This window comes from Arthrobacter sp. AK01, from assembly GCF_021109375.1.
GTDB lineage: Bacteria > Actinomycetota > Actinomycetes > Actinomycetales > Micrococcaceae > Arthrobacter.
Genome location: NZ_JAJOHP010000035.1, coordinates 1 through 52,407, shown reverse-complemented (window position 1 = coordinate 52,407; position 52,407 = coordinate 1). Strand labels below are relative to the sequence as shown.

Annotated in this window: 50 protein-coding genes; 40 read left to right on the top strand and 10 right to left on the bottom strand. The window is 63.0% G+C overall.

What is annotated here, in order from left to right:
- The first annotated feature begins 149 nt into the window (after window positions 1–149).
- The 6 genes from LN996_RS13740 to LN996_RS13715 all read left to right on the top strand — a co-directional run bounded on the left by LN996_RS13740 (window position 150) and on the right by LN996_RS13715 (window position 7,106).
- Window positions 150–1,040: a F0F1 ATP synthase subunit gamma gene (locus LN996_RS13740; protein ID WP_011775258.1), complete on the top strand. Its 891-nt coding sequence runs from the start codon at window positions 150–152 to the stop codon at window positions 1,038–1,040.
- 84 nt (window positions 1,041–1,124) lie between these two features.
- Window positions 1,125–2,576, top strand: coding sequence for a F0F1 ATP synthase subunit beta (gene atpD, locus LN996_RS13735; RefSeq protein WP_231340926.1), 1,452 nt, complete (start codon window positions 1,125–1,127; stop codon window positions 2,574–2,576).
- Between the two features lies 1 nt (window position 2,577).
- Complete coding sequence (locus tag LN996_RS13730) at window positions 2,578–2,862, top strand: F0F1 ATP synthase subunit epsilon (protein WP_014922172.1); 285 nt, start codon at window positions 2,578–2,580, stop codon at window positions 2,860–2,862.
- Window positions 2,863–2,872: 10 nt separating this feature from the next.
- Window positions 2,873–3,304, top strand: coding sequence for a DUF2550 domain-containing protein (locus tag LN996_RS13725; RefSeq protein ID WP_231340925.1), 432 nt, complete (start codon window positions 2,873–2,875; stop codon window positions 3,302–3,304).
- A 5-nt stretch (window positions 3,305–3,309) separates the two neighbouring features.
- Window positions 3,310–4,608, top strand: a complete 1,299-nt coding sequence (locus tag LN996_RS13720) for an alpha/beta hydrolase family protein (RefSeq protein WP_231340924.1) — start codon at window positions 3,310–3,312, stop codon at window positions 4,606–4,608.
- Window positions 4,590–7,106, top strand: a complete 2,517-nt coding sequence (locus LN996_RS13715) for a bifunctional lysylphosphatidylglycerol flippase/synthetase MprF (protein WP_231340923.1) — start codon at window positions 4,590–4,592, stop codon at window positions 7,104–7,106. Before LN996_RS13720 ends, LN996_RS13715 begins: the two co-directional genes overlap by 19 nt.
- 164 nt (window positions 7,107–7,270) lie before the next feature.
- Here the strand turns inward: LN996_RS13715 and LN996_RS13710 are convergent, their stop codons facing one another.
- The 3 genes from LN996_RS13710 to nucS form a co-directional block, all read right to left on the bottom strand.
- Window positions 7,271–7,474, bottom strand: coding sequence for a cold-shock protein (locus LN996_RS13710; protein WP_018776337.1), 204 nt, complete (start codon window positions 7,472–7,474; stop codon window positions 7,271–7,273).
- A 265-nt stretch (window positions 7,475–7,739) separates the two neighbouring features.
- On the bottom strand, window positions 7,740–8,987 hold the full coding sequence (gene nagA / locus LN996_RS13705) for an N-acetylglucosamine-6-phosphate deacetylase (RefSeq protein WP_231340922.1): 1,248 nt from the start codon (window positions 8,985–8,987) through the stop codon (window positions 7,740–7,742).
- A gap of 44 nt (window positions 8,988–9,031) precedes the next feature.
- Window positions 9,032–9,727, bottom strand: a complete 696-nt coding sequence (nucS, locus tag LN996_RS13700) for an endonuclease NucS (protein ID WP_090818602.1) — start codon at window positions 9,725–9,727, stop codon at window positions 9,032–9,034.
- Window positions 9,728–9,784: 57 nt separating this feature from the next.
- On the opposite strand from nucS, the gene LN996_RS13695 reads away from it, so the two are divergent.
- Window positions 9,785–10,129 (top strand): ATP/GTP-binding protein, encoded by a 345-nt coding sequence (locus tag LN996_RS13695; protein ID WP_231340921.1) that lies wholly within the window; start codon window positions 9,785–9,787, stop codon window positions 10,127–10,129.
- 18 nt (window positions 10,130–10,147) lie between these two features.
- Window positions 10,148–10,942: an alpha/beta hydrolase gene (locus LN996_RS13690; protein ID WP_231340920.1), complete on the top strand. Its 795-nt coding sequence runs from the start codon at window positions 10,148–10,150 to the stop codon at window positions 10,940–10,942.
- A gap of 90 nt (window positions 10,943–11,032) precedes the next feature.
- On the opposite strand, the gene LN996_RS13685 is transcribed toward LN996_RS13690, so the two are convergent.
- Entirely contained in the window at window positions 11,033–12,325 is a 1,293-nt protein-coding gene (locus LN996_RS13685; protein WP_231340919.1) for an AI-2E family transporter, read from the bottom strand.
- Window positions 12,326–12,527: 202 nt separating this feature from the next.
- Between LN996_RS13685 and LN996_RS13680 the strand changes: the two genes are divergently transcribed.
- From LN996_RS13680 to LN996_RS13645, 8 genes are all read left to right on the top strand, one after another.
- Complete coding sequence (locus LN996_RS13680; RefSeq protein WP_231340918.1) at window positions 12,528–14,285, top strand: hypothetical protein; 1,758 nt, start codon at window positions 12,528–12,530, stop codon at window positions 14,283–14,285.
- Window positions 14,286–14,322: 37 nt separating this feature from the next.
- Window positions 14,323–15,321 (top strand): tetratricopeptide repeat protein, encoded by a 999-nt coding sequence (locus tag LN996_RS13675; RefSeq protein ID WP_231340917.1) that lies wholly within the window; start codon window positions 14,323–14,325, stop codon window positions 15,319–15,321.
- Entirely contained in the window at window positions 15,321–16,421 is a 1,101-nt protein-coding gene (locus LN996_RS13670; protein WP_231340916.1) for an NADH:flavin oxidoreductase/NADH oxidase, read from the top strand. The genes LN996_RS13675 and LN996_RS13670 overlap by 1 nt, the downstream gene beginning before the upstream one ends.
- Before the next feature lie 40 nt (window positions 16,422–16,461).
- On the top strand, window positions 16,462–17,352 hold the full coding sequence (locus LN996_RS13665) for an ABC transporter ATP-binding protein (RefSeq protein WP_231340915.1): 891 nt from the start codon (window positions 16,462–16,464) through the stop codon (window positions 17,350–17,352).
- Window positions 17,334–18,905 carry a transporter gene (locus tag LN996_RS13660; protein ID WP_231340914.1) on the top strand — a complete coding sequence of 524 codons (1,572 nt, stop codon included), beginning with the start codon at window positions 17,334–17,336 and terminating at the stop codon, window positions 18,903–18,905. The genes LN996_RS13665 and LN996_RS13660 overlap by 19 nt, the downstream gene beginning before the upstream one ends.
- 86 nt (window positions 18,906–18,991) lie before the next feature.
- Window positions 18,992–19,774: a glucosamine-6-phosphate deaminase gene (gene nagB / locus LN996_RS13655; RefSeq protein ID WP_159702380.1), complete on the top strand. Its 783-nt coding sequence runs from the start codon at window positions 18,992–18,994 to the stop codon at window positions 19,772–19,774.
- Window positions 19,775–19,782: 8 nt separating this feature from the next.
- Window positions 19,783–20,121, top strand: a complete 339-nt coding sequence (locus tag LN996_RS13650) for a DUF3039 domain-containing protein (RefSeq protein WP_089595519.1) — start codon at window positions 19,783–19,785, stop codon at window positions 20,119–20,121.
- A gap of 112 nt (window positions 20,122–20,233) precedes the next feature.
- Window positions 20,234–22,009 (top strand): DEAD/DEAH box helicase, encoded by a 1,776-nt coding sequence (locus LN996_RS13645; RefSeq protein WP_231340913.1) that lies wholly within the window; start codon window positions 20,234–20,236, stop codon window positions 22,007–22,009.
- A 72-nt stretch (window positions 22,010–22,081) separates the two neighbouring features.
- Here the strand turns inward: LN996_RS13645 and LN996_RS13640 are convergent, their stop codons facing one another.
- Window positions 22,082–22,708 (bottom strand): isochorismatase family protein, encoded by a 627-nt coding sequence (locus tag LN996_RS13640; protein WP_231340912.1) that lies wholly within the window; start codon window positions 22,706–22,708, stop codon window positions 22,082–22,084.
- Window positions 22,708–24,036: a nicotinate phosphoribosyltransferase gene (locus tag LN996_RS13635; protein ID WP_231340911.1), complete on the bottom strand. Its 1,329-nt coding sequence runs from the start codon at window positions 24,034–24,036 to the stop codon at window positions 22,708–22,710. Before LN996_RS13635 ends, LN996_RS13640 begins: the two co-directional genes overlap by 1 nt.
- Before the next feature lie 37 nt (window positions 24,037–24,073).
- Between LN996_RS13635 and clpS the strand changes: the two genes are divergently transcribed.
- The 6 genes from clpS to rdgB all read left to right on the top strand — a co-directional run bounded on the left by clpS (window position 24,074) and on the right by rdgB (window position 28,388).
- Window positions 24,074–24,436 (top strand): ATP-dependent Clp protease adapter ClpS, encoded by a 363-nt coding sequence (gene clpS, locus LN996_RS13630; protein WP_231340910.1) that lies wholly within the window; start codon window positions 24,074–24,076, stop codon window positions 24,434–24,436.
- The gene (locus LN996_RS13625) at window positions 24,429–24,995 is read left to right on the top strand and encodes a DUF2017 domain-containing protein (protein WP_231340909.1); all 567 of its coding nucleotides are present in this window, start codon (window positions 24,429–24,431) and stop codon (window positions 24,993–24,995) included. The genes clpS and LN996_RS13625 overlap by 8 nt, the downstream gene beginning before the upstream one ends.
- A 64-nt stretch (window positions 24,996–25,059) precedes the next feature.
- Window positions 25,060–26,130, top strand: coding sequence for a glutamate racemase (murI, locus tag LN996_RS13620; protein WP_231340908.1), 1,071 nt, complete (start codon window positions 25,060–25,062; stop codon window positions 26,128–26,130).
- The gene (locus tag LN996_RS13615; RefSeq protein WP_159702039.1) at window positions 26,127–26,924 is read left to right on the top strand and encodes an MBL fold metallo-hydrolase; all 798 of its coding nucleotides are present in this window, start codon (window positions 26,127–26,129) and stop codon (window positions 26,922–26,924) included. The genes murI and LN996_RS13615 overlap by 4 nt, the downstream gene beginning before the upstream one ends.
- Window positions 26,925–26,970: 46 nt before the next feature.
- Complete coding sequence (gene rph, locus LN996_RS13610) at window positions 26,971–27,729, top strand: ribonuclease PH (protein ID WP_256491571.1); 759 nt, start codon at window positions 26,971–26,973, stop codon at window positions 27,727–27,729.
- Window positions 27,726–28,388 carry an RdgB/HAM1 family non-canonical purine NTP pyrophosphatase gene (gene rdgB, locus LN996_RS13605; protein WP_231340907.1) on the top strand — a complete coding sequence of 221 codons (663 nt, stop codon included), beginning with the start codon at window positions 27,726–27,728 and terminating at the stop codon, window positions 28,386–28,388. The genes rph and rdgB overlap by 4 nt, the downstream gene beginning before the upstream one ends.
- 74 nt (window positions 28,389–28,462) lie before the next feature.
- On the opposite strand, the gene LN996_RS13600 is transcribed toward rdgB, so the two are convergent.
- Window positions 28,463–29,227: a DedA family protein gene (locus LN996_RS13600; protein WP_231340927.1), complete on the bottom strand. Its 765-nt coding sequence runs from the start codon at window positions 29,225–29,227 to the stop codon at window positions 28,463–28,465.
- Between the two features lie 129 nt (window positions 29,228–29,356).
- On the opposite strand from LN996_RS13600, the gene LN996_RS13595 reads away from it, so the two are divergent.
- From LN996_RS13595 to LN996_RS13575, 5 genes are all read left to right on the top strand, one after another.
- Window positions 29,357–29,758 (top strand): GntR family transcriptional regulator, encoded by a 402-nt coding sequence (locus tag LN996_RS13595; RefSeq protein WP_231340906.1) that lies wholly within the window; start codon window positions 29,357–29,359, stop codon window positions 29,756–29,758.
- On the top strand, window positions 29,755–30,702 hold the full coding sequence (locus tag LN996_RS13590) for an ABC transporter ATP-binding protein (protein WP_231340905.1): 948 nt from the start codon (window positions 29,755–29,757) through the stop codon (window positions 30,700–30,702). Before LN996_RS13595 ends, LN996_RS13590 begins: the two co-directional genes overlap by 4 nt.
- Entirely contained in the window at window positions 30,699–31,385 is a 687-nt protein-coding gene (locus LN996_RS13585) for a hypothetical protein (RefSeq protein ID WP_231340904.1), read from the top strand. Before LN996_RS13590 ends, LN996_RS13585 begins: the two co-directional genes overlap by 4 nt.
- A gap of 95 nt (window positions 31,386–31,480) precedes the next feature.
- The gene (locus LN996_RS13580; RefSeq protein ID WP_231340903.1) at window positions 31,481–32,491 is read left to right on the top strand and encodes an exonuclease domain-containing protein; all 1,011 of its coding nucleotides are present in this window, start codon (window positions 31,481–31,483) and stop codon (window positions 32,489–32,491) included.
- Between the two features lie 77 nt (window positions 32,492–32,568).
- Complete coding sequence (locus tag LN996_RS13575) at window positions 32,569–33,120, top strand: DUF4395 domain-containing protein (protein ID WP_231340902.1); 552 nt, start codon at window positions 32,569–32,571, stop codon at window positions 33,118–33,120.
- A gap of 6 nt (window positions 33,121–33,126) precedes the next feature.
- Here the strand turns inward: LN996_RS13575 and LN996_RS13570 are convergent, their stop codons facing one another.
- Entirely contained in the window at window positions 33,127–34,197 is a 1,071-nt protein-coding gene (locus LN996_RS13570) for an ADP-ribosylglycohydrolase family protein (RefSeq protein ID WP_231340901.1), read from the bottom strand.
- 82 nt (window positions 34,198–34,279) lie between these two features.
- Between LN996_RS13570 and LN996_RS13565 the strand changes: the two genes are divergently transcribed.
- The 6 genes from LN996_RS13565 (at window position 34,280) to LN996_RS13540 (ending at window position 41,887) form a co-directional block, all read left to right on the top strand.
- A complete protein-coding gene (locus LN996_RS13565) occupies window positions 34,280–34,636 on the top strand; it encodes a YidH family protein (RefSeq protein ID WP_175538584.1) in 357 nt (118 codons plus the stop codon).
- A 19-nt stretch (window positions 34,637–34,655) separates the two neighbouring features.
- Window positions 34,656–35,000, top strand: a complete 345-nt coding sequence (locus LN996_RS13560; RefSeq protein ID WP_231340900.1) for a DUF202 domain-containing protein — start codon at window positions 34,656–34,658, stop codon at window positions 34,998–35,000.
- A 158-nt stretch (window positions 35,001–35,158) separates the two neighbouring features.
- Window positions 35,159–36,109, top strand: a complete 951-nt coding sequence (locus LN996_RS13555; protein WP_231340899.1) for an aquaporin — start codon at window positions 35,159–35,161, stop codon at window positions 36,107–36,109.
- 71 nt (window positions 36,110–36,180) lie between these two features.
- Window positions 36,181–37,371 carry an exonuclease SbcCD subunit D gene (locus LN996_RS13550; RefSeq protein WP_231340898.1) on the top strand — a complete coding sequence of 397 codons (1,191 nt, stop codon included), beginning with the start codon at window positions 36,181–36,183 and terminating at the stop codon, window positions 37,369–37,371.
- On the top strand, window positions 37,368–40,436 hold the full coding sequence (locus tag LN996_RS13545) for an AAA family ATPase (RefSeq protein WP_231340897.1): 3,069 nt from the start codon (window positions 37,368–37,370) through the stop codon (window positions 40,434–40,436). Before LN996_RS13550 ends, LN996_RS13545 begins: the two co-directional genes overlap by 4 nt.
- A gap of 86 nt (window positions 40,437–40,522) precedes the next feature.
- Window positions 40,523–41,887, top strand: a complete 1,365-nt coding sequence (locus LN996_RS13540) for an MFS transporter (protein ID WP_231340896.1) — start codon at window positions 40,523–40,525, stop codon at window positions 41,885–41,887.
- On the opposite strand, the gene LN996_RS13535 is transcribed toward LN996_RS13540, so the two are convergent.
- Window positions 41,884–42,489, bottom strand: coding sequence for a TetR/AcrR family transcriptional regulator (locus LN996_RS13535; protein ID WP_231340895.1), 606 nt, complete (start codon window positions 42,487–42,489; stop codon window positions 41,884–41,886). The genes LN996_RS13540 and LN996_RS13535 overlap by 4 nt on opposite strands.
- Window positions 42,490–42,719: 230 nt before the next feature.
- Between LN996_RS13535 and LN996_RS13530 the strand changes: the two genes are divergently transcribed.
- Genes LN996_RS13530 through LN996_RS13505 form a run of 6 tightly spaced genes read left to right on the top strand, consistent with a single transcriptional unit; the run spans window position 42,720 to window position 49,490 of the window.
- The gene (locus tag LN996_RS13530) at window positions 42,720–44,414 is read left to right on the top strand and encodes an amidohydrolase (RefSeq protein WP_231340894.1); all 1,695 of its coding nucleotides are present in this window, start codon (window positions 42,720–42,722) and stop codon (window positions 44,412–44,414) included.
- A gap of 45 nt (window positions 44,415–44,459) precedes the next feature.
- Window positions 44,460–45,452, top strand: a complete 993-nt coding sequence (locus tag LN996_RS13525; RefSeq protein WP_231340893.1) for an ABC transporter substrate-binding protein — start codon at window positions 44,460–44,462, stop codon at window positions 45,450–45,452.
- A 27-nt stretch (window positions 45,453–45,479) separates the two neighbouring features.
- Complete coding sequence (locus LN996_RS13520; protein WP_231340892.1) at window positions 45,480–46,253, top strand: ABC transporter permease; 774 nt, start codon at window positions 45,480–45,482, stop codon at window positions 46,251–46,253.
- Window positions 46,253–47,032 (top strand): ABC transporter permease, encoded by a 780-nt coding sequence (locus tag LN996_RS13515; protein WP_231340891.1) that lies wholly within the window; start codon window positions 46,253–46,255, stop codon window positions 47,030–47,032. The genes LN996_RS13520 and LN996_RS13515 overlap by 1 nt, the downstream gene beginning before the upstream one ends.
- Entirely contained in the window at window positions 47,029–47,883 is an 855-nt protein-coding gene (locus tag LN996_RS13510) for an ABC transporter ATP-binding protein (protein ID WP_374110807.1), read from the top strand. The genes LN996_RS13515 and LN996_RS13510 overlap by 4 nt, the downstream gene beginning before the upstream one ends.
- Complete coding sequence (locus tag LN996_RS13505; RefSeq protein WP_231340889.1) at window positions 47,880–49,490, top strand: sulfatase-like hydrolase/transferase; 1,611 nt, start codon at window positions 47,880–47,882, stop codon at window positions 49,488–49,490. Before LN996_RS13510 ends, LN996_RS13505 begins: the two co-directional genes overlap by 4 nt.
- A 40-nt stretch (window positions 49,491–49,530) precedes the next feature.
- On the opposite strand, the gene LN996_RS13500 is transcribed toward LN996_RS13505, so the two are convergent.
- The gene (locus LN996_RS13500) at window positions 49,531–50,490 is read right to left on the bottom strand and encodes a helix-turn-helix domain-containing protein (RefSeq protein WP_231340888.1); all 960 of its coding nucleotides are present in this window, start codon (window positions 50,488–50,490) and stop codon (window positions 49,531–49,533) included.
- A gap of 248 nt (window positions 50,491–50,738) precedes the next feature.
- On the opposite strand from LN996_RS13500, the gene LN996_RS13495 reads away from it, so the two are divergent.
- Window positions 50,739–52,214, top strand: a complete 1,476-nt coding sequence (locus LN996_RS13495) for an APC family permease (RefSeq protein WP_231340887.1) — start codon at window positions 50,739–50,741, stop codon at window positions 52,212–52,214.
- The last annotated feature ends 193 nt before the right edge of the window (window positions 52,215–52,407 follow it).

The following is a 52,407-nucleotide window of genomic DNA, read 5'->3' as shown; positions in this document are numbered from 1 at the left end:
CGCCTCCCAGCCCCCCCGGCGCCCCGCGCCTCGGCCCCCACACAAAATATCCACCCCCCCCTCGCTCTTTTTTGCCCCCGCCCGCCCGCGGGGGGCCCCCCCCCCCCCCCGGCCTGGGCAGCACATCGGGAACTTAGGAAAGGATAAGTATGGGAGCCCAGATTCGGGTCTACCGTCAGAAGATCAGCTCGACGACGTCGATGCGCAAGATCTTCAAGGCGATGGAACTGATCGCTACCTCGCGCATCGGTAAGGCCCGCGCCCGCGTAGCAGCTTCACTGCCCTACGCGAACGCGATTACCCGCGCCGTTTCTGCTGTCGCAACTCAGAGCGAAATCGACCACCCGCTGACCACCGAGCCGGAGCAGATCCGCCGCGCCGCAGTCCTGATCATTACATCGGACCGTGGCCTTGCAGGATCGTACTCCGCGAGCGTGCTTAAGCAGGCTGAAGGTCTCACCGAGCTTCTTCACGCAGAAGGCAAGGAAGTCAAGGCGTACCTGGTTGGCCGCAAGGCGCAGGCGTACTTCGATTTCCGCAACCGGTCATACGCCCGCGTATGGACCGGCGGCACGGACGCACCGGAATTCGAAACCGCGCAGGAAGTCGGAGCTGCACTTCTTGAAGACTTCTCCACTGACTTCGAAGAGGGTGGCGTGGATGAAATCCACGTTGTTTACACCCGCTTCAAGTCCATGGTGACGCAGGAGCCCACGGTCATCCGTTTGCTCCCGCTGGAGGTCGTCGAAGAGGAAGCAGCCTCGGAATCCGAGCTGTTGCCGTTGTACGAGTTTGAACCGGAAACAGAGCAGGTGCTCGACGCACTGCTTCCGCGTTACATCGAGTCCCGCATCTTCGCAGCCATGCTGCAGGCCGCTGCTTCCGAGCTCGCAGCCCGCCAGCGTGCCATGAAGTCGGCCGGTGACAACGCTACGGATTTGATCAAGAAGTACACGCGCCTTCGCAACACGGCCCGCCAGGCCGAGATTACGCAGGAGCTTTCCGAAATCGTTGCCGGCGCCGACGCCCTCGCGTCCTAGCCTGCATCGGATTCGGCTCGAAGCCGCACCTGCAACAAACAGATAAACTTAACCCCACGCCATCTACTGAGTGAAGTGAGAGAGATGACTGCCACTGCTACCGAACACGTAGCAACGGCCGGTGCCACCGGCCGCATTGCCCGTGTTATTGGTCCGGTTGTCGACGTCGAATTCCCGGCTGACGCAATCCCCTCGATTTACAACGCTCTGACCACTGAGATCACTCTCAACGGCCAGACGAAGACCATCACGTTCGAGACCTCCCAGCACCTGGGTGACAACCTCGTTCGCGCCATCTCCCTGCAGGCAACCGACGGCCTCGTCCGCGGTACCACCGTGCAGGACTCCGGCGCTCCGATCTCCGTGCCCGTCGGCGACGGCGTCAAGGGCCACATCTTCAACGTCCTCGGCAAGCCGCTGGATGTTGACGAGTCGGAGATCAAGGCTGACGCCTACTGGCCGATCCACCGCAAGGCTCCGGCCTTCGCTTCGCTCGAGGGCTCCACGGAGATGCTCGAGACCGGCATCAAGGTCATCGACCTTCTCACCCCGTACATCAAGGGTGGAAAGATCGGCCTGTTCGGCGGCGCCGGCGTTGGCAAGACCGTTCTGATCCAGGAAATGATCACCCGTGTTGCCCGCAACTTCGGTGGTACTTCCGTATTCGCCGGTGTTGGCGAGCGTACCCGTGAGGGCAACGACCTCTGGGTTGAAATGGAAGAGGCCGGCGTTCTCAAGGACACCGCCCTTGTCTTCGGCCAGATGGATGAGCCGCCGGGAACGCGTCTGCGCGTGGCCCTGTCCGCTCTGACCATGGCGGAGTACTTCCGCGATGTCCAGAACCAGGACGTGTTGCTCTTCATCGACAACATCTTCCGCTTCACGCAGGCAGGCTCGGAAGTTTCCACGCTGCTCGGCCGTATGCCGTCCGCTGTGGGTTACCAGCCGAACCTTGCTGACGAGATGGGTCTGCTCCAGGAGCGCATCACCTCCACCAAGGGTCACTCCATCACGTCGATGCAGGCCATCTACGTGCCGGCTGATGACTACACCGACCCGGCTCCGGCAACGACCTTCGCACACCTCGACGCGACCACGGAACTTTCCCGTGAAATCGCATCCCGTGGTCTGTACCCGGCCGTTGACCCGCTGACGTCGACCTCCCGTATTCTGGATCCCCAGTACATCGGCAAGGACCACTACAACACGGCTGTCCGTGTTAAGCAGATCCTGCAGAAGAACAAGGAACTCCAGGACATCATCGCCATCCTCGGTGTTGACGAACTTTCTGAAGAGGACAAGATCGTCGTGTCGCGTGCACGCCGCATCCAGCAGTTCCTCTCGCAGAACACCTACACCGCCAAGCAGTTCACCGGCGTAGAGGGCTCCACCGTCTCCATCAAGGACACGGTTGAAGGCTTCACGGCCATCTGCGACGGCGAGCTTGACCACATCGCAGAGCAGGCGTTCTTCAACGTCGGCGGCCTGGATGACGTCGAGCGTAACTGGGCCAAGATCCAGGAACAGACCAAGTAGTATGGCTGAGCTCGAGGTTGAGATTGTCGCAGCGGACCACTTCGTGTGGTCCGGTGCGGCCAAGATGGTGAAGGCCCGCACCAGCGATGGTGAAATCGGAATCCTGCCGGGCCACTCGCCCCTTCTGGCCATCATGGCTGCGGGCGAGCTGGCAATCCAGCCGGTTTCCGGTGATCGCATTGCGGTAGTTGTGGACGGCGGATTCTTCTCCGTCGACAACGATCGCGTGGTCATTGTTGCTGACAACGCCAAATTGGGCGAAGCGGCTACAGCGGGGATCCGATAGCACGACCTTGATGGACGATTCCCTTATTCCGTTCATCGCTTTGGCAACAGCGTTCACGTTGCTGATCATTTCACTGTGCCTGTTCGGGGTGCGCCGCTTCAACCTGCGGCGTGCCCTGGGCACGGTAGACGCCTCCATTTGCACGGCTGGAAACAGCTGGCAGATGGGGGTTTGTCGTTATCAGGACAATGAGCTGGAGTGGTTCCGCTTGATGTCCCTGAGCGTGATCCCCAAGCATAGATTTACGCGCAGCTCGCTGGAACTTCTGGGTCGCCGCAAGCCCACGGAAGATGAACTCGTGAAGGTGCAGCCCGGCGTCGTGGTGGTTGAGTTGCAGTACGAAGGTAAGAAGTTCATGCTTGCCATGAACTTTGACGCCTATGCAGGGCTGTCTTCCTGGCTGGAGGCCGGTCCGGTCATCGGCGTAGGTACCTGGCGTTAGGCGTTATGGATTTTCTTTCCGACGTCAGCCTGGTTGGTGGTCCGTTCCTCTGGTTCAGCATCGCTTGCGGTGCTGCCGGTGGGGCGTACCTCCTCTGGCGGCGTCGACGTTCCTGGCCGCTGGTCGTTGTGGCCTCGCTGGCGCTGTCCGCTGGCATTGTGGCATTGGTTCATTGGTTCCTGGTGGATCTCATGGCCACATTCTCGGAGAACCTGCCCTTTGAGACGTTGGCCTGGTCTGTGCCGGCCGTGGCAGCCATCCTCCTTTGCGCGGCGCGCTTTCCCCACAATTCCGCCAAGGGGCGCTCACTCAGCGTCCTGGCGATGTTCGGCGTCGTCCTTCTCAGCGCGGTCCAGGTTAATATCTACTTCGGCCTGAACAACTCTGTAGCCGACTTGCTGGGAACCGCGATAGCCAGGATTCAACCGTTGGAGGCCGGCCTCAAACGGAACCCGGACGGCAAGCCCTCTCTGCCCCTCGAAGGGTGGAAAGCCCCGGAGTCCATGCCCGGAAACGGAATCCTGCGCAAAGCTGACATCCCCGGAACCGTCTCCGGTTTCACGGCACGCGAAGCGTACATCTACCTTCCTCCCGCCTATCAGACGGAGCTCCGTCCGAGCCTGCCTGTTCTCGTGCTGTTCTCCGGTCAGCCAGGCGGGCCTGCAGACTGGCTGACCGGTGGCCAGCTCCGCTTACAACTTGACCGCTTTGCCCAAGCGCACCAGGGCCTCGCTCCGGTGACGGTGGTGGTGGATCCGAATGGTTCAGCCAGCGCCAACACCATGTGTATGGACAGCAGGATTGCCCCAGCGGATACATATCTCTCCCAAGATGTTCCTGCCTGGATCAAGTCGACGTTGGATGTTTCCAACGACCCCCGGTTGTGGGCGGTGGGCGGCTTCTCGTTCGGCGGAACGTGTGCCATGCAAATGGGTACAGCCCACCCGGAGCTCTTCCCCTCGGTGCTTGCGTTCTCGGCAGAACGTGAACCCGCGCTTGCCAAGGATCGGAACAAGACCATTCAAGACTCGTTCGACGGCGACGTGGAGGCTTTCGAGTCCAGGACGCCTTTGGTCTTGATGCAGCAACGCAAGTACCCAGGAAGCGGCGTCTATTTAACTGCTGGCGAAACCGACCACGAGTTCATCGACTACATGCATGAGCTCGCCAATGCCGCGAGGGATGCGGGCTTCCACACCGAAGAACACTCCATCCAGCATGCCGGGCACTCCTGGGACGCCGTGGTCAGGGGAATGCCCGGTGGCATGGGCTTCCTGGCTGCGCGGTGGGGGTTGACGCAGTGAGTATTGCCCTCAAGGGTGTGATCAAGCCGGCACTGCTGCACGCGGGCAGGCACGTGCGGGCCACGCCGTTCACCTCGTTGATGCTGGTCCTGTTCGTGGGCGTGTCCTTGGTATCTGGCAGCATCCTGTCCGGTCCGCCGGAGCCTTGGCTTTCCCTTGCCGGCGTATCCCTGGATGGCTTGAAGTCCGGCGAGTGGTGGTCCATCTGGACGTCGCTGTTCTTCACCACCAACCCGTTGGCTTATGCCACGGCCATCCTGATGATCCTGTTCCTCTTGGGCCTTGCTGAACGACAGTTGGGTTCGCTCACAACGACCGCGGTCCTCCTGGGCAGCCAGTTCGCTTGCGTGTCAGCGTTCCTCTTGGTCACCCAGGTGGCACAGCATTCCGATGACGGCTGGCTTTCCCGGATGGCAGACACCCGGCTGATCGGCCCCTACGGTGCAGTTTTAGCCACTACCTTGGCTGCCAGTGCACTGCTTCCCACACTGTGGCAACGACGATTGCGCACAGTTGCCCTTTCGGTCTCGTTGCTCCTGGTGTTGTACGTTGGCCACGCCGAGACAGTGGTGGGATTCCTTGGCGCGCTGATTGGATTGGCCGCGGGGTGGTGGATGCAAAGCAGCCAGGGACATCTTCACCTGCATCGGTCCACGGGCAGGGAAGTGCGGAACCTCCTGTCGTTGACGATGGCAATCTTCGCAGTGGGACCCATCGTGACTGCGGCCGCGAAGAGCCCGTCCGGGCCATTGGCCCTGCTGAGGGACGTCATCCTGAATCCTTTGCCCACGCTCAGCCAATTGGAGAGCACGTGCGGGGGAACCATTGACGTTGCCTGTCTGGAAGTAGGTCGCCAGGGCTACACGGGCCCGTTCGGTTTAGCGCTGGCCGTGGTGCCTGTGGTTCTGCTCCTCATTTGCGCCGACGGTATGAGGCGTGGACGCAGGCTGGCTTTGGGGATCGCGATCGGTGTCCAGCTGGTGGTGGTGGCATTGTCGGCGATCTACCTTGGCCTCTTTGCCGGAATGCCCAGGCTCCAGGGACGTCCCCACGTGTCCATGTTGAACTCGGCGGTAGTCCATCTCATCCCCTTGGTCTTGGTGCCGCTTATCCTTGCTGTACTCCTTTTTGCGTACCGTGGTCACTTTCGGGTGGTGTCTTCGGATCGTCTACGGCGCAGGATCTTCTGGTTGGTGGGTATGACCGGGGCAGGGCTAAGCCTCGGATACATCGTGGTGTGGCTGGCCTCCGGCGGTATGGATCGCGACGGCGGTTTGCTGGGCCTGGCCGCTGAGCTGGCCAGGCAGTACCTCCCCGTTCCACTTCCGGGCGTTTACCGGAAAGTCTTCGCCGAACGTGATGTGGTGGAGGTGTTCCTCTTCTCCTACTCCGGCACGGTCTTCTGGTTGGTGGCGTTGGTGGGCGTATGGATCCTGCTCATCCGTGGACACCACTCCGGAGGGCTCGACCACCAGGCCCGCGAGAGGGCGCGCGCGCTGGTCAGGTCCGGCGGCGACTCCTTGTCCTGGATGGCGCTCTGGGAACCCAACAAGTATTGGTTCAGCGCCGGAGGAACCGGCGGAGTGGCCTACCAACAGCACGGACACGTGGCGTTGACGCTGGCTGGCCCGTTTGGCGCCAGCAGACACCACTTGGACACTGCCACTGGCTTCCTTGAGTATTGTTCCCAGCAGGCGCTGATCCCGTGCTTCTATTCCTGCACCGACGAACTGTGGCCCATCCTGCAGGCGCGCGGGTTCCGCCGGGTGGCTGTTGCCCAGGAAACCCGCCTCCGGATAAGGGACCTGGAATTCCGCGGCAAGGAGTGGCAGAACGTCAGGACGTCGTTGAACCGGGCCACGAAGCTGGGAATAACGGCCAGTTGGGGCCGCTACTCTGAGTTCTCCCACGGCGTGCGCTCCCAGGTCACGGAGGTCTCGGAGGAGTGGGCAGCCCAAAAGAAGATTCCTGAGATGGGCTTCACCCTGGGCGGCCTGGACGAACTGGAGGACGACGACGTCCTCTGCTGCGTCGCCGTGGATGAAGCGGGGTTCGTCTACGGAGTCACCAGCTGGTTGCCGGTCTATGAAGAGGGGCGGGTCGTCAGCTGGACGTTGGACTTCATGAGGCGGCGTGGCGATACCTTCCCGGGTGTCATGGAGTTCCTGGTTGCCTCAGCCATCCTGCACCTGCGCAGCTCCGTGGAGGTCATCTCCCTGTCAGGCTCTCCCTTGGCCCGGGAGAGGGGCGAAATCGAACAGCGTGCCGAAGGCCTGGCCGGAATTCTTGACGCCGTCGGTCAAGCCTTGGAACCCGTTTATGGATTCAGGTCCCTGGCTTCTTTTAAGTCGAGATTCCAGCCGGAGTACCGAACGTTGTACATGTATTACCAAGACCCCCTGCACCTTCCTGCAATGGGACGTGCACTCAGCCGCGCCTATCTTCCTGGATTGTCGGTACGGCATTCGGCTCGGCTGCTCCGGACCTTGGTTGCTTGAATAGTCAACGCCCATTCACAACGGGGATTTCGTCTTTCTTCACGGTTAGTAACAGTTGTTGTCGAAATATCAGACATAACCGCCCTTAAACACGTTGACCCCGGCCAAAAGCCGGGGTCAACGTGTTTGTTGAAACTGCAACAAGCAGAATTCAACGGGTAAGGCTAGACGACCGTAACGCCGGTTGCCTGGGGGCCCTTGGCGCCCTGACCGATCTCGAACTGAACGCGCTGGTTCTCGTCGAGGGTCTTGAAGCCACCGGTCTGGATCTCGGAGTAGTGAACGAAAACGTCCCCATCCGAGTCGTCCGGGGTGATGAAGCCGAAGCCCTTTTCAGCGTTGAACCACTTGACGGTTCCCAGTGCCATGTATTTCTCCTCATTGTGGAACATCAGTCCGATACACCTCGTACCGGCTTTGTTACTCCGCGAGAAGACCTTGGATTCCGTCCAGGCAAGGCCCGGTTGGTTTCGCAGGAGCTTCACGCTCGCAACTCGTCTTGCGAGCATGAAAACCACCTACACAAAGACTGCTACAACACTTTCATGTGCCCTGCCGGAGGTCAACGGTCTTTTGGGCAATTCGGGAAAATTTTCGGTAAAAAGAAGGTAACGCAGGCCCATTCAATTCACGCTAGGACAACCACTGTCCGTTACGCATGACGCCTGATAGTTCCAGGTCCTCGTTTGTCACAACGAGATCGGCCCGCAAGCCGCGGCGAAGCCCGCCTATCTCATCGGAAAGTCCGAGTACGGCTGCAGGTACCGCTGTTGCAGAACAAACGGCATCGGGAAGTGCGACGCCGGCCGCCACGGTTTTACGGACGACCTCCAGAAGGGTGGCGGTGCCACCCGCAATGGAGCCTGTCGCATCAAGAGTGGCCACGCCGTCGCTGACCGTCACGGGGGAGGGGCCGAGCATGTAGCTTCCGTCGGATAGGCCGGCAGCGGCCATGGAATCAGTCACCAGGACGATGTTGGCGGCGCCTACAAGCTGGAAGACGGTGGCAACTGTGCTCGGATCCAGGTGGGTGCCGTCGGCGATGAGCTCCACAACGGCTTTGCCCTCCTGGGCCATCCGGAGGCAGGCCGCGACGGGGCCAGGAGCGCGGTGATGCATCGGTGGCATCCCATTGAAGAGGTGAGTGACGGTAGGGAGCGAACTGACGCCGTCGAACCCTGCGGACTCAAGTCCCTCGCGGGCGGCGGCAAGCGACGCGGCTGCCGTTGCGTCGTCGCAGTCCGTGTGCCCCAAGGAGGGCGTGACGCCGTGGGAGGTCATGAGATCCACCAGTGCTGCGGCGCCCGGAAGCTCCGGGGCGTAGGTCATGGTGGCGAGTTTGCCGGCTGCGGCGCCCACAAGTTCGTCCATGAGGTCCAGGTCGGGCTCCAGCAAGTAGTCCGGGTTCTGGGCTCCACAGCGGGCATGGGACAGGAATGGGCCTTCAAGGTGGATTCCGGCTACCAATCCTTCGTCGGCGAGCTTCACGTAGAGCTCAATGCCGCGGAGGAGGTCCTCCCGGGGAGCGGTGACCATGCTGGCCAGGAATGTCGTGGTCCCTGAACGGTGGAGGAAGTCGACAGCCTTGCGGGCCGAAGCTTCTTCCCCGCCAGGGAAATCGCCGCCGTTGCCGCCGTGGCAGTGAACGTCCACCAGGCCGGGAATGAGGTAGCTGCCACTGGGCACCCCCAGGCGGATGGCGCTTTGGAAGCCCTCGAATTCCTGGGCATCAAAACCGCCGGCCGGGCCGGCATAGGCGATCCGGTCGCCATCGATGGCCACCAGGCCGTCCTCAACCACCTCGCCGTCACTGACCAGTGTTCCTTTGAGGATCTGGTGGCTGGGCGCGGGAGAACTGGGGAAACGATCTGCGGCAGTCATGATTTTGATTCTAGTGGCCTGCGGCACACGCGTTGGGGGAGGGCCTAGAAGAGCCGCGACTCACTGTCATCCACGCCTCGCATGGCGTCATAATCCAGCGTGACGCAGTCGATACCGCGATCGTTGGCAAGAACCTTCGCCTGTGGCTTGATTTGCTGGGCGGCGAAAATGCCGCGCACCGGCGCCAACAAGGGATCACGGTTGAGTAGTTCCAAGTAGCGCGTCAGCTGCTCGACGCCGTCGATATCGCCACGGCGCTTCAGCTCGACAGCCACCGTGGCGCCGCTGGCATCCCTGGCCAGGATGTCCACCGGGCCGATGGCCGTGAAGTATTCACGCCGGATAAGGGAGTAGCCGGTTCCAAGAGTTTCAATCTGCTCTGCAAGGAGCCGTTGCAGGTCCGCTTCCACGCCGTCCTTGATCAGGCCTGGATCGGTACCGAGATCGTGTGACGTGTCGTGCAGTTGCTCGTAGATATTGATGATGAGGCGGTCATCGGTCTTAGCGGACTGGACCGTCCACTGTTCCACCACGCCTTCCTCCACTTCGGTCTCCTCCGGAGTGGTAACCCGCAGCGTGGCCGGAGGGCTCATCCAGTTCAGCGGCTTGTAGGAGCCACCGTCCGAATGCACCAGCACCGAGCCATCAGCCTTGACCAGCAGCAGCCGGGTGGCGAGGGGGAGATGGGCCTTGAGGCGGCCAACGTAATCAACAGAACAACGGGCTATGACGAGTCGCACCCGCCCCACATTACCGTCTCACCATCTACAACAGAGTGGCTGAGGCAGAATGGAAGCATGCCCCGCTCCAACCGCCCTCGTCGCAACGCGTCCAGCACACGCACCGGCAGCGCCGGCGGCAAATGGACGGAACCGGCGCCCGAGCTTGACCTTGAGCGTGCGCGCGGCGGGATTGCCCGGCGTGAGAGCGCGCCGGACGGCGACTGGATGGTCCGGACCATGACGGCCAAAAAAGCGGAAAAACAGTACATCTGTCCCGGCTGCTCCACCGCGATCGTCCCGGGCATCGCCCACCTGGTGGTGTGGTCCGACAGCCACTTGTTCGGGCAGGCCGCCGGGCTGGCCGAACGCAGGCACTGGCACACCAACTGCTGGACGGGCCGGACGTACCGATACCGCTGATTCGCTAGGCTTGGAACCATGACTTTCGACCCCGCCTCGTTCGTGTTCACCTCGCAGGATGCGCCTGCGGAGATCCGTGCTTCCACGGTCCTCCCGGCCCGCCGCGAGAATGTGGAGTTCACCACCGAAGACGGCAAGGTGTTGCTGGGTGAGTTGGCCCTGCCGGAATCAGGGGAGATTACCGCTACGCTGATCACCCTCCATCCGCTGCCGACGCACGGGGGGTTCATGGATTCGCACGTCTACCGCAAGGCGTCGTACAGGCTTCCTGCGCTTGCCGGAGTTGCCGTGCTGAGGTTCAACACGCGCGGCACGCAGTCTCCGCGGGGAACCAGCGAGGGCCAGTTCGAGGAAGGCATCGGTGAGCGTTACGACGTCGAGGCCGCTGTGCGGTTCGCCGTGGACCGCGGACTGCCGAACCGCTGGCTGGTGGGCTGGTCCTTCGGCACTGAGCTCGCCTTGATGTACGGCGCTGTGGAGCCGGTGGCCTCGGAGATCCAAGGGGCCGTGTTGCTGTCTCCGCCGCTGCACAGGGCCACGGACGTGCACCTCAAGGAGTGGGCCGCCTCCGCCAAGCCGCTCACGGTCCTGGTACCGGAGCACGACGACTACCTGCAGCCTGCCGAAGCAGCCCAGCGGTTCAGCCTGGTGCCGCAGGCCCGGCTGGTCGGCGTCGACGGTGCCAAGCACCTGTGGGTGGGCGAGAAGTACGCGGCGCGGGTCCTGAATGAAATCGTCGACGACGTCACTCCCGCAGGTGCCGGCGTTGAGGGCCTGCCCCGCGAGTGGGCGGGGTCGGTAGCGAACGGATAGTCCGGTAGCGAAGGGTTTTTGTACAGATAATGCCCCTTAACCTCGTGGTTAAGGGGCATTATCTGTACAAAAACCCGGCAGCGGACGACGTCAGTGCCGGTCCTGGCGCATGATGAAGACTTCCTTGATCAGGAGCATGATGGCGGCCGCTGTAGGAATGGCGATCAGCGCGCCCAGGACTCCGAGAAGGCTGCCGCCCGCAATCACCGAGATCACCGCTACGGCACCCGGGACCGCCACCGCGCGCTGCATAATGCGCGGGGAGATGAAGTACGCCTCGAATTGCAGGTAGGCGAAGTAGGCAATCGCGTAGATCACGGCGGTCTGCCAGCCGGCGGTAAGGGCCACCAGGATGACCACGACCGCGGCAATCATGCCGCCCACCAGCGGGATGAACGCCAGCAAGGCAACGACGAACGCCAGGAGAACGCTGAACGGGATACCCAGGATGGTCATCAGGATGAAAGCAAAGATTGCATTCAGGAGCGCTACGCAGACCTGGCCTATCACGTAGTTACCTACGGAATCGGTGATCGCTTCGGAGAGGGCCTCAACACGGGGCCGGCGGGATCGGGGAGCCAGGCGGTAGGCCCATTTCTTCATCGACGGCAAGGCCGCCAGGAAGTAAAGGCTGAGCACCAGCACGATCAGGGAACCGAAGAGGCCATTGGCCACCGTGGAGCCGAAACCGACCACGCCACCGAAGATCCCGCCCATGGCCTCGGGATCCTTGACGAACTTATCCAGTTCGGTGGTGATTCGGTCCCGGACGCCAAACTGGCTGTCGGCATTGCGGAAGAAGTCCGAGTCGAGGAAGCCGCGGATCCATTCGGGAGCTTGGCGCACGATTTCCGATACCTGTTCAACGATGGTGGGAATCAACGTTGCGAAGAACCCGGCCACGGCCAGGACCAAGGCAGAGACGGAGATCAGGATGCCGGCCGGCCGGGGGACCTTGCGGGACTCGAGCCAGCGGACCACGGGATCGAGCCCGAGGGCAATGAAGAGGGCTGCAACGATCCACAGGATGAGCTGGGTGGTGTTGCTGGCGATATAGAACACTGCAAGGGCAATGCCGACGCCGGCTGTCCCCATGAAACCGACATAAAGGGGGTGCTGGGATGACATGCGCGGGCCCGGGGCGCCGAAGCCGTGGTCGTCTTCAGGCCGGAGCCCTGCAGATACTTCGTCTGTTTCGTCTTCCGGGGGCATCTCGAAGCGGACGCGGGTGCGGGCTCCCGGAATGGGCTGCCTTAACCTCCGGCCAAGGGCGGCCAGGCGTCCGGTACGTACAGGAACCGTTGCGGCGGCGCCGTCTGACGGGGCATCCACCGCACTTGACCCGGGCTCATCGGCGGGGCGGGGCTCCAAGTGGTCTTTCACGCGGTTTTGCTGCCTTTTCAGTAGAGGTAAAGGGCTGATTCAGGCGCAGAACGGCCCGTATATCATGATCATCGCCACACTATCAGGAGCGTGGAATGCCGCCTTGGCGGCGCGATGGCGGGGTTTTCCGGATGTTGGCGAGATCACCTCGATCTGACTCTCTGATAACAAAACGGTTACCCTTGAAGTTCAACGACCGCTGATGATAGGTGATCCTGTGCGTTTGAAGACTGCAGCCGTGCTGGTGCTGCTGGGCCTGCTGACGATGCTGGCCGGCATTGGCCAGCTGACATTCTGGGCCCCCGCCGAGACCGTGACCGCCTCGGTTCCCGGCGATACCAAAGCTGCCCCGCTGACCGTGATCGACCAAAAGTTGATTGCCCTCCACGACGGGCCGGTGAAGATCAAGATCCAAGGTGAAGGCAACTTCATGGTTGCTACTGGACGCCCGGACGACGTCGAAGCCTGGGTGGGTGAAACTGCCCACACTACGCTGACGGGCGTGTCGGCAGACCAGAAGTCCCTGGAGGTGACCTCTGCCGATGGTGAAGCCGCCGCACCATCTCCGGCCGGATCCGATCTGTGGGTCAGCACTGAAGACGCCAGCGGCGAGCTGGATTACACCTGGAACCCTCCTGCCGATGGCGAGTGGTCCCTGCTGGTGGCCAGCGACGGAACCAAGCCTGCGCCGTCGTCGATTTCCATGACTTTCCCGAACAACGCCACCACCCCCTGGGCTGTGCCGCTGATTGTTCTGGGCATCATCATCATCCTCGCAGGAGCGGCCCTGCCGTTCATCGCCAAGGCCCTCAGCAACCGCCGCAAGGACGGCCAGGATGAGGGACCGCATGACGGCGGGGAAACCACTACCTTGCCCGTCCAGTCACCTTCGGGTGACGCGGGTCGGCGTCGTGGTTCCGAAACGGAAGGTCCAGCGCTCCGGGTTACGGCAATTGCTGCGGCACTCGCGGCGGTCATGGTCGGCGGTACGGCCGTGGCTGCACAGGCAACCACAACACCCGAGGCAACATCCACTTCTGCTGCCGCAGCTCCTGCCGAAGGTGAAGGTGGCACTCCCGTCCTGCTGGAATCCCAGTTGCAGCGGATCCTTGAACAGGTCGCCAGCACCGTCGACGCCGCTGATGCCGCCAAGGATGCGGCCAAACTGGCTCCCCGCGTGGACAAGATGGAACTGCAGATCCGTACGCAGAACTACAAGATCCGCACTGCTGTGTCCGCCTACGAAGCGCGTATGCCTGTCCGGGCCACGAAGCTTCAGAGCAGTGTCATCAGCACCAAGCGCGAGTGGCCCCGTACGGTCTTCGCCCTGACCCAGGGCGAGGGCAACGTGGTCCCGCAGGTCCTCACGCTGGTCCAGCTGTCGCCCCGCGAGAACTACAAGCTCTGGGGCAGCGCGCCGCTGCAGCCAGGCACCAACTTCCCGTCGTTCCCGGTTCCCCGCGAGGGGACCGAACCTGTGCCGGCCGGCGACAACACCGGCTTGGCCTACAGCGGCAACGAGGCACTGGGCATCCTGGCCGAAATGTTGACCACGCCTGACTCCCCGAACCGGAGCAAGCTTGCCGATGGCCAGGCATCGCCGTACATCGCAGGTGCCCTCACCTACCAGGCGGACACCGTGAAGAACGGGACCAGCGCCAACTTCAAGTTCACCCACACTCCCGTGACCAACCAGACCGTGGTGCTGCGTACAGCCGACGGCGGCGCGCTGGTGGTTGGGCGGCTGGACTTCGCTTTCGAGGGCACGCCCAAGGCAGCGGGCGACAAGCTCTTGCTTGAAGACGACTCCGCCGTCTTCGCCGGGGGCAAGGAAACCACCACGGGCATGGTCCTGAACTTCGCCGAATCCGTTGCCGTCTACATTCCGCCGGCAGGATCGGCCGACCCCATGAAGCTCGTTGCGGCTACCCGCGGCCTGGTGGGAGCCAGCTTCAAGTAGGCATTGCCGCAGCAGGGCAGCGGCTAGAGTGGACGGTATGAGTTCGCCCGGATACCGACCCACTCCAGCCGCTGCCAGCCAGCTCAACCTTCGCGGCGCCGTAGACCTCTCGTCTCTGCGCCGTCCAGCCGCGCCCCAGGCGCCTCCGGCCGCCGCGTCGGCGGATGGCGGCGCGGACGGCGGTGGAACGCCCAACGGCGACGCCGGCACGGCGCCCCTTCGTGTGGATGCCACCGAAACGAATTTCCAGGATCTGGTGCAGCTGTCTGCGCAGATTCCGGTGCTTTTCCTTCTCTGGTCGCGTTACGCGCCGGAATCTCCCGCAGTCCTGGATGCTGCTGAACGGGTGGTTGAAAGCTACGGCGGACGGCTGGTTCTCGCGGCCGCCGACGTTGACGCCTTCCCGCAGTTGGCGCAGGCCTTCCAGGTGCAGGCAGTCCCCACGGCCGTTGCCGTGGTCAAGGGCCAGCCCGTTCCCCTTTTCCAAGGTCCCGCAGATGACGCGCAGATCAGGGACCTGGTGGAGGAACTCCTGAAAGTAGCTGCCGCGAACGGGGTCACCGGGAGCATCGGTGACGCCGCTGCGCAGGGTGAAGAAGCCGAACCGGAGCCCCTTCCGCCACTGCACCAGGCTGCCATTGACGCGATCGAGGCCGGTGACTACTCCGGAGCAGCAGCGTCGTACAAGCAAGCCCTCCTTGAGCAGCCGGCTGACGCTGACGCCAAAGCCGGCCTGGCCCAGGTTGAATTGATGGCCAGGTTGGAGAACCTCTCTGCTCCCGAGGCAGAAAACCTCCGCGACCTTGCCGCCCAGCAACCGGATGATATCGACGCGCAGCTGGGTGTTGCAGACCTCGACGTGTCCGGCGGGCACATCGAGGACGCCTTCAACCGCATCATCACGTTCATTGGCAGGAATTTCGGCCCGGAGCGCGAGACTGCGCGTGTGCGGCTTCTTGAGCTTTTCGAGGTCGTTGGAACCCAGGACGAAAGGGTGGCCAAGGCCCGCCAGGGACTCGCGAGGGTTCTCTTCTAGTGCCGTCCGCGCTGTTCTCTCCGCTTCAGCTGCGATCACTCACCATCCCGCACCGTGGGTGGGTCTCGCCGATGTGCCAATACAGTTGCCACCCTGAGACCGGCGACGGCGTCCCCAACGACTGGCACTTGATGCACCTGGGTTCGTTCGCGACCGGTGGTGCCGGGCTGATCATGAGCGAGGCCGCAGCAGTAAACCCCGTTGGGCGAATCAGCCCCTTGGACGCCGGCCTGTACTCCGATGAGCAGGCTGCCGGCTGGGAACGCGTTGTTGACTTCGTCCACCGGCATGGGGCCGTGGATTGTAAGATCGGGGCCCAGTTGGCCCATGCCGGGCGCAAGGCCTCAACCTATTGGCCCTTTTCCGGCCGCTCTGGTTCCCTTCCGGCGTCCGACGGCGGATGGGTCACCGTTGGGCCGACGAACCTGCCGTTCGACGGCTATGCAGCGCCTGCAGCAATGAGCGAGGAAGACATCCAGGGCGTTGTGGCCGACTTTGCGGCAGCTGCCTCCCGCGCCGTTGCCGCGGGGTTTGACACCGTGGAGATCCACGGCGCCCACGGGTACCTGCTTCACCAGTTCCAAAGCCCGCTCATCAACACTCGAACCGACACTTGGGGTGGAAGCGAGGAGGGGCGTAACAAGCTCATGCTCAGCGTGGTGGACGCTGTGCGGGAAGTCATTCCCGATTCCATGCCCCTCCTGCTGAGGATCTCGGCTTCGGACTGGGCTGACGGGGGAGTGGATGGTGAGGCGTCAGTCCGTCTGGCCCGTTCTGCGGCTGAGCGCGGTGTTGACCTGGTGGATGTCTCCAGCGGCGGCGCCGTTGCGCACCAGAAGATCCGGGCGGTGCCCGGCTACCAGGCAGGGTTTGCGGAACTGGTAAAGCGCGACGCCGGCGTCCCCACCGGAGCGGTGGGGCTGCTGACGAGTGCAACCCAGGCCGAGGACATTGTTGCCAATGGCAGGGCGGATGCCGTGTTCATGGCCCGGGCGGCCTTGCGCGATCCCCACTGGTGGCTGAGGGCAGCCTATGAGCTGGGCCACGACATCCCCTGGGTTCCGCAGTACCAACGTGCCGTCCCCCGCCACGGCTTCTAGAACCGGGTTCGGGTTCCGTGAGCGAGGTTAGGCTGGTCACATGACGGAATCACGCCATGAACCCACGCCCACGTCCGCACCGCCACAAGGCTCCGCGCCGCCACAAGCCCCTGCAGCACTACCGCCACAGCCAACTGGTGCGCCCTTGCCTCCTGAGGCTTCCGGCGAGGGCGCGCCGCTGGCCGCGCTGTCCATCCGGGGCCTGGCCAAGCGCTTCGGCGACAAGATCGCCGTGGATGGTGTGAGCCTCGAAGTGCCTGCGGGTTCCTTCTACGGAATGGTCGGCCCCAACGGCGCTGGCAAGACCACAACATTGTCCATGGCTACAGGTCTTCTTCGACCGGATTTCGGCACGGCCTTGATCCACGGCGTCGACGTATGGGCGCGGCCGTTGGAGGCCAAGAAGCTCATGGGCGTCCTGCCTGATGGTGTGCGCCTTTTTGACAGGCTGACGGGCGAGCAATTGGTGACCTACTCCGGACTTCTCCGCGGCATGGACCGCGACGTTGTTGGTTCGCGGGTTCCTGAGTTGCTGGCCGCCCTGGACCTTGAGGCCGATGCCGGTTCGTTGGTGGTTGATTACTCCGCCGGCATGACCAAGAAGATCGCCCTGGCCTCTGCGCTGATCCATGCGCCCCGTCTCCTTGTTCTTGATGAGCCTTTTGAGTCCGTCGACCCTGTCTCGGCTGCCAATATCCGGGGAATTCTGGAGGGCTATGTGTCATCCGGAGGTACTGTCATCGTGTCCAGCCACGTCATGGACCTGGTCCAGCGCATGTGCAGTCACGTGGCGGTTGTGGCCGGTGGCCGGGTTCTGGCAGCGGGATCGGTTGACGAGGTCCGCAACGGTTCAACCCTGGAAGACCGCTTCGTTCAGTTGGTAGGCGGCGGACACCGGACGGAGGGATTGGAATGGTTGCGCACCTTCTGAGCCTGAAGTGGCGTCTGCTGCTTAATGGATTCAAACGCAGTCCGTGGCAGTTGGTTGGCATGGCTTTAGGACTGCTTTACGCGTTGGGATTGCTGGTGCTCCTGATTGGAGGCCTCATAGCGCTGCGGTGGGCTGATCCGGAGATCGCCCACACCGTGGTGGTATTGGGTGGAGCAGCCACGGTCCTGGGCTGGGCGATCATCCCGCTCGTTGCTTCCGCAGCGGACATGACCTTGGACCCCGCGAGGTTCACCACGTTCGCCATACCGGCCAAACAACTCCTGACCGGCCTGGCCCTTGCAGGGTTCATCGGCATCCCCGGCATGGCCACCTTGCTGGCCGCCCTGGGGACAGTAGGAACCTGGTGGCGGAGTGTTCCGGCCGTGGCCGGCGCTTTGCTGGGTGCAATCCTTGGCGCGCTGACGTGCATAGTGTTGTCCAAAGTGGTGACGACGGCGACAGCCGGCTTGGCAGCGTCACGCCGCTTCAAGGATGTCAGCAGCATCATCGTCTTCATACCCTTGGTCTTGCTGGGTCCCATCATGCTGGGAGTTGTGGACGGCGTGCGTGGCAGTGCCGATTACCTTCCGGTGCTTGCCAGGACAGTATCGTGGACACCCCTTGGTGCTGCATGGTCCCTCGGTGGCGACCTTGACTCAGGCAGCGTGGCCGCAGCGGGGTTGAAGCTCCTCATCTCGGTGGCCACAATTGCCGGTCTGCTCCTGTGCTGGCATGTGCTTCTGAAGCGGGCCTTGGTGACCCCGCCGTACTCCGGCGGATCTGCCCGGAAGGGCGGGAAACTCGGTCTGTTCGGCCTGCTTCCCGGAACGCCGTCCGGGGCTGTTGCCGCCAGGGCATTGATCTACTGGTTGAAGGATCCCAGGTACGCCGCGTCCTTGGTGATTGTTCCTTTGTTCCCGGTGCTCTTCTTTTTCAGCGGCTCCCAGAGCGGTAATTATGGCTTGCTGATGATTCTGGGACCCCTGACGGCTTTCGTCATGGCCTGGTCCATTTGCGCTGATGTCTCCTACGACAACACCGCGTTCGCCCTCCACCTCGCTGCGGGGGTTCGGGGAGTCGACGACAGGTTGGGCCGCGCCTTGGCCTGCTTGGCCATATCGCTTCCAATAGTGTTGATCTTCACCGTGGGGCCGCTGTTTGTCACCGGCGATTGGCAGTGGCTGCCCAACCTGCTGGGGTTGTCCATCGGAACCTTGTTCACCGGGTTGGGACTTTCATCGGTCATTTCGGCCCGCTACAACATCGCCGTACCACTGCCGGGCGACAGCCCTTTCAAGAAACCGCCGGGCAACGTCGCCCAGACCTTGGCCGTTCAGTTTGTGGGCATGGGCGTCCTGGCCCTGCTGTTGGTGCCGGAACTTGCATTGGTGGCCGTCCAGGCTTTCACTGGGGGTACTCAAGCCGGCTGGATCAACCTGGTGGCAGGTCCGTTGTTGGGCGTCATCCTGTTCGTCGTCGGCGTCCGTCTCGGGGGAAAATGGTTGGATGCGCGGGGTCCGGAAATGTTCGCCCAGCTCAGCGTGAACCGCTAGCTCCGTAACAACCATGCCCATAGGTGGGACATGGGATAACGTCTGTGTCAGAAAGCTCTTATACCCTACTTAGAAAGGCCGTGACGATGGAAGTTGTCATTCTCCCTGGCACCAAGCAGATCGGTGCACTTGCAGCCGATGCCATTGAAGCGTTGGTGCGCCGCAAGCCGAATGCAGTGCTGGGCTTGGCTACGGGATCCTCTCCGCTGCCTGTCTATGACGAACTGGCACGCCGTTACGACGCCGGGGGACTGGACTTCAGTGAAGCCCACGGCTTCGCCTTGGACGAGTACGTAGGCCTTGAAGCCGGTCACCCGGAGTCCTACCGCGAGGTGATCCGGCGCGAATTTACCAATCGCGTGAACATCAAGCCGGAGAATGTCCATGGACCGGACGGTGCGGCCGAGGACCTTGAGGCTGCATGCCAGGCCTATGAGGACGCCATCAAGGCCGTGGGCGGCGTGGATCTCCAGATCCTGGGCGTCGGGACCGACGGGCACATCGGCTTCAACGAACCCGGTTCTTCCCTGGCCTCCCGGACGCGCATCAAGACCTTGATTGAGCAGACGCGCAAGGACAATGCCCGTTTCTTCGACACCATTGACGATGTTCCCCACCACGTGGTGACGCAGGGCCTGGGGACCATCATGGATGCCCGGCATGTGGTCCTGGTCGCAACGGGCGCCCAAAAGGCGCAGGCTGTGCGCGACTTCGTGGAGGGGCCGGTAGCCGCCATTTGCGCGGCCTCCGTCCTCCAGATGCACCCCCACGCCACTATTTTGGTGGACGAGGCAGCCGCGTCCTCGCTGAAACTGGCTGATTACTATCGGCACACCTACGACAACAAGCCGGAGTGGCAGGGGCTGTAGACGGTAAGATGTTTGGCATGACTACGCTTCCTCCGGATCCATTCGAAAACGACCCCATGCGCGAGCTTTCCGGAGCCGGAACGTCCACTGCCACCATTGAGCGCGAGGAAACGCGCCAGGAAGTGGAACCCGGCGACCGTGAGCGGTTTTCCCACTATGTCCGCAAGGAAAAGATCATGGAGTCGGCTTTGACCGGCGAGCCCGTCATTGCCTTGTGCGGCAAGGTCTGGACCCCGGGCCGCGATCCGCAGAAGTTCCCTGTCTGCCCGGAGTGCAAGGAGATCTACGAAGGCCTCCGCCCCGGCAACGACGGTGGAAAAAACGGCGGCCCGGGCAACTCCAAGTAGTGGGTGGGAAGAGAACACGGGTCCCTTCTGATCGTCACCGCTTTATTGTGCGCTTTGGTGTGCCCAAGGAGCCGGGGTTAATGGTCGTTGCCATCAGGCCGGGGGAGTCAGCATGACAGAGACACTTTTTGGTGGTCCATCCCTGCCTCCGGCGTACCCTGAACGGGCCGCCTGGGGCACCGCGCCCAAGCTTCGCGCTTGGCAGCAGGAGGCCCTTGACCTCTACATGACCCGCAACCCGAAGGACTTCCTCGCCGTGGCAACGCCGGGCGCCGGTAAGACCACCTTCGCCCTGCGTATCGCCACCACGCTGCTGGACAGCGGCGTGGTCAACCGGATTACCATCGTTGCTCCCACGGACCACTTGAAGAGGCAATGGGCAGATGCCGCAGCCAAGGTCGGGATCGCGATAGATCCCAACTTCAAGAACTCCGATGGCCAGCACGGTCGCGGTTTCGTGGGCGTGGCCGTCACCTATGCGCAGGTAGCCAGCAAGCCAATGCTGCACCGCGCCAAGACTGAAGCGGCGCGCACCTTGGTGATCCTGGACGAAATCCACCACGGCGGCGAAGCCCTGTCCTGGGGAGACGGCCTGCGTGAGGCATTTGATCCGGCTGCGAGGCGCTTGTCCCTGACAGGTACCCCGTTCCGTTCGGATACCTCGCCTATTCCGTTCGTCGAATACGCCGAGGACCGTGACGGTATCCGGCGTTCGAAAGCCGATTACACCTACGGTTACGGCAATGCGCTGCGGGACCACGTGGTCCGCCCCGTGCTCTTCATGGCTTATTCGGGGCAGATGCGGTGGCGTACCAGTGCCGGTGACGAAATGGCTGCCTCGCTGGGTGAAGCTGCCGTCACCAAGGACATCACCTCACAGGCGTGGCGTACGGCGTTGAACCCCACCGGCGAGTGGATCCCCGCTGTCCTTGCAGCGGCGGACAAGCGCCTCAGCGAGGTCCGGCGGACGGTACCGGACGCCGGTGGGCTGGTCATCGCCACGGACCACGACGACGCCCGCGCCTATGCGGGCCAGCTGAAGAAAATCACGGGGCAGTCGCCCACGGTGATCCTTTCGGACGACTCCAAGGCCTCGAGCAAGATCGAGGACTTCTCCGCGGGTGAACAGCGCTGGATGGTGGCTGTCCGGATGGTGTCCGAAGGTGTTGACGTGCCGCGCCTTTCTGTCGGCGTCTATGCCACCTCCACCTCCACGCCGTTGTTCTTCGCCCAGGCCGTGGGACGTTTTGTGCGTGCCCGCAAGAGGGGCGAGACGGCGTCGGTCTTCCTGCCGTCCGTGCCGCCGTTGATGATTCTCGCCAACACCATGGAGGCAGAGCGCGACCACGCTTTGGACCGCCCGGAGAAGGACGAGGACGGCCTCTTCAATCCCGAAGAGAACCTCATGGCCGAGGCCAACCGGGAGGACAAAGCATCGGACGAGCTCACCAAGGGCAAGTTCGAAGCACTGGACTCCCAAGCGTCGTTTGACCGCGTCCTCTTTGATGGTGGCGAGTTCGGCACGGGAGCGGACATCGGTTCCGATGATGAACTGGACTTCCTGGGTATTCCCGGGCTCCTCGACGCCGAGCAAGTGGGGACGCTGCTGCGTCAACGCCAGCACGATCAGCAGTCGCGCAAGAAACGCCAGTCACCGCTGGCGGCTGCGGCCGCACCCGCTGTGCCTGACCACCGGATGCTTATGGATCTTCGGAACGAGCTGGCCAAGAACGTCGCTGCCTGGGCTGCCCGTACCGGCACCCCGCACGGAGTTGTGCACACCAAACTTCGTGAAGTGTGTGGCGGCCCGGCAGTCGCCCAGGCCAATGAGGAGCAATTGCAGGCCCGCCTGCGCAAGCTCCAGGACTGGTTCATCGGCCGGAAATAGCCGTCTCCAGACCCAGTCAGATACGCCAACGGGCGCCGGGGTGGCGGCGCCCTTTGCTGTCATTACGCTGTCTCAGTCGCGTTCAACTTCGACGCCGGCCGCTTCCATTTCGTCGAACACCCCATCGAGGTCCCCGGCGATTCCTGCGGTAAGCCCGGCAATGACCGTCGTGCCATATCCGGCCTGGACTGCGTCGAGCGCTGTCGACTTGACGCAGTAGTCCGTCGTCAGGCCTACCACGACGACCTCCTCGACGTCGTGGCTTTGCAGCCAGTCGTCCAGGCCAATAGCGTCTTCGTCGAAGACTTCGGCTACGGCTGAACCTGCCTTGATGTCTCCTGACGGAACGTCATCCTCGGGCGCCAGGACACCCTCGAATCCGGAGTAGGCCGCCGTGTACTGGCCCTTGCGGAAATATGCCTGGATGTACTCGGGGTCCAGGTCCTCGTGCAGCTCCGCGCCTTTGGTCCGGGCCCGGCAGTGCGGAGGCCAGGAATCCACCATGTCGGGGTCATCGGAAAAATGGTCGCCCGGTTCGATGTGCCAGTCCTGGGTTGCCACGATGTGGTCGAAGTGTTGCTGGTTGGCGTCTACATATTCCGTGATGGCTCCGGCGATGGCCGCACCACCTTCGACGGCCAGGGTGCCGCCCTCGCAGAAGTCGTTTTGGACGTCGACGATGATCAGGGCGCGGGACATCAGTTCTCCTCGTAGATTGTGGGAATGGCGGCCTCGCCGCGCTGCAGCCGATTGACGACGGCGGGAAGCTCGGCCATGGTTGCGGCGTGCCTCTCCTTGGCGCGAACCACGCCTTCGGGCCCTGTCCAGCCCGGCAATACCTCGCCGTTCTTCACGAACTGGTGAAGCAGGGCACGGTCGTTGCCGTCGTCTTCGGGACGGTGGCCGATCCCCACGACTTCCTGGGTGGCCCGGCCTCGGTCATTGAGTTTGCGAAGGGCGTATTTGCGTCCGCCAACACTCGCCTTGTTCTTGGCGGCCTTGGCCACCGAGATGAATTCCCCGGCGTCGTTGGTGCGGCTGACCAGCTTGTAGACCATGCTGGCGGTCGGGGCACCGGAACCGGTGACCAGCGATGTGCCAACACCATAGGAGTCCACCGGGGCGGACTGCAGGGCCGCGATCGCGAACTCGTCGAGGTCCGATGTCACCACGATGCGGGTGTTGACGTTGCCAAGGTCATCGAGCAATTGGCGGACCCACTGTGCCTGCGCAATCAGATCGCCGGAATCGAGGCGGACTGCCCCGAGTTTGTCGCCGGCTAGTTCGACGGCGGTGCGCACAGCGGTTTCGACGTCGTAGGTGTCCACCAGCAGCGACGTCCCGGGTCCGAAGGCCGCGATCTGTGCTTCGAACGCTTCGCGCTCGGTGTCATGGAGCAGCGTGAAGGAGTGGGCGGCCGTACCGACGGTCTTGATGCCGTAGCGCCGCCCGGCCTCCAGGTTGGAGGTGCTGGCGAAGCCGGCAATCACGGCGGCGCGGGCTGCCGCCGTCGCCGATTCCTCCTGGGTGCGCCGGGAGCCCATCTCGATGCAGGGGCGGGTGCCGGCCGCGGAGGTCATCCGCGAGGCAGCGGATGCTATGGCGCTGTCATGGTTGAGGACTGACAGGATGAAGGTTTCCAGGATGCAGGCCTCGGCAAACGTGGATTCCACGATGAGGATGGGGGAGTTGGGGAAATAGGCGTCACCTTCGGCGTAGCCCCAGATGTCGCCGCTGAACTTGTAGCCGGCAAGGAAGTCCAGGGTCTCCTGGTTGACCACCTTGTTCTGTTCAAGGAATGCCAGTTCAGCATCGCCGAACCGGAAGTCGGCGATGCCTTCCAAGAGGCGCCCGGTGCCCCCCACCACGCCATAACGCCGGCCATCGGGCAAACGCCGGGCAAAGGCTTCGAACACCGACCGGCGATGCGCTGCACCCGAGTGCAAGGCGGCCTGAAGCATCGTCAGTTCATAGTGGTCTGTATACAAGGAAGTTGCGGGATGGTCCCAGGACGTGGCTCTACTCACGAATTCACTCTAGTGCGAGCCGCCATAGAATGGACAGATGAGCCCTAGCGTTGCGTATGGCACGGACATCGATGAGCGGACCAAAGCCGCGGAGCAGTCCTCCACCGATGTCCTGACAGCCCCTGATATCCCGTGGAACCTTGTGATCTGGAATGATCCCGTGAATCTCATGAGCTATGTGAGCTTTGTTTTCCAGAGTTACTTCGGCTATTCCGACTCCAAAGCGCACAAGCTCATGATGGAGGTCCACAAGAAGGGCCGCTCGATTGTGGCGCACGGCAGCAAGGAACAAGTGGAGCAGCACGCGGTGGCCATGCACGGTTTTGGTCTGTGGGCCACTGTGGAGAAAGCTGCAAGCGGCAATGAAACACCCGGAAAGGGCGGCCGGCAGCGTGGCTAAGGCATTTAAGTACGGACTCAAGGGCATCTCCGGATACCTCGAACCCGCCGAACGCGATCTCCTGCGCGGATTGCTGGACGACGTCATCTCCATGCTGGAGCAGGACGTGCGGGAGAACGAAGACCCACTGGCGGCGCTCATCGGCCTGGACATGGACGTCAAGCAGCCGAGCGACCGCGCCCTCCTGCGGCTCTTGCCCAACGTCATGAAGGACGACGACGGCGGCTCGCTGGAGTTCCGGCAACTCACCGAACGCTCCGTGCGGGAAAACAAGATCGGGGCCCTGAAGGCTGCCGCCTTGGGACTGGACAAGGACGACCTCGTCCTGTCGCCGGAAGATGCTACTCGTTGGTCCATGGCGCTGAACGACGTCCGGCTGGTCCTGGCTGAACGACTGGATATCCGGGACGAAGCGGACGCCGAGCACATTCACAGCATGCAGGACTGGAGCCAGGCGGAGGACGTAGAGAGTTACCTGGCCTTGGTCTACAACTTCACTACGTGGCTCCAGGAGTCCTTGGTTCAAGCCATGATGGCCGCAAGGCAGGGGAAATCCTGATCACGACGGCCCGTTGGTGCTCCTGCCCTGTGACAAATCAGACACGAGGCGGAGACCACAGGTAATGGCCGCACACCATGGGAAGCCTTATTCTCGAATAATTATGACTTCAGCATCGGGTTCACCAGGCAGCGCGCCGGACAGTGGGGCCTCCATCAGCGCGGGGGAACTGGTAAGCGCCCGCCCGATCGGCATTTTCGACTCCGGCGTGGGCGGATTGACCGTAGCGCGGTCCATCATCGATCAACTCCCCAATGAATCAATCCTCTACGTCGGCGACACCGCCAACGGCCCCTACGGTCCGCTTCCCATCGCCGAAGTGCGTGCCAATGCCTTGGGCGTGATGGACGAGTTGGTGGACTCGGGCGTGAAATTGCTGACCATTGCGTGTAATTCGGCGTCAGCGGCCGTGCTGCGGGACGCCCGCGAACGCTATACGGCCCGCTATGGCATTCCGGTCATCGAGGTCATCCAGCCGGCAGTGCGTCGTGCGGTCTCCGCTACGCGCTCGGGCAGGATCGGGGTCATCGGAACGTCGGCCACCGTGGGATCGCGTGCCTACGAGGACACCTTTGCGGCCGCTCCGGACCTCACCATCACATCTGTGGCGTGCCCCGCCTTCGTGAACTTTGTGGAGGCCGGAATCACTACCGGCCCGGACCTGCTCGCCGCTGCACATGAGTACCTGGAGCCGCTCAAACGCGCCGGTGTGGACACCGTTGTCCTGGGATGTACGCACTACCCGCTGCTGACAGGTGTTATCTCCTTCGTCATGGGAGAGGACGTCACGCTCGTTTCCAGCGCCGAGGAGACCGCCAAGGACGTCTACCGGGCTTTGGCCAACCATGGGATCCAGCGGACAGAGTCCAGCACGCCCAGCCACGAATTCATCGCCACCGGCGATGCCGACCAGTTCGAGACCCTGGCCCGGCGCTTCCTGGGACCTGAAGTCCTCTCCGTGAAGCACGTGGATCACGTAGCTGCCCAGTACCCGACAGGCAGCCTCGCCCGCATTACTCCCGAGATGCTGGAAGCGGCACGTTCCGGTTCCGGCCTGTCCCGCCGTTCGTATTTCGTGCAACCCGGCGACACCCTCAACGCCGGAGCGGGCGCAACCTTGGGGCGTGGACTGTGAAACTGACCATTGTTGGGTGCACCGGTTCCTTCCCAGGCCCCGGATCACCGGCGTCGTGCTATTTGGTAACAGCGCACGACGGTGAGCGCGAGTGGAAGATCGTCATGGACCTGGGCAGCGGAGCCTTGGGAGCGATCCAGCGCTACACCGACCTCGAGGACATCGATGCGATCTTCCTCACCCACCTGCACCCGGATCACTGCATGGACCTGTGCGGGCTCCACGTGGCTGTTCGCTGGAAGCCCGGGGGATGGGGCCGGGACAGGCTGCCGGTGTGGGGCCCTGCTGCAACAGCGGACCGGATGGCTACCGCCTATGGCTTGGAACTGGATCCCGGCATGCACGAGGAATTCGACTTCACCAACTGGGCCGAACTCAAGCCTGTCACCGTGGGTCCGTTCACTGTGACTCCCTACGCCGTTAATCACCCTGTTGAAGAGGCTTACGCTCTGCGCGTGACGGCTACGGAGCCCGGGAAGGACGGCGTCCCGGTGACCAAGATCCTGACGTACTCGGGTGACACCGATTCCTGCCAAGGGCTCGAAGACGCGGCCAAGGGATCCGATTTGTTCCTCTGCGAGGCGGCCTTCGAGGAAGGCAGGGACGACGACATCAAGGACGTCCACCTGACCGGCAAGCGCGCTGGCGAGGCCGCAACGAACGCGGGGGCAAGGCGCCTCCTCCTCACCCACATCCCTGTGTGGACATCACAAACCAAGGTGCTCTCCGAGGCCAAACCAGTGTTCGCCGGCGATGTCGCCGTTGCCGTGGCCGGAGTCCACTACACGATCTAGCTTTACCGGCGTCGGGCAGTGCCATCAGCTTGGCTAAGCTTGAACCATGACTTCTGAAGCTACAGCCACACCCGTCATTCGTGCTGACGGCCGTACACCCGACCAACTGCGACCCATCAGCATTACCCGCGGCTGGTCCAAGCAGGCCGAAGGATCGGCGCTGATCGAGTTCGGCAACACCCGGGTCCTGTGCACGGCTTCTCTGACCGAGGGTGTGCCGCGCTGGCTCAAGGGCGAAGGCCGCGGCTGGGTCACTGCCGAGTACGCGATGCTTCCCCGTGCCACCAACACCCGTTCGGACCGCGAGTCCGTCAAGGGCAAGATCGGCGGACGCACGCATGAGATCTCGCGCCTGATCGGCCGCTCGCTGCGCTCGATCATCGACACCAAGGCGCTCGGTGAAAACACCATCGTCCTTGACTGCGATGTCCTGCAAGCCGACGGCGGTACCCGCACGGCTGCGATCACCGGCGCCTACGTGGCGCTGGCAGAAGCAATCCGTTTCGCTCGGGAAAACAAGCTCATCGCCCGCAACGCCGAGCCGCTCGTCGACACGATTGCAGCTGTCTCCGTTGGCATCATCGACGGGGTCCCCATGCTTGACCTGCCGTACGTGGAGGATGTCCGTGCGGAGACGGACATGAACGTGGTGGTCACCGGTTCCGGCAAGTTCGTCGAAGTCCAGGGAACCGCAGAGGGCGCACCGTTCGACCGGGACGAACTGAACGCATTGCTGGACCTTGCCCTCCTGGGCACCAGCCAATTGTCCGCTATCCAGCGCGAGACCTTGGCCGAAGCCCCGTGAGCGGCGCACTGGAATCCGGGGCTCCCCGCCTCGTCCTTGCCACTCACAACAAGGGGAAGCTAAAGGAACTCCGCGAGCTGCTGCGGGGCCAGGTCCCAGGGCTCGACGTCGACACCCAAGTAGTGGATGCCGCTGCGGTAGGCGGCCCGGACGTTGCGGAAACTGGCGTGACGTTTGCCGAGAACTCGCTCCTCAAAGCCCGCGCTGTGGCAGAGGCGACGGGCTTGGTGGCCATCGCGGATGACTCCGGCTTGGCTGTGGATGTCCTGGGTGGGGCTCCGGGTATTTTCTCCGCCCGATGGGCAGGAACCCACGGCGACGACGCTGCCAACTTGAGGCTGCTGTTGGCCCAGCTCTCCGATGTACCCGATTCGTTCCGGGGAGCAGCGTTTGTCTGTGCTGCGGCCTTGGCTGTGCCCGGTACCGATGGCATCGCCCACGAGACCGTGGAGTATGGCCAGCTGGAAGGAACACTCCTGCGTGAACCCCGCGGTGATGGTGGCTTCGGCTATGACCCCGTGCTTCAGCCGGCAGGGATGGACCGCAGCTGTGCGGAGCTGAGCTCCGAGGAGAAGAATGCCATCAGCCATCGTGGCCAGGCGTTCCGTGCCCTGCTTCCCGCGATCGTGTCTGCGCTGACCGGGGCCAAAGCCCCGTAGCCTCTGCCTGCAAGCAAAAAGGCACCCCGCCTTGCGGGGTGCCTTTTTCATCTGAGGTGAGCGTTGGAGGAGCCTCAGGGCTCGCTGTGCTTGCCGCCCTCGTGTTCCTCGATGAATTCCTCCACGGGATCGGTGCCCTGGGCTGCAGCCTTGCGCTTGGCCATGAAACCCCGGGCAACCTCAATAATGACCGGGATAACGGAGATCAGGACAATGACGATGAAAATGATGTCCAGGTTGTCGCTGACCCACGGAACACGATCACCGAGGACGTAGCCCAGCAGGGTAACTCCGCCGCCCCAGAGGACGGCTCCAATGACGTTGAAGAGGAAGAATTTCCGCTTGTCCATCTGGGCAACGCCGACGATTACCGGCACAAAGGTACGGATGATGGGCACGAACCTCGCCAGGATCAACGCCTTGCCGCCATGCTTTTCAAAGAAGGCGTGGGCGCTCTCGACGTTCTCTTTCTTGAAGAGCTTTGAGTCGGGGCGGTTGAAGATGGCTGGGCCGGCCTTGGAGCCGATGAGGTAGCCGGTCTGGTTCCCGATGATTGCCGAGACGATGATCAGGCCTGCCAACGCCCAGACGTTGAATTTGATCGTGTCTGTGGCAACCAGTAGGCCCGCCGTGAACAGCATGGAGTCGCCGGGCAGGAAGAAGCCCACCAGCAAGCCGGTCTCCGCAAAGACAATGCCGCACACCAGCAGCACAACCCAAGGTGCCAGGGCGGGGTCGGCCAGGAAGATCTGGGGGTTCAACCAGTCCGGCAGGAACGAAGCCATGGAAGGCTGCACCGGTCCCGCGCCCCCGAAAGTGGATACGGCAAGGTCGCTTATCGCAGAAAAGATCACCCAACAAGCCTACTTGACGGCCGTCGTCGCGATTTTCCGTAGAAGCCTTGACAGTTGCCTCGTTGCTTGTATGGTTAGTTACATGAGTAATGAACCAGTGAGGCGGTGGTGCTCATGATCGATGACAGCAAGCCGATCTTCATGCAGATCGCCGAACTCATCGAGAACGGAATTGTGGACGGCAGCATGGCCGAGGAATCCCAAGTGCCCTCCACCAATGAGTTCGCAGCCTTCCACCGCATCAACCCGGCAACGGCTGCCAAAGGCGTCAATGTGCTGGTGGACTCAGGGATTCTCTACAAACGCAGGGGGATAGGGATGTTCGTTGCAACGGGAGCGCGTGCCCAGTTGATAGCGCGTCGGACCGAGGAATTCTTCGAACAGTACGTCAAGCCGCTGGCACTGGAGGCCCGGAAGCTGGGCATCTCGGCAGAGCAGCTGAACACCATGATTGAACGCAGCTCCGGGCTTGCCCCGGAACCCGGGACAGACAAGGAAAGGAGCGCGGCCCTGTGAACGAAACCATCGTCGAGGCCCGTAACCTGATCAAGCACTACAAAGACGTCAACGCACTGGACAACGTCAACCTGAGCCTCTCCGCGAACCGCATCTACGGGCTGCTCGGGCGAAACGGCGCAGGCAAGACCACGTTGATGTCCATCCTGACCGCACAGGCCTTCGCCACATCCGGCCAAGCCCTTGTCTTCGGCGCCAGCGCCTATGAAAACGAGGCCGTGCTGTCGCGGATCTGCTTCATCCGGGAATCGCAGAAATACCCTGACGACTTCCAGCCGCGCCACGCTTTCCGATCCGCAGCGCTGTTCTACAAGAACTGGGACCAGGAGTTCGCCGACCGTCTGGCTGGAGACTTCCAGCTCCCCGTCAAACGGCGTATCAAGAAACTCTCCCGGGGCCAGCTCTCCGCCGTCGGAGTCATCATTGGCCTCGCCTCACGGGCCGAGCTGACCTTCTTTGACGAACCATATTTGGGACTCGACGCCGTTGCCCGCCAATTGTTCTACGACCGCCTCGTTGAGGACTATGCGGAACACCCGCGCACCATCATCCTGTCCTCGCACCTGATAGATGAAGTGGCCAACCTGTTGGAACACGTGGTGGTGATCGACAGGGGGCGGATCATCATGGACGCAGATGCCGAGGACATCCGGGGTTCTGCCGTCACAGTCTCCGGTTCCGCTGACAAGGTGGATGCCTTCCTGGCGGGCAAGAAGATTCTCCACCGTGAGACTCTCGGGTCGCTGGCATCGGTGACAGTGGACGAGGTCCTCGGAGGCAGTGAGCGAGCCGAGGCGCAGGAGCTGGGCCTTGAATTGTCGCCCGTTTCCCTGCAGCAGTTGGTGGTCCGTAAAACCATGATCCGGGCAGGCGGTGATGGAGCTGCCGGCCCAGGACCCACCGCCGGCGAATTCGCCGATGACACGTTGGAGGCAAAGCGATGAGCAGGACTATGGCAGTTGCCCGGATGCAGCTGATCAACAAGTGGACATACATTGGATGGCCCCTGACCATCCTGGCGGCGTCCTTCCTGATGTCGCTCGCCATCTTCGCCCTGATCCCCGTGCAGGAAGGCAAGTACGGAGGGGGCAGCCAGGCGCCAATGTGGTACTTCCTGGTCCTCGGAATCCAGAGCATGACCCTGGTCTTCCCGTTCTCGCAGGGCCTGAGCATCAGCCGCAGGGCGTTCTATCTCGGCACCCTGGGACTGTTCTCCCTGATCGCACTCGGCATGACGGGCCTTTACCTGTTGGGCGGTGTGATTGAAGGGGCGACCAACGGGTGGGGTGTCTACGGCTACTTCTTCAAGATCCCGTGGGTAACAGACGGGCCTTGGTACTCCACCGCAGCGTTCTTCTTCGTTGTGATGATGTTCATGTTCATCGTCGGATTCTGGTTCGCCACCATTTTCAAGCGCTGGGGGACAAGCGGAACGTTGGTCTCCACACTGGGATCGGCAGTGGCCCTGATTGGCCTTGCCGCCCTCGCCACCTGGCTCGAATGGTGGGGACACGTTGGAAGCTGGTTCGCCCAACAGACCCCGTTGAGCGTCAGTGGATGGGCAGCCCTGCTGTGCGTTGTGCTCGCAGCCGGATCCTACACAACCCTTCGCAGGGCGACGCCGTAAGCCTCGAATGTAGTGTTCACCACAAAGCAGGCCGGAAGGGCCGCCCCCCCGGGGAAAACGGGGGGGGCGGCCTTTTCCGGCTGTAATCTTGTCCAGTGGCATTGGACTTTACGGCGATCGACTTTGAAACAGCCAACGGCTTCCGGGGGTCGCCGTGTTCGGTGGGCCTCAGCAAAGTCCGCGGCGGTGTTGTGGTGGAAGAAGCCTCCTGGCTCATGCGGCCACCGGAGAACCATGACCACTTCGAATTCCACAACACGCGTATCCATGGCATCCGGGCCGAAGACGTTGCAGGTCGCCCGCGGTTCGGTGAACTCTTCCCTGAGATCGGCGCCTTCATCGGGGGCGACGTACTCGCCGCACACAACGCAGCCTTCGACCTCGGCGTCATCCGGTCAGGCTTGGAAGTATCAGGGCTTGCCGGACCCGCCTATGACTATGTGTGCACGGTGATGCTGTCCCGCCGCTGCTACTCACTGGTGTCCAACTCCTTGCCTTACGCGGCGGAAGAGGCCGGCGTACCCCTGGTCAACCACCACGACGCCGCAGAGGACGCCCGTGCCTGCGCCGGTATTTTGGTGGACATCGCCCGGCGGAACAACGCCAACAGCATCGCCGAACTCTATTTGTCCCTTGGCCTGAACCTGCCCCAGCAGCCGGCCTTCGATCCCGCGCAGGGCCTCTCCAAAGCGACAATGTCGGCGCTCGCGGCCAGGACTGGAAGCACTGCCGAACCCTCCCTCGAACGAGCCCTCGGTGGCCCCAGCGGTTGGTCTGCCTGGCCGGAGGAAGGCCCCAACCCTTTGCCCAACCCCGCGGCGGAGCCTGGACATCCGCTCTTTGGACAGACTGTGGTGTTCACGGGCGACCTCGCGATCACGCGCCCGGAAGCAAAATCACGGGCGGCCGACATGGGGGCACGGCCCGAAAGCCGGGTGACCGCACGGACCACTGTGCTCATTGTGGGCGACGGGTTCGTGGCAGGGGACCTTCGCGCCGGACGACTCACGGGCAAGGCCAAACGGGTCCTGGAACTTCACGCCAAGGGCCAACAGATCGAAGTGGTCTCCGAGGGCGAGTTCCTGCAAATGGTGGGCGGGGCCTAGCTGCAACCAGCAGCTGAGATGGTCATACTGCGCAACAATGCTTCCCGCTTCAACAGCAGCGCTCCTAGCCTTGGGGCATGACCAAACCAACCCTTTCCGCACCAGCCGAGCGCCGGCCTGCCAGCGCCGCCACAATCGGCGGGGTGGATTGGCGGGCTGTTTTCGCTTTCCCCAACCCCGTGAACGAATACGCCGCCCGGATCACTGCGGGACTGGTCGTGGTGCTGGCTGTCGCAACGCTGCTGACCGGCTGGGGCTGGGGTTTGGTGGTCCTTGCGGTCGGCTTCTGGCTTCGTGTGCTTTTTGGTCCCCGGATATCCCCGCTCGCGCTGCTTTCGGTCAAGGTGCTGGCGCCCAGGATTGGGCACGCCAAGTTGGTGGCCGGACCTCCGAAGCGCTTCGCCCAAGGCATGGGTGCCGCCTTGACGAGTGCCGCCGTCGTGCTCTTCTTCATCGGCTACCAGCCGGCGGCCTGGGTCCTGCTGGCGCTCCTCATTGTGGCTGCCTCGTTGGAAGCGTTTGTTGGTTTCTGCCTCGGGTGCGCGATTTTCGGCTTCCTGCAGCGCCGTGGCCTCATTCCGGCTGATATTTGCGAAGCGTGCAACAACATCGCGCTTCGCCGGACGTAGGCCTGACTAGCCGGTGGTGACGGCGAGCAGCCTGTCTGCCATGCCGCGGATGACCTCCGGTGCCTCCAAAGCCTCCAGCCAGTCGCCGGGCAGGCATTCTTCGCCGTAGTGGGCCCCGAGGATGTTGCCCGCGACGGATCCTGTCGAGTCACTGTCGCCGCTGTGGTTGATGGCAAGGGCAATGGCGTTGCGGAAATGCTCCGCCGGTGAGGTGCCGCTGGTGGCCAGCACCGCATAGAGCCCGACGGCGAGTGCTTCCTCGGCTATCCACCCCTCGCCCAGCGCTGTGGTCAGTTCTTCGGGACTCACCACCGTTGGCCGAAGTGACAACTGCAGTGCAACTTCAAGCCTTTCCCCCAGTTCGGGGGCCTTTGTGGGAACCCCGTTCACGTAGTCGAGTGCCTCGTTGGCAGCGTCGCGGACATCGCTGCCGGCCACGATGTTATGGATGAGCAGGCTGAAAGCAGCTGCACTGAGTCGAGCCGAGGGGTGACCGTGCGTGAGCGAGGCGGCGTCGGAACTGAGTTTGTAAACGGCCTCCCGGGAAATGTGGGGGATGAGCCCGAAGGGTGCCGAGCGCATCACTGTTCCGCAACCCTTGGAATCGGGATTGACGGGCCGCGCCACAGTACCCATGGCGCCGGTTGCCAAGCCGCTGAGGCAGGCGTTGCCCGGTGCGCGGCGGTGCCGCAGGACTTCCTGGGCGTCGATCCATCGCGGCTGCGGGACGGGAGCGGAGGCTGCAGCAACGACATCCTGGGTGTTGAGCCACCGCAGGTACGCGAGCCACAGGCAGGCGATTTCGTCGGCCGCAACGCCGTCGTTCGCCCATTCGAGGGCTTCCACCAGTCCGTCAACCGTGTAGAGCGTCATCTGGGTGTCGTCCGAAAAGTGGCTTGCGCCCTCGAGCTGCGCAAAAGTGGTAAGACCGGCAGAACCATAGCGCCCGCGAATAGCGGCAACGGAATCGAACTCCACTGCGTAGCCAAGGGAATCACCCAGCGCGCCACCCAAGAGTGAGCCATGGACACGGGATTCGAAGGACGGCGCGGCGGCGGAGGAAGGTTCAACACTCATGCCAGTAACTTACCGTGCCCGGGAACCCCCGCTGGTATGGTGGGGAAGCTGCCCGGCACCTATGAAACCTTGGAGAGACAACGTGCGCGAACCTGCTTGGCGACGGACAGGCAAGACACCTGACTACAGGTTTTCGCTTGCCAACGAACGCACTTTCCTCGCATGGATCCGCACCTCCCTGGCCTTGCTCGCCGGTGCGGTTGCCGTTGACCAGCTTGCCCCGAATATCGCGCCGACGCCCGTCCGGCTGGTCCTTTGCGTACTTTTGGCTTTGGTTGGGGCTGGCTTGGCCGCCTTGTCCTATCGCAGGTGGGGCCAGATGGAAGCGGCCATGCGCAACGACCAGGCACTGCCTTTCTCCCGCGTCATGCTGTTCATGACGATCGTGGTGGCCGTGGCGGCATTCGCCTTTGCGGTGCTGATCCTGGTGGCCCGATGAAAAGGGTTGCCCCGTAAGCATGGAAACCCGCGATCCCGGCCTCCAGCCCGAGCGCACTACCTTGGCATGGCGGCGGACCCTGATCTCCCTTGTGGTCGTTGACCTGTTCATTTGGCGGAGTTGGCTGACGTCCGAGCCCTCCACGGGCAACCTCGTCGCCGGCCTTCCCGGACTTGATTACCAGGGGATCTGTGCGCTCATGGCGGCTGCGGCCACCATCGTCCTGGCCTCCGTCGTGTGGATTCGCTCACGCCAGCTGCACCTTGGTAACGGGGCAGCATCGGCCCGGCTGGTCCTGGTCAGCACGCTGGCCGTGGTGGGCCTTGGTGGTACGGCCATCGCTGCCATAGCATTGGGCGGCTAGGCTCGGAGGCGGGATTCAGCAACTGCCCAGACTCGGCTGGCAAGATGCACTAGGGCTCCACCACTTTGCGTCGGAGAACTACGCCGTCCACATCATCGTGCAGTGCGCTGCCTGCCGCCCACGCCGGCTTCCATACCAACCGTAAGGACACACTCGACATGACCTCTCCTGTACAGGCAACTCCCGAAGACCAGCCGGGGCTTCTTGCCCGGCTGTCGGCTGAAGCGTTGGGATCGATGTTCGTCGTGGTCGTAGCGGTAGGCGTGGGAATCTTTTCGAATCCCAGCGGGGCACCCGTGCCCGTCGCCTTGGCCACCGGCCTCACGGTGACTGTGGCCATGCTGGCCTTCGGGCACGTCTCCGGCGGACACTTCAACCCGGTCATCACGTTGGGCAACGTGATTGCCGGCCGGATCCGGGCCGTCGCCGCCGTCGCTTACCTGGCCGCGCAGCTCATTGGAAGCGTTGTTGGTGCTGCGCTGATCTACTTTGTGGTGACCACTGTGCCTGTGCTGACGGACGCCCGAGCTGCCTTCGATGTGGTGGCGCCGGGGTATGGCGAGCATGCTGCGGCACAAACGCAGATGGCCGGAGTCCTGCTGGTCGAAATCCTTGGTTCCGCCCTGCTGGTTGCAGTATTCCTGGGGGCGTCGGCCGGTCGCCGGGCTGTTCCTGCGATGACTCCCTTCGCCGTGGGCCTTGCGATGGCTGTGCTGCTTCAGCTCGGCCAGGTCCTGGGCAACCTTCCCTTCAACCCTGCACGCGCAACGGCCCAGGCGTTCTTCAGCTCGTCATGGGCCATTGAAGGATTGTGGCTCTTCTGGGTGGCGCCACTGATGGGCGCGGCCCTTGCCGGACTCGTGTTCCGTGGCTTCCAGGGACTCTCGGGTGGTAACACTGCCGAGGCTGGCGATTTCCAGGCAAGCACCGATGCCGGAGTCAACGACGCGTTCGACGCTGACCATGACCTCACGGAGGACGCTGCTGAAAGCGCGGCCGACAACAGCGTGCCGGCTCCGGCAACAACGGACGCAGCATCTTCGCGACCGTCTCCACAGGCTCCTGCCGGCGATGACGCACGGGACTTCTTTGACGGGAAAAAGGGCTAAAAGCCGGACAGCATCGACGGCGGGCGGCTTGCCTGCGCTTTATTGTCGGTGCCCCCGGTTAACTTGGGAATATGCGGTTACTCCATACCTCCGATTGGCACCTTGGCCGGTCATTCCACGGCGTTGGCATGCTTGATGCCCAGCGCGACTTTGTGGACCAGCTTGTGTTCCTCGTCGAAGCAAGGGCCGTTGATGTCGTTTTGATAGCAGGCGACGTCTACGATCGCGCGTTGCCTGGGCTGGACGTGGTCAAGCTTCTCGATGACGCGCTTGTGCGTATCACGCACGCTGGTGCCTCTGTCGTCTTGACCAGTGGCAACCACGACTCCGCCATCAGGTTGGGATTTGCCTCCCGCCTGCTGGAGCGTGGGGGAGTACACCTGCGGACACGGGTGGAGGAGTTGGACGTACCAGTGGTGTTCCCGTTGGAAACGGACGCCAACACGGGGGACAAGAACAGCGCCGGCGAGGTCGCCATCTACGGCATTCCGTATCTCGAACCCAGGCTCGTCGCCGAACGACTCGGCGCCGCGAGCGCCAACCACTTCGATGTCACATTGGCGGCGGTGGATCGGATCCGGAGTGATGTCCAGCGCCGCAGGGAATCCGGACCGGTCCACCCTGTGGTGTTGGCGCACACTTTTGCCAGCGGAGGTATTACTTCCGACAGCGAACGGGACCTGAGCATCGGCGGATTGGGTGCAGTGCCGCTGGATCTCTTTGAGGACTTTGCCTATACCGCACTGGGCCACCTTCATGGGCGTCAGGAATTGGCCCCGAATGTCCGATACTCCGGCTCACCCCTTGCTTATTCATTCTCGGAAGCCAAGCACCATAAGGGCGCCTGGCTGGTGGACATTGACGCCAGCGGGGCAGTTGAAATTGAGGAAGTCCGTTGGGACGCACCCAGGGCCCTTGCCACGTTGCGTGGGCAGTTGGATGACCTCCTGGGATCGCCGGACCACGCATGGGCGGAAGGTGCCTACTGCCAGGTCACTTTGACGGATGCGCAGCGGCCTGCACAGGCGATGGAGAAAGTGCGCACCCGATTCCCCGACACTTTGGTTCTCTCGTTCGATCCTCAGGGAGCCGAGGTCCGGACCAGGACCAGCTACAGCAACCGGCTGGCCGAGGCGAAAGACGACCTCGAAGTCTGCTGCGGATTCCTGGAACATGTTCGGGACCGGAGGTCAGGCGATGCCGAAGAAGCCGCGTTGCGGGAAGCCCTTGAAGCAGTCCGGTTGGAGGAGGTGGAGCTGTGAGAATCCATCGCTTGGACATCGAAGCATTCGGTCCATTTGCAACGCCCCAGCACATAGATTTCGACCAATTGAGCGCGCAGGGCTTGTTCCTCCTCAACGGCGCCACCGGGGCAGGCAAGACCAGCATTTTGGATGCCATCTGTTTCGCCTTGTACGGATCCGTCCCTGGCGCACGCCAGGAAAGTAAGCGGCTTCGGAGCGACCACGCGGCACCCAGTGCGGAACCGCGAGTGGTGTGTGAGTTCTCTGCACGCGGACGGCGTTTTGAAGTCACCAGGTCACCGGCATGGGATCGCCCCAGTGCCCGGGGCCGCAATGGATTCACGACGCAGCAGGCCAAAACCCTCCTTCGGGAACGCGTAGGCGGGAGCTGGGAAGAGAAGTCGTCCAGGAATGACGAGGTAGGGGCCGAGCTTTCCGACGTCCTTGGGATGGACCGGGACCAGTTCACCAGGGTGGTCATGCTGCCGCAGGGCGACTTTGCCGCGTTCCTCAGATCCAAGGCCAGCGACCGTCTGGATCTCCTCCAGAAGCTGTTCGGCACCCACCGTTTTGAAGCCGTTGAACGCCAGCTCGCCCAACAAGCAGCAGTGGCCGCACGCGCAGTGCAGGAGAACTCTGCCGAACTCAAGGTGCTTCTGGACAAGGTTGCCTCAGAGAGCCGGCAGCTTGGTCTTCATCCTGACGGGTCTGAGGACTTCGGGCCTGGGGATTTCGGATCCGGGGATTCCAGGACTGCCGGAGATACCGCCGACGCTCCAGCCGCCGGGCAAGAGCCCGAGGCGTGGCTTGCCGGAGTGGAAGCCCAAGCGAACAAGGAGTGGGAGCGGCGTCGGCATGAGGCCGCTGAGGCTGAATCGATGGCTGCCCGCCTTGCGGAAAATTTCCAGGCGGCCCAGGAGAAGTCGATACGGCACGGACGGCTCGGGGCCGCGATGCAGAGGCGTGTCCTCCTTGAACTGGCAGCACCGCGGGCGCTTGAGAACAAGGAAACACTGGGAAAGCACCGCCGTGCTGCCGTTCTCAGCGGCCAACTCCAAGCCGTTGATTCGGCCGTGCGCAAGGTCCAGGACGCAGCAGCGCTGGCATCAAACCTTCGGGAAAAGCTGGTTTCGGCGGGAATGAACGCAGAAGACCCGGCTGCTCTCCTTGAAGGTGTCAAAGCAAGCTGCGCGGTTCTTGAGGCCCGTCTCCCCGACGAACAGCGTATGGACGGGATCGCGGCCCGGCTGGCCGCCAAACGCGATGAACTGGCTGAACATCAAGCTGCTGCGCACGCGGCCGGTACCGCACTTGAGCAGCTTCGTGACGATGTGGCCACCGTGGAGTCACAGATTGAGCCCCTTGAGCCCCTGGCTGAACAGTTGGCAGAACTGGAACGCGATGCTGCGGCGGCCGTCGAACTGGTGGGAATAGTGGCACGCCACTCTGCTGCCGCTGACGGGTTGGATGAGATCACCTCGAAGCATCTCCACGCCCGGTCGGCATCGCAGGACCTCAGGCAGCGGTGGCTCGATATCCGTGAGCTCCGCCTTGCCAACGCGGCAGGGGAGCTGGCGGCGTCGTTGGAAAACGGGAAGCCCTGCGCCGTTTGCGGCAGCGAAGAGCACCCTCATCCTGCCGCAGCCGTGCGATCGGCGCTTTCCCTCGCCCAGGAAGAGGAGGAAGCGAAGGAGCGCTTTGATGTAAGCGAGGAAGCTGCGGGACTCCTCGCCGGGCAGGTCTCCTCGGCAGCCCAGGTTCTTGCCGGATTGGTGGCGCAGGGAGGCTCAACGGACGCCGCCGAAGCCGATTCCAAGCGTGCTTCTGCCCAAGCGGCCGCCTCGGTGGCACGCAAGGCAGCAGGTTCGCTGGAGAAGCTTCGCGTCGAGCATGATGCCCTCACCCAACGCATCGTCCGCGTACAGGAAGAACTTACCGGGTCAGTAAGCGCAGAAGCACAGGCGTCCTCGGCTGTGCTGCTGCTGCAGGAGCAATACGTTTCCCTTGAAGCGGATCTCGCTGGCTTAAGGGGCGGCTTCACGAGCCTGCGTGAACGGTTGGAGGCGCTCTCGGCTGAGCGCGCACTTCTGCAAGCAGCCACCGATGCCGGCCAACAACTGGAAGTTGCCGGACAGGCCCGGGATGACGCTGTCGCGTCCCTGGGAAAGGTCCTGCCGGAATCCGGATTCGAGTCGGCCGAGGAAGCACGTGGGGAAATCCTCCCGCCGGCTGATGTTGTGGGCCTTGAAAAGGACTTGGCCGATTTCGACGCCGAATCGTCCCGCTTGGACGAGTTGTTTGCCAGCGAGGACCTGGTGCTGGCGGCCAAGGAAGCCAGTATTGGCGAAATGCCGTTGCTTGAGGCCGAACTTGCCGAAGCGAAGCTCGCTGCTGCTGGTGCAACGGACAGTGCCCGGGCCGCATCCTTGCAGTCAGGGCTGGCTGCTAATTCGGTGGAAGCCATTGCTCGCTGCCGGAAGGAGTACCAGGACCTTGCAGCGGCCGGGATGGAGCCACGGAACAAGGCCCGCCTGTTGGCTGATTTGGCGGACACAGCAAGGGGCTCCGGTGAAAACAGCTATCGCATGAGCCTGAATACCTATGTTCTGGCAGCACGCCTGGAGCAAGTCGCCATAGCCGCCTCGGAAAGGCTCGTCGCCATGAGCGACGGCCGCTATACCTTGCAACATACAGATGCCAAGGCAGCGCGCGGGGCAAAGTCAGGGCTCGGACTCGAGGTAGTGGACGAATGGACGGGCCAGCGGCGCGACACATCCACCCTTTCCGGCGGCGAGTCCTTCATGGCGTCGTTGTCCCTGGCCCTCGGTCTCGCGGACGTCGTTCAACAAGAGGCCGGCGGCGTGGACATCGAGACGCTTTTCGTCGACGAAGGCTTCGGCAGCCTCGACGAGCAGGCGCTGGAGCAGGTGATGGACGCCCTGGAAGGACTTCGCGACGGCGGCAGGGTGGTTGGCCTTGTCAGCCACGTTGGGGAGATGAAGCAGCGCATTACCAGTCAGCTTCAGGTGGTCAAGGGACGCCACGGATCAAACGTGCGAATTGCCGAAGCAGTTCCGGTCTGAGACATATCCGATAGACTTAACCCGTTACACCGGGTCGCGCGCATCGGGAGGAGGGACGATGCGCATACTTTAGCGAACCCGGATTAATGGAAAACTCTTCAGTGGCCTCCCAGGCCTTGTCATCGGCGCCCGCACGCCGCCCCTCGCGACTACCAGGCCGTTTCGCGCGGCTTCCCGAACTGGCGGGGCCCGGGTTCCTCCCGTTGGGCCTTTTCGCCAGGCTTCCCCTTGCCATGCTGACCGTCGGGACTTTGACGCTCGTGACGGCGGTCAGCCAGTCGTACGCAATCGGCGGTATGGCCGCCGGCGCCGTTGGTATCGGTTCGGCCCTGGGTGCCCCCGTGCTGGGCTCGTTGGCAGATCGTGCCGGGCAACGCATCGTTCTCCTGGTCGCGTCGGTCATCAATACCCTTGCTGTGCTGGGACTCCTTGCGGCGGCCTACTTCACTCCGGGCTACGGGTCAGTGAACGACGCTCTTGCCGTGCTCATCACCGCGTTCCTCGCCGGGGCCAGCTGCCCCCAGGTTGGCCCGATGGCCAGGGTTCGCTGGATGGCCTTGACGACCCGCAATCTTTCCCCTGCCACAGCCAGCGGCAGCAAAAGCGTCGCTGCCAACCGCGCCGACCTCGATACCGCGTTGTCCTATGAGGGCACCGCGGACGAGATCACTTTTGTCCTTGGGCCTGCATTGGTCGGTGTCCTCGCCAGCATGGTGGCGCCGTGGTTGCCGCTGGCACTGGCGGCCGTCATGACGATCACGCTGGTGCCCGCGTTCGCAGTTCACCCCAGCCAACAGGCCGTGGTGCCGGAACCCCGGAACGTGAGCGCCGGCGTCGTACCTGCCGGCGGGCAAGGCCCTCAGGCGGGTCCGCAACGCGCCAAGCGTTGGGCGGGCGCAGTGGTGGCCGTCCCCGTAGTGGCGATGGTCTGCATGGGTACCTTCTTTGGTGCAACGCAAAACGCGTTGAGTGCCTTTTCCGCGGAGTATGCCACGGCCGAGATCGCGGGGCTCCTCTACGCGGTGATGGGCCTTAGTTCAGCCGTAGCCGCATTGTCCGTCGCGTTCTGGCCGCAGCGCTTCAGCTTGGCTTCGCGGTGGGTTGCGGCGGCCTTGGCGATGTCCGGATTGTCGCTCTTGCTGCTATTGCCGGCCGGTATTTGGCCGATGATCTTTGTCCTGCTGGTACTGGGTATTCCCGTGGGGCCGGTCATGGTCACCGTCTTCAGCATCGGCGGCGTGGTGGCCCCGGCAGGCCGCATGGCTACGGTGATGACGGCTCTTGCCAGCGGCATCGTAGCGGGCACGGCGTTGGGCGCCTACCTGGCGGGTCAGCTTGCCGAAGCGCAGGGCCCCGGCGCTGCATTCGTGGTTTCCATGGCGGCCGCTGCCGGTCTGTTGCTGCTGGGCGTCCTCACCTCGTTGGTCATGAAGCGCCAGCCCCAGGGTTAGTCCAGTCCGGCGGCCAGCGAGCGGGCCATAAGTTCCACCAGCCGCGATGACCGTTCTTCGTCGGGGTCTGCCAGATGCTGCATGCTGATGCCGTCGATGCCCGAGATGAACAGCCGCGTGATGTCTTCGAGGTTGTCGGGAACGGGCTCGTTTGCTGCATCAGCCGCTTCCCGGAACAGCTTCAAGGTAGAGCTGACCCAGCCGTCGTACATGGAGCGGTTCATGAGCTGGGCTTGTGGCTGGTCGTCAGCCTCTACCCGGAACCGGCGCAGCAGCAGTTCAAACGTGGTGACCTGTTCGTGGGGGTTCTCCAGCATGCGCATCCAGATGCGGCGGGCGTGGGCGCCAATCATATGGCGCAGCCCCATGCCAGGATCGGCAACGGGTTCGAGCGCCTTCGCGTAGTCCCTGCTGAGGAAGTTGTACACCTCTTCAAGGAGTTCGTCCTTGCTGCGGAAGCAGTAGTGCAGCGCGGCCAACGGGGCGTCGGCTTCACTGGCGATGCGCCGTGTTGTTGCCGAGGCGAGGCCGTCCTGGGCAATCACCCTCGCCGCAGCTTCCACGAACTGGAGCCGCCGTTCTTCAGCGGGAACCCTGGCCATCCGTACACCCCTTCTGTTTTGTATTCCCGTGATCGGGTCACCGACCGGCGGTCCCATTGATCGTAGGCGGTATCCGTTCGGGACTTGTCTTGGCCGTGCCGTGTGGGCCCGGAAAAGACCTTTCAAGAAATTTTACGCCAAAACCTAGTCAAGTGACCCAGTCAAGCGACATACTTCTTTCAGGAACGTTGTCTGCATCACATTCGTGTGCAGTGACCTGAGGAGAACCGATGCAGGAATTCGCCGATCTAGTGATCGTCAATGCCTCGGTCCACACCATGGACCCGGCACGGCCACACCGTATGACCGACGCAGTTGCAGTCAAGGGCGGCCGCATCGCTGCCCTTGGCCGGAAGGATGTCCGCCGGGCGATTGGACCACATACCAAAATCGTGGATGCCGCCGGTGGCGCGGTCATTCCCGGAATCAACGACGCCCACCTGCATTTTGTCTCGGCAGCCATGTCGGCCTTCGGATACGTCCGCGTGGACCCGGGCATCGCGCCGGACTGGGCGGCCGTCGTCGACGTCATCAACGCAGCCCCTGCGGGCGGGGATGGCTGGGTCCGGGCCCATGGCTGGGACGAAGTCGTCATGGGTCCGGCATGGGACAACCTGCTCGAATGCCGCCCGGGCATTCCGGTAGTGGCCTTCGACTCGACCGGCCACCAGTTACTGGCCAATCGGGAAGCGCTGAAGAGGGCAGGGATCAACGCTGAAACAGCAGACCTCGACGGCGGTGTCATAGCGAGGGCGGAGGACGGCACCCCAACGGGCCTCTTCCAGGACGGCGCCATGGAACTCCTCTCGCGGGCAATGCCACCCGTGCCCGTATCCACGCTGCGTCCGGCCCTGCTGAAATTCCAGGAGCACCTGCATGCCCTGGGGATCACATCACTCACCGATCCCGGATTGGGTCCCGCCAGCGCCGGACTCATGGATGGCGCAGGTTCGACGGCGGCACTTGAGCTGCTGGGCGACCTCGCCGAAGCGGGGGAACTGACGTTGCGCGTGAACGTCCTGATGCTGTTCGCCGGAACTGGCGGCGCGAATGCCACGGCAATTGGCGAGGGACTGGGAACCGGACTGGCGGAGGCCTTTGCCAACCGCGGCATCGATCCGCAGCAGTTGCGGATCGCGGGCGTAAAGATCTTTGCAGACGGCATCCCTCGCAGCGGTACCGCCTGGATGAGCGAACCCTACGGCAAAGCGTGTACCCACGGCCGCCTTGTGATCCAAGGCTCCGATGACGCAGAACGGGTTGCCGAGCTCCACACGATCCTTGAACTCATCACGGATGCCGGGTTGCAGGCCGGCATCCACGCCACGGGTGACGCCGCTACTGCCGCAGCAGTGGAGGCCATCCTCGCAACGGCGGTCAGCCGCGGTGCCATGGGTGCGGGGAACCGCCACTACATCATCCATGGAGCCTTCACCGATACCAGCACTTTGGCCACCATGGCCGCGCACGGCATTGGCTACAGCACCAATCCACTGATCCGCGCCGAAGCAGGGGACATGATGCGCCAGGTACTTGGCGAAGGTCGGTTCTCTGTCCACCAACCCCTTCGTTCGGCCGCCGACGCCGGCGTGCGGTTCAACCTTGCCTCAGACGCACCCGTTACCAGTTCGGACTGGCGTCGCACGGTGGTGGCGGCAGTTCGGCGAGGTACGCGTTCAACTCCGGGCGACCCCGGCGATCCCGAACGGATCGCCGGACTTCAGGCCCTCGCTGCGATGACCATCGACGCTGCCTGGCAGGACCACGCCGAGCATCTCAAGGGTGCACTCACACCAGGGATGGCCGCTGACCTTTGTGTGCTTTCAGGCCCGTGGCCGGAAGACGAAGAGATCGAAAAGCTTCTCGACCTGGACATCACGCTCACGCTGAGCGGCGGCCGGGTAGTCCACCGAACAACCAACTAGACCCTCCCCACCCGTTCCAACCATTCGTACATCAAGGAGCACCACATGCGACGCAGTATTCCTTTGGCACTGGCCGCAGTCCTGTCCATGACCCTTGCAGCCTGCGGAGGCGGTTCAAGCCCGGCAACCACTCCCGCCGCGGACGGGACCACCACCCTCAAGGTAGGCACCATCGGCATCGGGTCCGACGCCGGCATCCGGCTGGCCGTCGACAAGGGCTATTTCAAGGAACAGGGCCTCAACGTCGAGATATCTGTCATCGCCAACCCTCCAGCCGGCATCGCAGCGGCACAGAGCGGCCAGATCGATGTCACTTACACCCCTTCCATCCCACTCTTGAATGCCCTGAACCAGAACGTCCCCCTCAAGATCGTGGCAGCTGCCGACGGCTATAAAGACGGTGCCGGCGAGGAGTCCGATCTCAACCGCGTCGATGACACGGGCCTGCTGGTCCAGAAAGCGTCCGCCATCTCCCGGCCGAAAGACCTTGAGGGCAAGAACGTCAGTGTCCCGGCACGCAAGGCCCAGCTGGAAGTGACAGTCAGCAAACTCATCAAGGACGACGGCGGTGATCCCGCCAAAGTGAACTGGATGGTCCTGGATCCTTCGTCGGCACTCCAATCACTGAATTCAGGACGCGTTGACGCAGCCTCTCTTGTCGCGCCGTTCACGTCCAAGGCGGTGGCGGAGGGAAACCGGCTCCTGGCTTCACCCGGCGTCGAGTTCTTTGAACAAGGTGCCATCGGGCTCTGGGTCTCCGGCGCCAACACAGTGAAGTCGAAGCAGAAGGCGTTGGAGGGTTTCAAGGCCGCCATCTATAAGGCAAACGCCTACGCCAATGGCAACACCGATGAAGCGCAGCAGCTCAGCGCCGAGATCACCAAGACTTCGCTCGACGTGGTTAAATCCGGCGCCGTGAACTACTGGCCGGAGGAAGTCCGCGTCGAGGACATTGAACGAGCCAACAACAACCTTGCCGACCTTGGTTTCCTGAGCGCACCAGTGAAGCTTCCCGGCGACCTCGTTTTCGGGAACTAGGCGCGGACCGGGCATGGGAGAGTCATCATGAAACCGTCCATCCGTCCGGTGGCGTTCAGCGTCCTGGGGATCGTGGCAGCCCTGGTCATTTGGCAGGTCCTTGCCGAAGCCAGGGTGGCCGGAAATGCCTTGCCGTCAGCCACCACTGTCTTCGCCAACCTGGCAACAACCTTGGGATTGGGTTCGTTTTGGTCTTCGCTGGCTTCCACCATTGGGATCGCACTGCTTGCCCTGGCCCTTTCGGCCGTGGCGGGGATAGTGATTGGCCTGCTGGTGGGCAGCTTCGAATCCGTTCGTTACGCCACGTTGGCGGTGCTGGAATTCCTCAAGCCGGTACCGCCCATCGTCATTCTTCCGCTGGCCGTTTTGGTGCTGGGTCCAACAGTTGAGATGTCGCTCTTCCTGGTGGTGTTTGGTTGCTTGCTGCCCATCGTCATGCAGACCGTCGACGGCGTTCAGAGTACTGATCCCGTAGCGCGGGACACGGCGCGGTCATACGGAATGGGTGAGGGCGAAATCCTGGCACGCGTAGTGCTTCCCAGCGCCATGCCGTACATCAGCACTGCCCTGCGCGTTGCAGCGCCCGCAGCCTTGGTGGTCACGGTCGTAGCCGGGCTCCTCGGGGGTGGTCCGGGCCTGGGCCAGAGCATCTACCAGACCCAAGCAGCCGGTGACTACGCCGGTCTCTATGGATTGGTGATTGTCCTTGGCCTGCTGGGTCTGTTGTTCCAAGGTGCCACCCGGGTCGCGGAGCGCCGGGTTCTGCACTGGCATGAGTCCTACCGGGAAGTGGTGCCCTGATGATGAACGTAAAAACGCGAAACTGGCTGATTGGTGCCGGCGCACCTGTGCTGCTCCTGACGGCATGGTGGCTCTTGTCGGAGAACTCCACGGATCCGTTCTTCCCCCCGTTGCGGACTATCCTGGTCCGCTTCCAGGAGCTGTGGCTGTTTGAACACTTCCAGTCCGACGTCTTGTTGAGCCTGGGCAACCTGTTCGTGGGCTTTGCAATCGCAGCGGTGGCGGGTGTTGGGATCGGTTTTGCGACTGCCCTGGTTCCCACGGTCCGTTGGATGGTGGACCCATTGATCCATTTCCTCCGTGGAATTCCTCCCGTTGCCTTGGTACCGATCTTCATCTCGCTTATTGGGTTCGGTCCGGAGATGCGCGTGGCCAGCATCGCGCTGGCGGCCTTGTTTCCCACCATGATCGCCACAGTGGACGGCATCCGGAGCGTCAGCAACGACCTCATGGACGTCGCCAGGGTCTACCGGCTGAGCCGAAAGGAACGGTTGCTCAATGTTCTCCTGCCCGCGGCCACTCCCCAGATCTTTTCCGGGCTGCAGGTGAGCCTCCAGGTGGCCTTCATCGTGATGATCGCCAGCGAGATGCTGGGCAGTTCACAGGGCATCGGCGCGATGACGCTGCTCGCACAGCAGAGCTTCATGACCGCTGATATGTGGGCAGGGATCCTGCTCTTGGGCGTCATCGGGTTCCTGGTCAACGTCCTGTTCGGCCTGCTCAAACACAGGGTCCTGTCCTGGTACATCGGCTCACGGCGCATGGCGCGTGCAGCATGAGCATCCGGCAACTCCCGACTCTTTCCCCTCGACCAAGAAAGTCCGCCATGGCACAGCAACCGGAAACCCGTATCAGTACCACCACGCCACGGCTGGACGTGGCACATCTCGCCAAAACCTATGGCAGCGGAGAGAAAGCCCACACAGTCATCGAAGACCTCACCTTTACGGTGAATGCGGGCGAGATTGTCTGCATCGTTGGCCCTTCCGGCGTTGGCAAGACGACCCTCCTGAAGTGCTTGGCGGGCCTCCATCCGGCAAGCAGCGGACAGGCGTCCATTGACGGGCGGGCCATCAGCGGTCCACCTCCCGAGATGGCATTGGTGTTCCAGGACTACAACCGCTCGCTCATGCCGTGGCTGACTGTCCGGAAGAACCTCATCCTGCCACTGCGCCATCTCCGGCTCCCTGCAGCGGAATTGAAGGAACGGTGCGACAGTGCACTGGCCGCCGTCGGGCTTTCCCACGCCGGCAACCAGTACCCGTGGCAGTTGTCAGGGGGTATGCAGCAGCGGGTGGCGATCGCGCGCGCGCTGGCCTACCGTCCCGAGATCCTCATCATGGACGAGCCCTTCGCCTCCGTGGACGCACAGACACGCTTCGATCTCGAGGACCTGTGCCTCAAGATCAGGCGCGACTTCAACATGACCATCCTGGTGGTTACCCACGACATCGACGAGGCCGTGTACCTGGCAGACCGCGTTGTGGTGCTGGGATCCAGGCCGGCACGGGTCCTGAAGGTGGTTGACGTGGACCTTCCGGCTCCGCGTGAACAGATCAGTACGCGATCGCTGCCGGAGTTCGCCCGGCAACGCACCGAAGTGCTGTCACTCATTAAGAGGCCGGCGTGACGGGCGGATTGCGTGCAGGGGCCAAACGCCGGCCAAACGTCCTGTTCTTCATTGCCGACCAACTTCGGGCAGATCATCTGGGTTTCGCTGGCAACAACACCGTAAAAACGCCGAACCTCGATGCGCTCGCAGCCAGAAGTGTTGTCTTCGACAATGCTACGGTCGCCAACCCCACTTGCATGCCCAACCGCGCCAGTTTGATGACTGGCCGGTGGCCTTCAGCGCATGGAACCCGTTGCAACGGCATCACCCTCGATCCCCATACCCGGACAGTTCCCGGTTCCTTGGCGGCCGGTGGCTATCGGACAGTGGGCGTCGGAAAACTGCACCACCAAAACATGGGCTGGGAGTTCGAGCCGCATCAGGCCGACGAGATCCGGGCAACGGATCCCATGCTCCTGGACCCGGAATCAGGTGATGCCCGGCGTCAGGGGCACGCGCCCGGCTGGGACCAATGGGAAAACCGTGACGCCCACGATGAGCGCTTTATTGGACTCCCCGCCGACTACTACGGCTATCAGCATGTGGACCTGGTGATCGGGCATGGGGACCGTCCCGGGGGCCATTACGTGCATTGGGCACGGGAGCGGGGCGTTGACCCCGGGACGCTGGGCGGGGCGGAAAACTCCTCCAGGCCATATGTCGGTTGGGAACAGGTATATCAGACGGCGATTCCGGCCGAAGTGCATCCCACCAGCTACATCAGCGAGAAGGCCATAGAGCACCTGAAGGACGCAGCGGGCCAGGACCAACCGTTCTTCATGTTTGTCTCCTTCCCGGACCCCCACCATCCTTTCTCACCTCCAGCGGGCTATTCGGACCTCTACGATCCCGATGCGTTGCCGCTGCCTCTCGGGTTCGAACAAGACCATTCAGCATCGCCCCCGCATGTCCGGGCCATGATCGAACATCGTGGCGAGCCGAACCCCGACCCGACCATGACCTGGGCGGCCACCGAGGAACAATACAGGTACGCGGCGGCAGCCCAATACGGCTTGATCACCATGATGGATGAACACATAGGCCGCATACTGGACGAATTGGCCAGGCAGGGCCTGGCTGAAGACACCATCGTGGTCTTTACCAGCGACCATGGAGACCTTTTTGGCGACCACGGCCTGATGCTCAAGCACTTTGTCCACTACCGTGCCGTGACGAATGTTCCGTTGATACTGCATGTTCCCGGTGGTTCACCGTGCCGCACCGATGCGCTGGTTTCCAGCGCCGACCTGGCACCCACCTTGCTCGAACTCACGGGATCCGAAGGCTACCGGGGTATCCAAGGTCGCTCGCTTGTGCCGGTACTCCGGGGGATCGCGGGGCATCACAGGGACGCTGTATTGGTGGAGGAAGAACAGCCGTTCGGCCTCGATGGACTCCCCGGTCCAGTCAGGATAAGGACCGTCATCACTGCCGAGGGCCGGTTGACGCGCTATTTCGGGACGGAAACCTGTGAACTCTACGATCACCGCAGCGATCCCGGAGAGCTCCATAACCGTGCGGGTGATCCTGCTTTTACAGGATTGGAGGACCGCCTCACGCGGGCAATGCTGGAGGAGATGGCCGCGCTGGCCGACCAAGGAACAGCGCCGACGGCGGCCGCGTAGGACACGAGGCCGGCATCCTGCCGTTCCGTCACTGGAACCGCTAAACCTCGTTGCGGTACCCCGTGGGGGAGTTCCCGAACGCTGCCCTGAAGATTCTGCTGAAGTGGGCGGCGTCGGTGAACCCCCACCGTGCCGCGATCGCCGTCACTGGTCGGTCAGCCAGGACGGGATCCCGGAGGTCGCGGCGGCATCGTTCCAGTCGCCGTTGCCGGATGGAGGAGGCCACCGTTGTTCCGATTTCCTGGAAGAGATCGTGGAGGTGCCGCGTGGAGATGTAGTGGGCTGAAGCGATGGTTCCCGGGGAGAGCCCGGGGTCGCCAAGGTTGGCCTCTATGTAGTCGTGGATCCGCCCCAGCAGCAGCAGGTGCGGGTCGCGTCCAGTGTCGATGAGCTGGTCCAGTTCGCCATTGAAGAGCGTGGTGACAAGGTCCAATGCGTTATGGACCAGCCTGAGCCCGTTGGTCCCGGAGAGCGCTTCGAGGTTGTCAGCGAGCTTCACCAGGAAGGGGCTGATGAGCTCGCCCAGGCCTTCGTCTCCCGGAATCCGCAGTGCCGTCACGTGCCCCATGGCCTCGGCGGGCAAGTCGAGCAGAACGTGGGGGAACATCAGCACCAAGGTGCGGAAGTCGTCGTCGAACGTGAGTTGGTAGGGACGGGAGGTGTCATAGATGGAGAGGTCGCCGGGCCGAAGCACCGCTTCGCGTTCATCCTGGACCAAGCGTCCGGAACCGCTGAGCTGGATGCTGAGCTTGAAAAAGCGTCCTGTGGATTTTGCAATCAGCTCCGGTGTGCGGAGGACGGTGTGGGGGCCGGCCTTGATCTCCACGACTGAAATTTGTCCCAGCACCCGTGCCCGCATGGTTCCGTGGAATGTTGAATCGCGGGGCCCCGTTGCCAGCAGTGGCACGAAGGAGGTGGAGATGGCCCGACTCCATTCCTGAAAGGACTCCGCCACGATTGTTTCCACGGTTGTGGGGCCTGTATCAGCCGCGACAGTCATTAAACTCCCTTTCAATGGCCCGCGCCGCCTCATGTCTTTCGACTTATTTGTCGACCAGTGGGCCATCGGAGAGGACGTGAGCTTGCCCACGATTCTACACCGGGCCTCCGTGCCGCGACGTGCGTGCGTCCACCGACAAACACCCTGCCGTGTGAGACAAGTCACTCGGTGCTTCCGCGGTGGAAGATTGCGGAATGACCGACACCGTGCCGCGCACATCTCCCGCGGCACCGAGGCAGGAGCACACTATGAGCGTGGACAACCCAGTTAAGGGCAGGACCGCCGGGCCCGCAAACACCAAGAGGCTTCTTGGGGTACCGGCTGTGACTTTCATGATTATCGCGGCCTCGGCGCCGCTGACCGTGCTGGCGGGCGGAGTGACTACGACGTTCGCTGTCACTGGAGTGATGGGTGTGCCCCTGTCCTTCCTGCTGTTGGGCGGGATCCTGGCGCTGTTCGCTGTGGGATATGCCGGCATGAGCCGCTATGTCACCAACGCAGGAGCTTTCTACGCCTACATAGCGCAAGGCATTTCCAGGCCGGCTGGAGTTGGCGCTTCCCTTGTGGCCCTGATGGCCTACAACCTGATGCAGGTTGGCATTTACGGCTTGTTCGGTTTCACGGTGTCCTCGCTCCTGTCGGCGCGGCTCGGCGTCACTGTTCCGTGGTGGATCCCCGTCCTGGCATGCATCGCCATCGTCGGGTGGCTGGGCGTGAACCGGGTGGACCTGTCTGCCAAGGTACTGGGCGTCCTGGTCGCCCTCGAGTTCCTGGTCGTCATCGTTTACGACGTCATCAGCCTGGCTGTCGCTCCCGAGGGGGTCAGTGCTGTGGCCTTCAGCCCGGAGAGCTTGTTCGTGCCGGGAATCGGTGCCGTACTCTCCTTTGGCATCGCTGCCTTCATGGGCTTCGAGTCCGCAGCCATCTACGGCGAGGAATCAAAGGATCCCCAGCGAACGGTCGCACGGGCAACGTTCGCTGCCGTGGGGATCATCGCCGTGTTCTATGCGGTTTCCGCATGGGCCATGACCGTGGGCGCAGGGCCCTCGGCGGTCATTGATTCAGCGGCCGCAAACGGCCCGGACATGATGTTCGCATTCCTTGGCGCCAACGGCGGAGTGCTGCTCAGCGACATCGCGCAGGTCCTTTTCGTCACCAGCCTCTTTGCTGCACTCGTCAGCTTCCACAACGCGGTGGCACGGTACTTCTTCTCGCTGGGCCGCGAGCGGGTCCTGCCCCCGGTGCTTGCCAAGGTCAGGCGGGGGAGCGGTGCGCCCTTCGCCGGTTCCCTCGCGCAGACGGTGATTGCCGTCGTCGTGACCGTTGCCTTCGCCATTGCCGGGGCGGGTTCCGAACTCGGCGAGCTGTACCCCGTACTGACGATGTTCACCTGGATGACCAACAGTGGTGCCATGGGCCTGGTCTTGCTGATGACGGTGGTATCGGTGGCTGTCATCGGCTTCTTCCGCCGAAACAAGCACGGGGCCAGCCTCTGGGTCAGGGTCATTGCACCTGTCCTGGGATTCGTCCTCCTGGCAATTGTCTTCGTGCTCATCCTGGCCAACTTCAATGTCCTGCTTGGACAAACTGAATCCACCGCCGCATCGTTCGTTCTCCCTGCACTGGTGCTGCTGCCCGGAGTGGTGGGGGTCGTCTGGGGTTTGCGGCTTCGGCGCTCGCAGCCGGCCCTGTACGCACGGATCGGCCACGGCTCGGAAGACTGAGCCCCCAGGAAAAAGGCTGCCCCCCGGGGGGGCGCGGCCCGGCGCGCCCGGGGGGCCGGGGGGGGGGGGGGGGGGGGGGGGGGGGGGGCGGGGGGGCCGGGGGGGGGGGGGGGGGGGGGGGGGGGCGCGGGGGCGGGCGGGGGAGGGGGGTGGGGCCGGCACGCCCCGGGGGGGGCGGGGCGGGGGGGGGGGG

Coding starts and splice junctions, on each gene's coding strand:
- LN996_RS13740 (WP_011775258.1), top strand. CDS start 150: ATGGGAGCCCAGATTCGGGTCTACCGTCAGAAGATCAGCTCGACGACG.
- atpD (WP_231340926.1), top strand. CDS start 1,125: ATGACTGCCACTGCTACCGAACACGTAGCAACGGCCGGTGCCACCGGC.
- LN996_RS13730 (WP_014922172.1), top strand. CDS start 2,578: ATGGCTGAGCTCGAGGTTGAGATTGTCGCAGCGGACCACTTCGTGTGG.
- LN996_RS13725 (WP_231340925.1), top strand. CDS start 2,873: ATGGACGATTCCCTTATTCCGTTCATCGCTTTGGCAACAGCGTTCACG.
- LN996_RS13720 (WP_231340924.1), top strand. CDS start 3,310: ATGGATTTTCTTTCCGACGTCAGCCTGGTTGGTGGTCCGTTCCTCTGG.
- LN996_RS13710 (WP_018776337.1), bottom strand. CDS start 7,474: ATGGCACTGGGAACCGTCAAGTGGTTCAACGCTGAAAAGGGCTTCGGC.
- nagA (WP_231340922.1), bottom strand. CDS start 8,987: ATGACTGCCGCAGATCGTTTCCCCAGTTCTCCCGCGCCCAGCCACCAG.
- LN996_RS13695 (WP_231340921.1), top strand. CDS start 9,785: ATGCCCCGCTCCAACCGCCCTCGTCGCAACGCGTCCAGCACACGCACC.
- LN996_RS13690 (WP_231340920.1), top strand. CDS start 10,148: ATGACTTTCGACCCCGCCTCGTTCGTGTTCACCTCGCAGGATGCGCCT.
- LN996_RS13680 (WP_231340918.1), top strand. CDS start 12,528: ATGATAGGTGATCCTGTGCGTTTGAAGACTGCAGCCGTGCTGGTGCTG.
- LN996_RS13675 (WP_231340917.1), top strand. CDS start 14,323: ATGAGTTCGCCCGGATACCGACCCACTCCAGCCGCTGCCAGCCAGCTC.
- LN996_RS13665 (WP_231340915.1), top strand. CDS start 16,462: ATGACGGAATCACGCCATGAACCCACGCCCACGTCCGCACCGCCACAA.
- LN996_RS13660 (WP_231340914.1), top strand. CDS start 17,334: ATGGTTGCGCACCTTCTGAGCCTGAAGTGGCGTCTGCTGCTTAATGGA.
- nagB (WP_159702380.1), top strand. CDS start 18,992: ATGGAAGTTGTCATTCTCCCTGGCACCAAGCAGATCGGTGCACTTGCA.
- LN996_RS13650 (WP_089595519.1), top strand. CDS start 19,783: ATGTTTGGCATGACTACGCTTCCTCCGGATCCATTCGAAAACGACCCC.
- LN996_RS13645 (WP_231340913.1), top strand. CDS start 20,234: ATGACAGAGACACTTTTTGGTGGTCCATCCCTGCCTCCGGCGTACCCT.
- LN996_RS13640 (WP_231340912.1), bottom strand. CDS start 22,708: ATGTCCCGCGCCCTGATCATCGTCGACGTCCAAAACGACTTCTGCGAG.
- clpS (WP_231340910.1), top strand. CDS start 24,074: ATGAGCCCTAGCGTTGCGTATGGCACGGACATCGATGAGCGGACCAAA.
- murI (WP_231340908.1), top strand. CDS start 25,060: ATGGCCGCACACCATGGGAAGCCTTATTCTCGAATAATTATGACTTCA.
- rph (WP_256491571.1), top strand. CDS start 26,971: ATGACTTCTGAAGCTACAGCCACACCCGTCATTCGTGCTGACGGCCGT.
- LN996_RS13595 (WP_231340906.1), top strand. CDS start 29,357: ATGATCGATGACAGCAAGCCGATCTTCATGCAGATCGCCGAACTCATC.
- LN996_RS13585 (WP_231340904.1), top strand. CDS start 30,699: ATGAGCAGGACTATGGCAGTTGCCCGGATGCAGCTGATCAACAAGTGG.
- LN996_RS13575 (WP_231340902.1), top strand. CDS start 32,569: ATGACCAAACCAACCCTTTCCGCACCAGCCGAGCGCCGGCCTGCCAGC.
- LN996_RS13570 (WP_231340901.1), bottom strand. CDS start 34,197: ATGAGTGTTGAACCTTCCTCCGCCGCCGCGCCGTCCTTCGAATCCCGT.
- LN996_RS13560 (WP_231340900.1), top strand. CDS start 34,656: ATGGAAACCCGCGATCCCGGCCTCCAGCCCGAGCGCACTACCTTGGCA.
- LN996_RS13555 (WP_231340899.1), top strand. CDS start 35,159: ATGACCTCTCCTGTACAGGCAACTCCCGAAGACCAGCCGGGGCTTCTT.
- LN996_RS13550 (WP_231340898.1), top strand. CDS start 36,181: ATGCGGTTACTCCATACCTCCGATTGGCACCTTGGCCGGTCATTCCAC.
- LN996_RS13540 (WP_231340896.1), top strand. CDS start 40,523: ATGGAAAACTCTTCAGTGGCCTCCCAGGCCTTGTCATCGGCGCCCGCA.
- LN996_RS13535 (WP_231340895.1), bottom strand. CDS start 42,489: ATGGCCAGGGTTCCCGCTGAAGAACGGCGGCTCCAGTTCGTGGAAGCT.
- LN996_RS13530 (WP_231340894.1), top strand. CDS start 42,720: ATGCAGGAATTCGCCGATCTAGTGATCGTCAATGCCTCGGTCCACACC.
- LN996_RS13525 (WP_231340893.1), top strand. CDS start 44,460: ATGCGACGCAGTATTCCTTTGGCACTGGCCGCAGTCCTGTCCATGACC.
- LN996_RS13520 (WP_231340892.1), top strand. CDS start 45,480: ATGAAACCGTCCATCCGTCCGGTGGCGTTCAGCGTCCTGGGGATCGTG.
- LN996_RS13515 (WP_231340891.1), top strand. CDS start 46,253: ATGATGAACGTAAAAACGCGAAACTGGCTGATTGGTGCCGGCGCACCT.
- LN996_RS13510 (WP_374110807.1), top strand. CDS start 47,029: ATGAGCATCCGGCAACTCCCGACTCTTTCCCCTCGACCAAGAAAGTCC.
- LN996_RS13500 (WP_231340888.1), bottom strand. CDS start 50,490: ATGACTGTCGCGGCTGATACAGGCCCCACAACCGTGGAAACAATCGTG.
- LN996_RS13495 (WP_231340887.1), top strand. CDS start 50,739: ATGAGCGTGGACAACCCAGTTAAGGGCAGGACCGCCGGGCCCGCAAAC.